The organism is Cellvibrio fontiphilus (genome assembly GCF_042646205.1).
Classification (GTDB): Bacteria; Pseudomonadota; Gammaproteobacteria; order Pseudomonadales; family Cellvibrionaceae; genus Cellvibrio; species Cellvibrio fontiphilus_A.
Genome location: NZ_JBHRTF010000016.1, coordinates 1 through 57,671 on the forward strand (window position 1 = coordinate 1; position 57,671 = coordinate 57,671).

52 protein-coding genes and 1 riboswitch (1 of these 53 running past the window's edge) are annotated in these 57,671 nt (G+C 49.2%); of the genes, 34 read left to right on the forward strand and 18 right to left on the reverse strand.

Translation table 11 applies throughout. The features are described 5' to 3' along the window. Positions 1-196 precede the first annotated feature (196 nt). The 4 genes from ACFODX_RS16810 to ACFODX_RS16825 form a co-directional block, all read right to left on the reverse strand. Positions 197-493 carry a hypothetical protein gene (locus ACFODX_RS16810; RefSeq protein WP_378121290.1) on the reverse strand — a complete coding sequence of 99 codons (297 nt, stop codon included), beginning with the start codon at positions 491-493 and terminating at the stop codon, positions 197-199. Between the two features lie 552 nt (positions 494-1,045). Beyond that, on the reverse strand, positions 1,046-1,792 hold the full coding sequence (locus ACFODX_RS16815) for an SDR family oxidoreductase (protein WP_378121292.1): 747 nt from the start codon (positions 1,790-1,792) through the stop codon (positions 1,046-1,048). Between the two features lie 158 nt (positions 1,793-1,950). After that, positions 1,951-2,397 carry a 5' nucleotidase, NT5C type gene (locus tag ACFODX_RS16820; protein WP_378121294.1) on the reverse strand — a complete coding sequence of 149 codons (447 nt, stop codon included), beginning with the start codon at positions 2,395-2,397 and terminating at the stop codon, positions 1,951-1,953. Between the two features lie 143 nt (positions 2,398-2,540). Next, positions 2,541-3,059 carry a DUF7079 family protein gene (locus tag ACFODX_RS16825; RefSeq protein ID WP_378121296.1) on the reverse strand — a complete coding sequence of 173 codons (519 nt, stop codon included), beginning with the start codon at positions 3,057-3,059 and terminating at the stop codon, positions 2,541-2,543. Between the two features lie 155 nt (positions 3,060-3,214). On the opposite strand from ACFODX_RS16825, the gene ACFODX_RS16830 reads away from it, so the two are divergent. Both ACFODX_RS16830 and waaA read left to right on the forward strand, forming a co-directional pair. After that, a complete protein-coding gene (locus ACFODX_RS16830) occupies positions 3,215-4,198 on the forward strand; it encodes an integron integrase (protein ID WP_378121299.1) in 984 nt (327 codons plus the stop codon). A gap of 42 nt (positions 4,199-4,240) precedes the next feature. Then, complete coding sequence (waaA, locus tag ACFODX_RS16835; RefSeq protein WP_378121301.1) at positions 4,241-5,512, forward strand: lipid IV(A) 3-deoxy-D-manno-octulosonic acid transferase; 1,272 nt, start codon at positions 4,241-4,243, stop codon at positions 5,510-5,512. A 107-nt stretch (positions 5,513-5,619) separates the two neighbouring features. On the opposite strand, the gene ACFODX_RS16840 is transcribed toward waaA, so the two are convergent. After that, complete coding sequence (locus ACFODX_RS16840; protein WP_378121303.1) at positions 5,620-6,993, reverse strand: TolC family outer membrane protein; 1,374 nt, start codon at positions 6,991-6,993, stop codon at positions 5,620-5,622. Between the two features lie 660 nt (positions 6,994-7,653). On the opposite strand from ACFODX_RS16840, the gene nhaD reads away from it, so the two are divergent. The 12 genes from nhaD to radA all read left to right on the forward strand — a co-directional run bounded on the left by nhaD (position 7,654) and on the right by radA (position 23,741). Next, positions 7,654-8,919: a sodium:proton antiporter NhaD gene (nhaD, locus tag ACFODX_RS16845; protein ID WP_378121305.1), complete on the forward strand. Its 1,266-nt coding sequence runs from the start codon at positions 7,654-7,656 to the stop codon at positions 8,917-8,919. Positions 8,920-9,098: 179 nt separating this feature from the next. Then, entirely contained in the window at positions 9,099-10,340 is a 1,242-nt protein-coding gene (locus ACFODX_RS16850; protein WP_378121307.1) for a cation:proton antiporter, read from the forward strand. 112 nt (positions 10,341-10,452) lie between these two features. Beyond that, a riboswitch (TPP riboswitch) is annotated at positions 10,453-10,562 on the forward strand. Between the two features lie 104 nt (positions 10,563-10,666). Beyond that, entirely contained in the window at positions 10,667-11,494 is an 828-nt protein-coding gene (gene thiD, locus ACFODX_RS16855; protein ID WP_378121309.1) for a bifunctional hydroxymethylpyrimidine kinase/phosphomethylpyrimidine kinase, read from the forward strand. Between the two features lie 13 nt (positions 11,495-11,507). After that, complete coding sequence (gene thiC / locus ACFODX_RS16860; protein WP_378121312.1) at positions 11,508-13,436, forward strand: phosphomethylpyrimidine synthase ThiC; 1,929 nt, start codon at positions 11,508-11,510, stop codon at positions 13,434-13,436. 153 nt (positions 13,437-13,589) lie between these two features. Beyond that, the gene (locus ACFODX_RS16865) at positions 13,590-14,219 is read left to right on the forward strand and encodes an NUDIX domain-containing protein (protein ID WP_378121314.1); all 630 of its coding nucleotides are present in this window, start codon (positions 13,590-13,592) and stop codon (positions 14,217-14,219) included. A gap of 117 nt (positions 14,220-14,336) precedes the next feature. Beyond that, positions 14,337-14,828, forward strand: coding sequence for a DUF1249 domain-containing protein (locus ACFODX_RS16870; protein ID WP_378121316.1), 492 nt, complete (start codon positions 14,337-14,339; stop codon positions 14,826-14,828). Between the two features lie 253 nt (positions 14,829-15,081). Next, positions 15,082-15,864 (forward strand): 3',5'-cyclic-AMP phosphodiesterase, encoded by a 783-nt coding sequence (cpdA, locus tag ACFODX_RS16875; protein WP_378121318.1) that lies wholly within the window; start codon positions 15,082-15,084, stop codon positions 15,862-15,864. 5 nt (positions 15,865-15,869) lie between these two features. After that, a complete protein-coding gene (locus tag ACFODX_RS16880; protein WP_378121320.1) occupies positions 15,870-16,442 on the forward strand; it encodes a YqiA/YcfP family alpha/beta fold hydrolase in 573 nt (190 codons plus the stop codon). 54 nt (positions 16,443-16,496) lie between these two features. After that, a complete protein-coding gene (parE, locus tag ACFODX_RS16885) occupies positions 16,497-18,386 on the forward strand; it encodes a DNA topoisomerase IV subunit B (protein ID WP_378121321.1) in 1,890 nt (629 codons plus the stop codon). Between the two features lie 348 nt (positions 18,387-18,734). Beyond that, complete coding sequence (locus tag ACFODX_RS16890; RefSeq protein ID WP_378121323.1) at positions 18,735-21,080, forward strand: hypothetical protein; 2,346 nt, start codon at positions 18,735-18,737, stop codon at positions 21,078-21,080. Positions 21,081-21,311: 231 nt separating this feature from the next. Further along, positions 21,312-22,232 carry a hypothetical protein gene (locus ACFODX_RS16895; RefSeq protein ID WP_378121325.1) on the forward strand — a complete coding sequence of 307 codons (921 nt, stop codon included), beginning with the start codon at positions 21,312-21,314 and terminating at the stop codon, positions 22,230-22,232. A gap of 138 nt (positions 22,233-22,370) precedes the next feature. Beyond that, complete coding sequence (gene radA, locus ACFODX_RS16900) at positions 22,371-23,741, forward strand: DNA repair protein RadA (protein WP_378121327.1); 1,371 nt, start codon at positions 22,371-22,373, stop codon at positions 23,739-23,741. Positions 23,742-23,817: 76 nt separating this feature from the next. Here radA and ACFODX_RS16905 read toward each other — a convergent pair whose 3' ends face one another. After that, positions 23,818-24,186: a PilZ domain-containing protein gene (locus tag ACFODX_RS16905; protein ID WP_378121329.1), complete on the reverse strand. Its 369-nt coding sequence runs from the start codon at positions 24,184-24,186 to the stop codon at positions 23,818-23,820. A 42-nt stretch (positions 24,187-24,228) separates the two neighbouring features. Next, positions 24,229-24,633, reverse strand: coding sequence for a PilZ domain-containing protein (locus ACFODX_RS16910; RefSeq protein WP_378121331.1), 405 nt, complete (start codon positions 24,631-24,633; stop codon positions 24,229-24,231). A gap of 161 nt (positions 24,634-24,794) precedes the next feature. Here ACFODX_RS16910 and ACFODX_RS16915 point away from each other — a divergent pair, with 161 nt between their 5' ends. From ACFODX_RS16915 to ACFODX_RS16950, 8 genes are all read left to right on the forward strand, one after another. Then, positions 24,795-25,703, forward strand: a complete 909-nt coding sequence (locus ACFODX_RS16915; protein WP_378121333.1) for an ROK family protein — start codon at positions 24,795-24,797, stop codon at positions 25,701-25,703. Next, complete coding sequence (locus tag ACFODX_RS16920) at positions 25,703-26,563, forward strand: ABC transporter substrate-binding protein (protein ID WP_378121335.1); 861 nt, start codon at positions 25,703-25,705, stop codon at positions 26,561-26,563. Before ACFODX_RS16915 ends, ACFODX_RS16920 begins: the two co-directional genes overlap by 1 nt. 22 nt (positions 26,564-26,585) lie before the next feature. Further along, positions 26,586-27,593 (forward strand): FecCD family ABC transporter permease, encoded by a 1,008-nt coding sequence (locus ACFODX_RS16925; protein WP_378121337.1) that lies wholly within the window; start codon positions 26,586-26,588, stop codon positions 27,591-27,593. 1 nt (position 27,594) lies between these two features. After that, positions 27,595-28,392: an ABC transporter ATP-binding protein gene (locus ACFODX_RS16930; RefSeq protein ID WP_378121339.1), complete on the forward strand. Its 798-nt coding sequence runs from the start codon at positions 27,595-27,597 to the stop codon at positions 28,390-28,392. Beyond that, positions 28,393-28,851 (forward strand): DUF4442 domain-containing protein, encoded by a 459-nt coding sequence (locus ACFODX_RS16935; protein WP_378121341.1) that lies wholly within the window; start codon positions 28,393-28,395, stop codon positions 28,849-28,851. A gap of 36 nt (positions 28,852-28,887) precedes the next feature. After that, positions 28,888-29,928 carry a Gfo/Idh/MocA family oxidoreductase gene (locus ACFODX_RS16940; protein WP_378121343.1) on the forward strand — a complete coding sequence of 347 codons (1,041 nt, stop codon included), beginning with the start codon at positions 28,888-28,890 and terminating at the stop codon, positions 29,926-29,928. Positions 29,929-29,962: 34 nt separating this feature from the next. Further along, the gene (locus ACFODX_RS16945; RefSeq protein ID WP_378121345.1) at positions 29,963-31,249 is read left to right on the forward strand and encodes an MFS transporter; all 1,287 of its coding nucleotides are present in this window, start codon (positions 29,963-29,965) and stop codon (positions 31,247-31,249) included. Positions 31,250-31,472: 223 nt separating this feature from the next. Then, positions 31,473-32,066, forward strand: a complete 594-nt coding sequence (locus ACFODX_RS16950) for a hypothetical protein (protein WP_378121347.1) — start codon at positions 31,473-31,475, stop codon at positions 32,064-32,066. A 64-nt stretch (positions 32,067-32,130) separates the two neighbouring features. On the opposite strand, the gene ACFODX_RS16955 is transcribed toward ACFODX_RS16950, so the two are convergent. From ACFODX_RS16955 to ACFODX_RS16965, 3 genes are all read right to left on the reverse strand, one after another. Continuing rightward, positions 32,131-32,904 carry a lipoprotein intramolecular transacylase Lit gene (locus ACFODX_RS16955; protein ID WP_378121349.1) on the reverse strand — a complete coding sequence of 258 codons (774 nt, stop codon included), beginning with the start codon at positions 32,902-32,904 and terminating at the stop codon, positions 32,131-32,133. Between the two features lie 24 nt (positions 32,905-32,928). After that, positions 32,929-34,068 (reverse strand): succinyl-diaminopimelate desuccinylase, encoded by a 1,140-nt coding sequence (gene dapE / locus ACFODX_RS16960; protein WP_378121351.1) that lies wholly within the window; start codon positions 34,066-34,068, stop codon positions 32,929-32,931. 189 nt (positions 34,069-34,257) lie between these two features. Beyond that, entirely contained in the window at positions 34,258-34,824 is a 567-nt protein-coding gene (locus ACFODX_RS16965) for an Hsp20/alpha crystallin family protein (RefSeq protein WP_378121353.1), read from the reverse strand. Between the two features lie 591 nt (positions 34,825-35,415). Between ACFODX_RS16965 and ACFODX_RS16970 the strand changes: the two genes are divergently transcribed. The 3 genes from ACFODX_RS16970 to ACFODX_RS16980 are packed head-to-tail and all read left to right on the forward strand — an operon-like array spanning position 35,416 to position 40,349. Continuing rightward, positions 35,416-36,384: an ABC transporter ATP-binding protein gene (locus ACFODX_RS16970; RefSeq protein ID WP_378121356.1), complete on the forward strand. Its 969-nt coding sequence runs from the start codon at positions 35,416-35,418 to the stop codon at positions 36,382-36,384. Further along, entirely contained in the window at positions 36,374-39,286 is a 2,913-nt protein-coding gene (locus tag ACFODX_RS16975) for a Gldg family protein (RefSeq protein WP_449245717.1), read from the forward strand. Before ACFODX_RS16970 ends, ACFODX_RS16975 begins: the two co-directional genes overlap by 11 nt. A 31-nt stretch (positions 39,287-39,317) precedes the next feature. Further along, positions 39,318-40,349, forward strand: a complete 1,032-nt coding sequence (locus ACFODX_RS16980; protein ID WP_378121358.1) for a DUF4340 domain-containing protein — start codon at positions 39,318-39,320, stop codon at positions 40,347-40,349. Between the two features lie 106 nt (positions 40,350-40,455). Here ACFODX_RS16980 and ACFODX_RS16985 read toward each other — a convergent pair whose 3' ends face one another. The 8 genes from ACFODX_RS16985 to uxuA all read right to left on the reverse strand — a co-directional run bounded on the left by ACFODX_RS16985 (position 40,456) and on the right by uxuA (position 49,663). Beyond that, positions 40,456-41,157, reverse strand: coding sequence for a YebC/PmpR family DNA-binding transcriptional regulator (locus ACFODX_RS16985; RefSeq protein WP_324259438.1), 702 nt, complete (start codon positions 41,155-41,157; stop codon positions 40,456-40,458). Positions 41,158-41,275: 118 nt separating this feature from the next. Continuing rightward, positions 41,276-42,307, reverse strand: a complete 1,032-nt coding sequence (gene dapD, locus ACFODX_RS16990; RefSeq protein ID WP_378121360.1) for a 2,3,4,5-tetrahydropyridine-2,6-dicarboxylate N-succinyltransferase — start codon at positions 42,305-42,307, stop codon at positions 41,276-41,278. A gap of 24 nt (positions 42,308-42,331) precedes the next feature. After that, complete coding sequence (locus ACFODX_RS16995) at positions 42,332-42,676, reverse strand: ArsC family reductase (RefSeq protein ID WP_378121362.1); 345 nt, start codon at positions 42,674-42,676, stop codon at positions 42,332-42,334. Between the two features lie 125 nt (positions 42,677-42,801). After that, positions 42,802-43,476, reverse strand: coding sequence for an endonuclease III (nth, locus tag ACFODX_RS17000; protein ID WP_378121364.1), 675 nt, complete (start codon positions 43,474-43,476; stop codon positions 42,802-42,804). Continuing rightward, a complete protein-coding gene (gene dapC, locus ACFODX_RS17005; RefSeq protein WP_378121366.1) occupies positions 43,473-44,672 on the reverse strand; it encodes a succinyldiaminopimelate transaminase in 1,200 nt (399 codons plus the stop codon). The genes nth and dapC overlap by 4 nt, the downstream gene beginning before the upstream one ends. A 17-nt stretch (positions 44,673-44,689) precedes the next feature. After that, positions 44,690-47,371, reverse strand: a complete 2,682-nt coding sequence (locus ACFODX_RS17010; protein ID WP_378121517.1) for a [protein-PII] uridylyltransferase — start codon at positions 47,369-47,371, stop codon at positions 44,690-44,692. Between the two features lie 117 nt (positions 47,372-47,488). Then, on the reverse strand, positions 47,489-48,259 hold the full coding sequence (map, locus tag ACFODX_RS17015; RefSeq protein WP_324259443.1) for a type I methionyl aminopeptidase: 771 nt from the start codon (positions 48,257-48,259) through the stop codon (positions 47,489-47,491). Between the two features lie 207 nt (positions 48,260-48,466). Beyond that, entirely contained in the window at positions 48,467-49,663 is a 1,197-nt protein-coding gene (gene uxuA / locus ACFODX_RS17020) for a mannonate dehydratase (protein ID WP_378121369.1), read from the reverse strand. Between the two features lie 335 nt (positions 49,664-49,998). Between uxuA and rpsB the strand changes: the two genes are divergently transcribed. The 9 genes from rpsB to bamA form a co-directional block, all read left to right on the forward strand. Further along, positions 49,999-50,736: a 30S ribosomal protein S2 gene (gene rpsB / locus ACFODX_RS17025; protein ID WP_378121371.1), complete on the forward strand. Its 738-nt coding sequence runs from the start codon at positions 49,999-50,001 to the stop codon at positions 50,734-50,736. A gap of 120 nt (positions 50,737-50,856) precedes the next feature. Next, complete coding sequence (gene tsf / locus ACFODX_RS17030) at positions 50,857-51,726, forward strand: translation elongation factor Ts (RefSeq protein ID WP_378121373.1); 870 nt, start codon at positions 50,857-50,859, stop codon at positions 51,724-51,726. Positions 51,727-51,874: 148 nt separating this feature from the next. Further along, a complete protein-coding gene (gene pyrH / locus ACFODX_RS17035; RefSeq protein WP_324259447.1) occupies positions 51,875-52,609 on the forward strand; it encodes a UMP kinase in 735 nt (244 codons plus the stop codon). Beyond that, entirely contained in the window at positions 52,606-53,163 is a 558-nt protein-coding gene (gene frr / locus ACFODX_RS17040; protein ID WP_378121376.1) for a ribosome recycling factor, read from the forward strand. The genes pyrH and frr overlap by 4 nt, the downstream gene beginning before the upstream one ends. A 139-nt stretch (positions 53,164-53,302) precedes the next feature. Further along, complete coding sequence (uppS, locus tag ACFODX_RS17045; RefSeq protein WP_378121519.1) at positions 53,303-54,037, forward strand: polyprenyl diphosphate synthase; 735 nt, start codon at positions 53,303-53,305, stop codon at positions 54,035-54,037. Beyond that, positions 54,030-54,881: a phosphatidate cytidylyltransferase gene (locus tag ACFODX_RS17050; RefSeq protein ID WP_378121378.1), complete on the forward strand. Its 852-nt coding sequence runs from the start codon at positions 54,030-54,032 to the stop codon at positions 54,879-54,881. Before uppS ends, ACFODX_RS17050 begins: the two co-directional genes overlap by 8 nt. Position 54,882: 1 nt before the next feature. Then, a complete protein-coding gene (ispC, locus tag ACFODX_RS17055) occupies positions 54,883-56,082 on the forward strand; it encodes a 1-deoxy-D-xylulose-5-phosphate reductoisomerase (protein ID WP_378121380.1) in 1,200 nt (399 codons plus the stop codon). 22 nt (positions 56,083-56,104) lie between these two features. Further along, positions 56,105-57,457, forward strand: a complete 1,353-nt coding sequence (rseP, locus tag ACFODX_RS17060; protein ID WP_378121382.1) for an RIP metalloprotease RseP — start codon at positions 56,105-56,107, stop codon at positions 57,455-57,457. A 70-nt stretch (positions 57,458-57,527) separates the two neighbouring features. Further along, a protein-coding gene (bamA, locus tag ACFODX_RS17065; protein ID WP_378121521.1) for an outer membrane protein assembly factor BamA crosses the window boundary here: on the forward strand, positions 57,528-57,671 show its 5' end (the start). It continues 2,490 nt past the right edge of the window; the window shows 144 of its 2,634 coding nt (coding positions 1-144); it begins with the start codon at positions 57,528-57,530; its stop codon lies beyond the right edge, outside the window.

Consider the following 57,671-nt stretch of genomic DNA (forward strand, 5'->3'; position numbering starts at 1 on the left):
AAATGATGACGATTTTAAACGCTATGGTGCGGGATAACTGCGAGTGGCAGGCTAACTAAATTTGCGTTTCAGGTATTGATTTTCTACCACAGTCGCTTGTTAGGCATTAATTTAATTGCACATATTCTGATTAGAACTTCTTTTAAAATAATAATAAACGAACCTAGCCATTAACCTTAGTGCAAATAGGTTAAACCTATTTCCATTTCACAGTATGCCCAAAACCAACAGCGGATTCTGCTTCTTTTTTTGCTTCTTCAATTGATGAAAAACCAGCGCTGCCAGCATTATAAACACCGCGTTGAGTTGTTGAACCATACTCCAAATAATAAGTGTCCTGTACTGAGTCATTAGCAAACTCTGGCGAATCTTCATAGTCACCTGTGCCGTACCGTACTTTGCTATAAATTATTCGGATGTCGCACTCAACAATTTCGTTATATAAAAACGTTCCTGTTTTTACAATATTGAATTCACGATTCTGTTCTTTCATGCTTTGCCTAACGCTTAGTTAATGGGCAGTTTGTAAGTTGCGCTTGCGATAAGCTTTCCGTAACTAAAGCCCAAACGCGCAACTTACAAATTGTCCCAGCGCACGAAGTGCGCGTATTAAACGACTGGTTGTAAGCAGGACGTTAGGTGTAGCTACAGCGCGAAAACTCTTACGAAAACCGCGCCGACCTAAAATTTCAGCGCGCGGACGTGATGGGGCTGTAGCCGAGCGCGATTCACTGTAATTCCATTTCAACTTCGGTTAACACTGCGGCGAATTTAGCACAGCAGTGCAACCTACGTGAACTTTCAGCACTCGACCAGAGGTTAGACCGGACGGCAGGTGATGTACTAGAAACTGCAACCGCATTTCTTCATGACACTCACCAAGTGCGATGACAAAACTAAAATATTACCTTACAACGCCGAGTTCAGCGGCAGTTTTTAAGTTGTGGTTTTATGGGATACTTTTGCGCAGCAAAACCATAAAACTGCGACTTAAAAACTGTCCAAGGAGCGTAGCGACTGGTGCTGCAACGACTTGTTATGCAGATTAACGGCCACCGGAAACGTCTAGCAGCGCACCTGTGACATAACTAGCAGACTCACTCAGCAACCACATAATAGAGTTTGCAACTTCATTTGATGTTCCCGCCCGCTTAATTGGAATAAAGTTTTTCAACTTTTCAGGACGTTCAGCGTCACCTGCATGTGAATGCATTTCCGTTTGAATTAGACCAGGCCTTACTGCATTTACGCGAATACCATATTCCGCAACTTCTTTAGATAAACCAATTGTAAATGTGTCAATAGCACCTTTAGATGCTGCATAGTCAATAAATTCATTTGGCGACCCGAGCCTAGAAGCAACCGATGATAGATTCACTATTACTCCACCGCTACCACCATTTTTTGTGCTCATTCGCTTAACAGCTTCACGGGCGCATAGAAAGCTGCCATAAACATTAATTGAAAATATTTCATGCAGTTTTTCTAATGAAGTTTCTTCAAAACGTTTAATTGGAGCTATAACTCCTGCATTGTTTACCAAGTGAGTTATTCTACCTAACCTTGTGTCAATTTCATTAAACAAATGAAGCACGCCAGACTCTGTGCTTATATCAGCTTTAACCGTAATAACACGCGCACCATGAATACTTATGGATTCTTTTAACTCTTCTGCTTTTTGAGTGTTGTTTCGATAATTGATGCAAACAGAGTAACCGGAAGCTGCCGCCATTTCAGCAACTGCAGCTCCAATACCCGAGCTAGAACCAGTAACCAATAAAACTTTTTCCATATTATGGTCTCCAATACTTGCTACGCATAACGTTAAGTTCAGCGGCAGATTTTAAGTTGCGGCTTTGTGGAATACTTTTGCGCAGCAAAACCACAAAGACGCGACTTAAAAGCTGTCCAGTGGAGTGGAGCGAAGCGGAACGATGCTGCAACGCCTTGTTAAGCATTTATATTGAGTTCGTTTCTAACAGATTCCCAGTTTGGAAACTGAGGACTACCAAAATGAATTAGCCTTCCTTCGAAGTGCTCTTGACCACGCCCCGAATTATTGTCATCAATCAAAATATCTCCTTTAAGAAGTCCCTTATTAGAACAAATAATTAAACGTTCCACAAAGCTATAACCAAATTTTTCTTCGATCCACACTCTCTTTTCGGTGTAGGAAAATGGATTTCTCGTTGAAGGAGCTGTCAGAATATAGGGAGTATATTCGTTTGAATTATAGAGTGCTTTGACTGTTTCTATTGCTCCCTCTAATGGGGTTAATTTTTGATAGAAACCATATTGAGACTGTGGGATTGCCATACGAGGGTTTTTCTCCAAAGCTCTTTTATGCTCCCCAGAAAAGTCACAAAGGACATCATCCATATCTATATAAATAATCATTACTTTCCTTCTTTGCTTAACGCCGTGGTAAACGGCAGAATTTAAGTTGTGGCTTTGTGGAATACTTTTGCGCAGCAAAACCACAAAGCCGCGACTTAAATTCTGTCCAGTGGAGAGAAGCGGAACGGTGTTTGACCACTTTGTTAGGCCTTTTCTTTTGCATACGCTTCAGCCACTAAAAACCAGCAACGTTTTATTTCTTTTATTATGGAAGGTTCTCCATGTATGGCTGTTGGTCGAACCGCAGCCGGTAGATTTTGAAGCAGCCAAGCATCCGACCAGCCTTCCCACACACCCGAAACACTTCGCAGATTACTTTCTAGAACGGGATAAACTTCGTACCAAAGAATATCTTCGACTTCAGATAAAGAAAACTCACTTTCAGAAACAGTACGCGCAATATACTTAAATGTTGAATCTTCTATTTCGGTATCCAAAAATAGATCTGACAAGGATCGCCATATTTTAAGTCGTTCTTCGGTGTTCATTTTTAAGATGCCTAACATTTGTATACCGCGCATGCGTGTTATTCCTCCTCTTGCTGATATCTTAAAAAGATAGTAACCCATTGAAGCATATGAGCTTTTGATGGGATCTTTTTTAGCAGTGTGGGGTGTAAGTGTGCATGCTTGTTTGTAGCGGTGCGTAATAGAAAATTTCACGCGTCCGCCCAGTTAAGTAGTTGAATATAGTGGGTATTTAATAAATTTGAAAGGTGGATATTGCGCAACGTAAAGAGTGGATTTGCGCATTTCTTGGGAGTGGCTAATAATATACTGTATATATAACCAATAGTATTCAAAAAAGGAGTTTTTTTATGGTGTCATTATCAAGTCCATTTTTGGAAATGGTTAGAGGTGAGATTCGGCTGAGGGGGTACAGCATTCGCACGGAAAAAAGCTACATTTATTGGATTAAGCAATTTATTTTGTTTCATCAAAAACGGCATCCAGCGGAAATGGCAGCTGTTGAAGTTAAGGCATTTTTGACCTGGCTTGCGGTTAAACAAAATGTCGCTGTGAATACCCAGAAGGTCGCTCTGAATGCGCTTGTGTTTTTGTATGCAAAAATTCTCAAACAAGAGTTGGGTGACTTGGGTTTTACCCTCGCTGTTAAGCAGCGGCATTTGCCTGTCGTTTTGAGCCAGGAGGAGATATTGCTAATTTTTGCGCAGATGCAGGGGCGAAACCGACTGATTTTCGAGTTGTTGTATGCGGGCGGATTACGCATTACTGAATGTTTACGTTTGCGAGTTCAAGATATTGATTTTTCCCAGGGTTCTATCTGTGTGCGCGATGCTAAAGGTAATAAGGACAGGCAAACTCTTTTGGGGAAATCATTGGTGCCGCAGTTAAGTGAATTAATCGAGCGCTCTCTTGAGTTACAAAGAGAGGATAATCAGCGTGGTATTGGCCCGTCATTGCCTCATCAATTAGCAAAAAAATTTCCAAACGCTTTTCGTTCGCCGGCATGGATGTATATTTTTCCGTCGGTTAGTTATTCTGAACAGCCAGTCACGCATCAGTTGTGTCGGCATCATCTGCATGATTCGGTTGCGCGTAAGGCATTACAGCAAGCCGTAGTCGCAGCGGGTATTGATCGTAAGCGCGTTACTTGCCACAGTTTTCGTCACTCATTTGCAACGCATTTGCTTCAAGCTGGTTGTGATATTCGAAATGTGCAAGAGTTGCTCGGTCATAATGATGTCAAAACTACCCAGATTTACACGCATGTTTTGGGTCAGCATTTTTCTGGGGTTAATAGTCCATTGGACAGGCTGAGGCTTTTGGGAGGGCTGTGATCTTTGCTATTCTTGTGGCTCTGCTGATGTTCGGACACTTTTATGCGTTTAATGTACACCGTTATTTTTTATTCGCTGCTTCCCGTTATTTTACTGCGCCTGTTATGGCGCTCTTTTGCCGCCCCAGCTTATGCCCGGCGCTGGGCTGAGCGATTTGGTATTTTTTCGCCGTTACAGACGGATAAAAAAGTTGTTTGGTTGCATACCGTTTCTGTGGGTGAGTTTTTGGCGGCACTGCCGTTAATCAAGCAGTTGCAATCGGATGAGCGCCTGTTGTTAGTTATTACAACTACTACCCCAACAGGTTCGGAGCGAGTGCGCACTACCTTGGGTGATTCGGTATTTCATGTTTATGCACCTTACGATGTGCCGGATGCAATCAATCGGTTTTTGTCACGCATCAAGCCTTCACTGTATTTGGTGATGGAGACAGAGCTTTGGCCCAACACGCTGGCCGCCTGCGCTAAACGTGCTATTCCATCGCTGCTAATCAATGGGCGCCTATCGGAGCGATCCGCCCGAGGTTATGCCCGCTTCTCTGGTTTAACCGCGCCGATGTTGGGCAACTTGTCCACCGCATTAATTCAAAATTCAGTTGATGCTAATCGTTTTGTTGCCCTTGGGTTGCCAGCTGAAAAAGCTGTTGTGACGGGGAATATTAAATTTGATTTATCACTCACCGACGATTTGCGTCAGCGCGCTGGTGCGTTAAAGCAACAATTATCATCAAATGGGCGGCGATTAATCTTGATTGCCGCAAGCACTCACCAAGGTGAAGATGAAATTATTCTGGATGCCTTTACACACTTGCGTGCTCGCGCAGGTGAGACTCAATCAACGGTTCTGATTCTGGTGCCTCGTCACCCCGAGCGTTTTGAGCGAGTAGGGCAGCTGTGCTCAGCGCGTGGTTTTCAGGTGATGCGGCGCAGTGAGGGGCATTGGTCTGATTCTGCAGATATTTTGCTGGGTAATACCATGGGTGAATTGTTGTTGATGTTTGGTGCGAGCGATATCGCCTTTGTGGGCGGGAGCCTGGTGCCAAACGGCGGGCATAATTTTATTGAGCCAGCGGCTTGGGGTTTGCCTTTATTGAGTGGTGAACATCTTTTTAATTTTGCGGAGGTGGCACAGTTAATGAGCGAGGCTGGAGCTCTTGTTACAGTGGGATCTGCTGCGCAATTGGCACAAGCCTTTCAGGTGTTGTTAGAGAATGCCGATGAGCGTGAGCGCAGAGGTTCGGCGGCGTTGCGTGTGGCGCGAGAAAATCGCGGCGCCTTGGCAAAAACCTGCGAGCACATCAGTAAATTCTTGTAGCTTTGTGGGCGGTGGTTATTGGTTGGTTTTTGTATCAATGACGGAAATAAAAAATGCCAAGCCGGTATGTCGGCTTGGCATTTTTCATTTGGCGAATAAAAAAGTAATTAGTTTTCGTATTGGCTGCGGCTCACCAGCGCATCGTCCAATAACCACTTATCAATTTCCTGCACATCAGCTGGGGTCAGCATACCGGCCACTTCACGTAGTTTGATGGTATTGATAACGTAGGTATAAAGCGCATCAGAGTAATTACGGCGAGCCTGATAAAGGTTGCGCTGTGCAAGTAACACTTCTACCAGGTTGCGTGTACCAACTTCGTAACCTGATTGAGTGGCTTCCAGAGCTGACTGGCTGGAGACTATGGCCTGTTTACGTGCCTGCACGTTGGCAACATCCGTTTCTACTGACAGGTGAAGCGCTCGGGCGTTTTGAATTACGTTGCGCTGGGTGCTGTTGTAAAGTTCCTGTGCCTGAGTGTATTGCGCATAAGCCTGACGCGTGCGGCCCGATGTGGCGCCGCCACTATAAATAGGTACATCAAGGCGCAGTGAAACGGTAGTGCCATTTCTGCTGATATCGCTTGGGCCACCGATTTGACTGCCGTTGTCGCTGTCGGTATCGCTATCGGAATAACCCAGGTTAGCGCCCAGTGTCGGCAGATGGCCGGATTTGTTTGCCCTGGCATTTTGCAGCGAAGCATCAGCCTGCAGTTTTGACGCTTTCAGGTTGTAGTTGTTTTTCAGGGAGAACTCTACCCAGTCTGCGCGGTTGGCGGGGACGGGTGCTACCACGGGAAATTTGGGCGAGAGCGGTGCAACCTGATCTTCTGGCTTACCGGTCAATACTTCCAATGCTTCATAGTTGATGCTCAGGTTGCCGCGTGCAACCAGGGTCGCGGCGCGTGCACTGTCAAATGCAGCCTGGGCTTCATGCACCTCGGTAATGGCGGTCAGGCCCACATCAAAACGTTGTTTGGTTTGCTCAAGTTGCTTGGCGAGGGCTTTTTCTTCCGCAATAGTTGCTTCCAGGGTTTCAACTGAGCGCAGCACATTAAAGTAGGCTTCGGCAACACGCACAATGAGGCTTTGCTGATCTGCGCCATATTGGGCTTCAGCCTGCTCGCTGAGTTTTGCACCCTGCTTGTAGTTGTACCAGTAAGACATATTGAACAGCGGCTGGCTCAAGGAGACTTCCCAACTTTGGCTGTCGGTATCGTTTTTGAGGCTGGTATTGGTCAGATTGTCTGTTGTTTCAATATCGGAATTGGAAATCTGTGCATTGGCATTGATTTGTGGCAATAGGTTGGCGCGCGCAATGGTGCGATTTTCCACACCAGCTTCATATTTGGCTTTGTCTGCTTTTAATTGCGCATCATTCTGTAGTGCAAGTTCGTAGACATCTAACAGGCTATTGGCATTAGCCGTAAATGGCGTCAGCGAAAACAGGCTGACGAGCAGGTAGAGCTTGGTCTTTTTCATAGGGGTTTCCAAAGTCCAGGTTAGAAATTCCAGTTCAACACCCGCTGTATTGTGCCGGTTGGCTTGAATCAAAACGGGTGTGGGTGCATCGTGGCAAGTCGCAGGAGTGTAGCTGCTTGCCGCCGTGGGGTCGAGAAATGAACAAGGGTTCAGTAGTTAAAAAGGGTAAAACGTCTCGCTTACCGCCGGAAGTTACAAATGTAAGCTAGCTCCCGGTGTTTACCTTTCCATACCTTTGATAGCTAACGCTAAAAAGCCCTTCCCGCGACTCTACGCTCCATGGTGACTTTTTAGATGCAATAAACCTGCAGTTGGATTCAGGCGAACTAAAATTGTAGAAATCCGGCTTTCGGGGCGGGGTCAACTTTTGTGTCGAATAACGAATTTTCTCAGGAATTGGCAGCTTTTTCGTTAGGCTTGATTGCTTCCCCCTGAGCCAACTTTTATCATGCGCGCCCATTTGCATCGCGCCGGGTTCATTTGCCCCTTCTATATAGAGTCAGACTGATACAGTCAGGCTGCAATCTACCTTTATGTCGTCATTAAGAGCGGCGTTGCCGGCTTGCCAGTTGCAGGCCAGCAACAGCGCCATGAAATACGAAGTGTTTTTGCCAAATAGATGCGTTGCCACCGGTTTTTTCACTACCAAAAGGGTCTTTTATGACTATGTCCATTGAAATTGTATTGGTGATCTTCGCCGTACTCGCCCTGTTAGGGGTGGTATTGGAAGAGGTGATCCATATCAACAAAGCGAAAACGACACTGTTTTTTGGCAGTTTGTCCTGGTTGGTTATGTTTATGTTTGCGGGCGGCCACGAGCAGCAAGAGGTAATGCTGGAGAAGTTGAATCACAACCTCCTGGAGATTGCCACGCTCTGGTTGTTTTTGATGGCCACCATGACCTTTGTGGCTTACCTGAATGCCAAGGGAATTGTGCAGTCTGTGGTGCAGCGCTTGTGTCCGGCACAGATGAGCTTGCGTAACTTGATGTTGTTGGTTGCATTATTTGCGATGATGCTTTCCATGGTGTGCGACAACGTGACAGCAACTTTGGTGACACTTGGTTTGGTGCATGCATTTGATGTTGATAAGCGCACCCGTATAAAACTGGCTGTGTTGGTGGTATTTGCTGTGAATTCCGGTGGTGTAGCCTTGATCACCGGTGATGTAACTACACTGATGATTTTCCTCTCTGGCCACGTCACTATGCCGCAATTACTTGTGCTCTGGTTGCCGGCAATTGCTGGTGTGATGGTGCTGGCCTTGCTTATGTTTCCCGGTATTTCCGGTCATGTCACCATCGAGAAAGATACAAAAGTCTTCACTGGAATGGACTGGGCGATTGTAGGTACCTTTTTCTCCACCATTCTTTGCACCATGTTGTTCAATTTCTTTTTTGGTGTGCCGCCGGTGCTTACCTTTTTAACTGGCCTTTCTATCATGTTCTTTATCGGCCACTTTATGGATATGGATCCACATGAAATTCGTATTCTGGAGTACGTGCGTCAGATCGAATACGAAACCCTGTTGTTCTTCCTCGGCATATTGCTATTAGTAGGCATGCTCAAAGAAATTGGCACCCTGGATTTGTTGACCAATTTCTACGCTCAGCTTGCCCCACAATATGCTAACTATTTGATGGGATTGTTCTCGGCGCTCATCGATAACGTGCCGCTCACCGCCGCTTTGTTGAAGTCTGAGCCGGTGCTGCCCACTTCTGAATGGTTGGCGTTGACCTATGGTGTGGGTGTTGGTGGTTCTCTGCTCGCGATTGGTTCAGCTGCCGGTATCATTGCAATGAGCAAAGTGAAAGGTCTGACTTTTGGTGCCTATTTGCGCTACACGCCTTTAGTGCTTATCGCTTACACCGTTGGCTATATAGTCGCACTCTTAATAGCAACATCGCTCTTTGGCCATAGCGTCTGACCGTGAATGGTGATGATAAAAAACCGGGGCAATAGCTCCGGTTTTTTTATGGCCAGCAAAACATAAAAGCGCCCATAAACTTGAATTTACACACAATTTATAAAGTTTTTGGCTGTTAGCTGTCAGTATCCACGCATTTTTATTTATTAACACTTTTTAACCATCTGTGGAGCTTGTTCATGTCGTCATTAGAGATAGCCAAACTCGATCTCATGTATGTCGGGATCATTATTTTTACCGGGCTGTTGGGGGGCGTAATTGCCAAAAAGATTAAAGTCCCCGATATAGTCCTGTTTTTGCTCATCGGAATAGGCTTGGGGCCTACTATTGGCGGCATTTTGCACGTGCCTGCCGACTCCACCATGAATCAGTTAATTCTGACCATTGGTGCTTGCTATTTGTTGTTTGAAGGTGGGGCAACTTTGCGTTTTGCGGTGCTGAAAGAAATCTGGATTTCTCTTACCGTTATTGCCACTTTCGGTGTTTTGATTACCGGTGCGATTATTACCTATGCCGGTGTGTGGCTTGGAATACCCATAGGGATTGCATTAGTGCTGGGGGCATTGACTGCATCCACTGACCCCGCAACCCTGGTGCCTATTTTTAAACAGGTTCCAATTAAAGACCGTGTGTCCCAGACCGTAATGAGCGAATCAGCGCTCAACGATGCTATGGGTGCAATTGCTACTTTTGCGGTAGTCGCTTATGTTATGGGTACAGGCGAGGGTTTTAGCCTTACGCATTCGCTCGGTGAGCTGGCTTATGAGGCCGGCATGGGGTTGGTGCTTGGTGCCATAGTTGGTTATAGCGCAGCGTTTTTGATGGCACACAACAGCTTTGGTATTTTCCGCGAGGTTACCCCTTTCGTAATTATTCTGGCGGTGATTACCGTGTATTTGCTGGCGGATAAAATTGGCGCGTCCGGATTTATGGCGGTGTTTACTTGCGGTGTGATGATCGGAAACAAAGAGACTTTTAATTTACCGCTCGATCACCACGAACATGAATACTTGGAGGATTACGTAGGAAATACCGCACTCTTGATGCGCATGTTTATTTTTATCCTGCTTGGCTCGCAGGTGGATTTCCATCTGTTAAAAGAATACCTGGGCGTTGGTTTGGCGCTGCTATTTATCTTTATATTCATCGCTCGTCCGCTCACGGTATTCATCTGTGCCGGGCCAGATCGTCGCGCTAAATGGACCTGGAAAGAATTGGTATTTATGAGCTGGACGCGCGAAACCGGTGTGATCCCGGCGGCTTTGGTGGGTATTTTGGCGGGCATGAAAGTGCCCGGTATTGATGTGGTAGGCGCGATTACCTTTATCTTTATTCTGGGCACCATTTTGATTCAGGCACCTACAACTGCCTTGCTTGCCGGCAAGCTTGGATTGTTGAAGTCGCAAGAAAAATCAGAGTAGCCCTACTCTTGCTGCAAGCCCTCGTGATTACACGAGGGCTTGACCCTGAAGCAGCCCTGCGCTTAATCCAAAAGGTTCCTTTACTCCCTTCTCCAAGTTCAATAGACTGCGGTTTTTCTTGTCGGGGTGCTGCTTGTAGGCGATAAGCCAGCAATACAGCTGAGATATACCCGCCGACCTGATCCGGTTAGTACCGGCGTAGGGAACGAGAGCCTTCCATGTTGCATCATCGCTGTTGCTGCCCCCAAGAGGTGCACCAACAGTGACCCGGTTTCCCTCTCTCCTCTCCGCGCCTTGACTCAATATTCATCTATCGCGGAATGTCAATGAATCACCCACTGCAAAGTCCTGCCGAGTTAACTCCCATCGCGCTTACCATTGCTGGCAGTGATAGCGGTGGCGGTGCGGGTATTCAGGCCGATTTAAAAACCTTTTCAGCGCTCGGTGTCTATGGCACCAGTGCTATAGCATCTTTGACGGCTCAAAATACCCAAGGTGTGCAAGGTGTTTTACCGATTCCGCCGATGTTTGTGCAGCAGCAAATCACTTCAGTGTTAAGCGACATTCATGTGTCCGCAATAAAAACCGGCATGTTGGCAAGGGCTGATATTATCGCTGCTGTTGCTGAAACCCTGACTGCTTATCCGCAGATTCCGTTGGTATTGGACCCGGTAATGGTTGCCACCAGTGGTGATCGTTTATTGGCAGAAGATGCTATTCAAACACTTATCGAAAAATTACTTCCACTGGCGACTTTGGTGACCCCCAATCTGCATGAGGCGGCGGTATTGTTGGGGACCCCTATTGCGACGGATGTAGAGCAAATGCAATTACAAGGCGAGCAAATTCTCGCGCTGGGTGCCAAGGCTGTGCTGATGAAAGGAGGGCACGGTGAAGGTGAGTCTGCTACTGATTTGCTGATCACAATGGCAGGAGTTAAAGCGTTTTCAGCGCCGCGTTTGGCAACCAAAAATACCCATGGCACTGGCTGCACTTTGGCATCTGCTATTGCTGCCGGTTTAGCCAAACAATATTCACTCAGTGAATCCGTTCAACAAGCAAAAAATTATTTGCAGCAAGCGTTACTGAATGCTGAAAAATTACACATAGGGCAGGGTGCAGGTCCTGTTCATCATTTTTATAAATTTTATTAATACCGAGGACACCATGAATACCAGCGTCGAAAAAATTCTGAGTCAATCTGCCGAGGTGGATAAAGCCTCGGTACAACCTTTTACCGGTTCGCAAAAAATTTATGTACAGGGCTCGCGCCCGGATATTCGCGTGCCTATGCGTGAAATCACCTTGGCTGATACGCCAACGGATTTTGGCGGCGAAAAAAATCCACCGGTGCGTGTCTATGACACTTCCGGTCCCTACACTGACCCGAATGTAAAAATTGATTTGCGCACCGGTTTGGGCGATGTGCGCACAGCATGGATTGAAGAGCGCAATGACACAGAAATTCTGGAGGACAGCCACTCACAGTTTACCAACGAGCGGTTGAATGACCCCAAACTTGCGCACTTGCGCTTTAACCTCACGCGCAAACCGCGCCGTGCCAAACCGGGCATGAACGTGTCGCAAATGCACTACGCCAAAAAAGGCATCATCACACCGGAAATGGAATACATCGCCATCCGCGAAAACATGGCGCTGGCACAGGCGCGTGAATTGGGTGAGCTGCCTGAATATAAAAACCTGGGGCAGCAGCACAAGGGCATGAGTTTTGGTGCCAGCATTCCCGATGAAATTACGCCGGAATTTGTGCGCGCTGAAGTCGCGCGCGGCCGTGCGATTATTCCGGCTAACATCAATCACCCGGAATTAGAGCCGATGATTATTGGCCGTAATTTTTTGGTGAAAATTAACGGCAATATCGGCAACTCTGCACTGGGTTCTTCCATTGAAGAAGAAGTAGAAAAACTTACCTGGGGTGCACGCTGGGGCGCTGATACGGTGATGGATTTATCCACTGGTAAAAATATTCACGAAACCCGCGAGTGGATTATTCGCAATTCGCACGTACCGATTGGCACTGTTCCTATTTATCAAGCCTTGGAAAAAGTAGACGGCATTGCAGAAAATTTAACTTGGGAAATTTTCCGCGATACGTTGATCGAGCAGGCAGAGCAGGGTGTGGATTATTTTACCATCCACGCCGGTGTGTTATTGCGCTATGTGCCGCTCACGGCTAAACGTGTCACCGGTATTGTTTCGCGCGGTGGTTCTATTATGGCCAAATGGTGTTTGGCGCATCACAAAGAAAATTTCCTCTACACCCACTTTGAGGAAATTTGCGAAATCATGAAGGCTTACGACGTCAGCTTTTCTCTGGGCGATGGTCTGCGCCCCGGCTCCATTGCTGACGCTAATGACGAAGCGCAATTCGGCGAGTTGGAAACCCTGGGTGAACTCACCAAAATTGCCTGGAAGCACGATGTGCAATGCATGATTGAAGGCCCAGGCCATGTGCCTATGCACATGATTAAAGAAAACATGGAAAAACAATTAGAGGTTTGTGACGAAGCTCCCTTTTATACGCTTGGCCCATTAACTACCGATATAGCACCAGGTTACGACCACATTACTTCCGGTATCGGTGCGGCGATGATTGGCTGGTACGGTTGCGCCATGCTCTGTTACGTGACGCCAAAAGAACACTTGGGTCTGCCCAACAAAGACGATGTAAAAGAAGGCATCATTACCTACAAAATCGCGGCGCATGCAGCGGATTTGGCCAAGGGCCATCCGGGGGCACAGCTGCGCGATAACGCACTGTCCAAAGCACGTTTTGAATTCCGCTGGGAAGATCAATTTAATTTGGGCCTGGATCCGGATACCGCTCGCGCTTATCACGATGAAACTCTACCTAAAGAATCCGCCAAGGTAGCTCACTTCTGTTCTATGTGCGGGCCTAAATTTTGCTCCATGAAAATCACCCAAGAAGTGCGCGACTACGCCGCTAAAAACGGCACGGATATTTCTGTGATTGGCGATCAGGACATTATTAAAATGATTGATGTCGAGGCCGAGATGAAACAAAAATCCAAAGAATTTTTGGAAGCAGGCGCAGAGATTTATCACAAAGTTTAACGCAAACAGTACCCCCTCCCGGCCTCCCCCTTGTCAGGGGGAGGAGCTAATCAAGCCTTTTTCCTTGGTAAGTGGTTTAGCTAAATCTCCCTCCCCTGGTAAGGGGAGGGCAGGGGAGGGGTAATTTTTTATTCATTTATTACGCACAAAATTATGATCAAAAAACCTGAATTTACTCGCGCCGATGTAGAAATTATTCGCCGGGAAGAAATGTACAAACGTTTTTTTCGCGTAGAGAAAATTTTCTTGCGCCACAAATTATTTGAGGGTGGCTGGGGCAAAGAAATTGGCCGTGAATTATTTGTGCGCGGCGAAGCGGTTGCGGTTGTGCTCTATGACCCCAAGCTGGATCTGATCGGTTTAGTCGAGCAATTTCGTATTGGTGCCTTGGATGAACCCAATGGCCCTTGGTGTTACGAAGTGGTTGCAGGAATGTTGGAGCCGGGTGAGTCACCGGAGGAGGTGGCGCGACGCGAGCTAATGGAAGAGGCAAATGTAACTCCCTATGCGATGGAATACATTTGCAATTATTTATCCAGCCCTGGCGGCTGCGATGAAAAATTACATTTATATTGCGGCCTTTGCGACCTGAGTCAAGCCGGTGGTGTCTATGGTTTGCCGGAAGAAGGTGAGGATATACGAGTGCATCTGCTCGCTGCTGATGATGTGTTTGCGGAGTTATTAAACGGTGCGTTTAATAACGCAGCGGCGCTAATTTGTCTGCAATGGTTGCAAATGAATCGCGATCGTTTGCGTTTGCGTTTGCAAGTGGCGGGAGAATAAATTTTTTAAAGCATTGACTTAGTGCAGGCAGTGACTAACACTTCTGATGACTGCTGTTGAATCACTTGCGAAAAACAGCTGACAATTTCCTCGCAGTTTCTTTTCATTCAGGTATCTATGTTCACATTGCGTGTTGCCAAGGCCCAGCCCGAATACGTCACTTACAAAGAGCGTTATAAGGTCGATTTACCTTTGCAAATGGCAGAGTGCGAAGCCAACTACCTGCGGTTATGCAAATTAGTTGCGCAGAACCCCGGTGATGAGATTCGCTTTATGGTGGCGCGCGGCCAACAGCAATGGTTGCATCTACTTAAAATTACCGAGCGTTCACCTTATACCACCACACTGGAACTCAGCCGAACGGTTGTAGGTGGAGGCTCGGAATGGCTCACTATGCCCAAACTGACCCTGCGTATGTATCACGATGCCAAGCTTGCCGAGGTGCTTGCTTGGGAAGGGCACAAGCGCTTGCGTCCGCGCTACGATTATCCTAATCAATCTATGTATCAAAGCGATGAGAAGTACCAGCTCAACCGATTTTTGGGGGAGTGGTTGAGTCTCTGCCTGGAGCAGGGACAGGCATCGGGTCTGCCATTGAGATTCAAATAGAACGCATCGACATTTGAATGGAATGTCGACTGGATCACATCAATATTCAGGTTTTACACTTCTTGGCCTCTGAATACCTCATTTTTCTGTTTTGATGCTGGTGCAGTAACTCCCTTGCGTATATTGTTGGTGATAACATCGCAATTGATTTGACGCTTCAGTCATCGTTCAAGCGGCCAAATTGTTGCAAGGTTAACCACAAAAATAACCCAACCAACTACTAAACCCGACTATCAAAGGATGAGAGCCGCCAGTGCGTCTGATTCAGATAACCGATTGCCATTTGGGTGCGCAGCAGAGCGAAACCCTCTTGGGGCTTAATACTGACCAGAGTCTTGATGACGTTTTACAGCTTATTAAGACGTCAGAACCCGGTTTTGATCATCTATTGTGCACCGGCGATGTTGCCAGCGAAGCCCACGCTGCGTGTTACCAGCGTTTTGAAAATACCATTCGTCGCTATTTCTCCCAGCCGTTAAGTTGGCTACCGGGCAATCACGATTCGGCCGAGTTGATGGCGCTGAATCAAGATCGCTTGGGTATTCAGAGCCGGCTGGTAGTACTGGGCAGTTGGCTGTTGGTCTTGTTGGACTCCAGTGTGCCCGGTCAGGTGTATGGCCAATTAGCTGCCAGCGAGTTGGATTTTCTTGAGCACGCACTGGAAAAATACCGCGATAAACATGTGATTGTCTGCTTGCACCATCAGCCGGTACAGGTGGGTAGTGCCTGGATTGATCAATACATAGTACGCAATGCTGAAGCATTATTTGGTCTGATAGACCTACATCCGCAAGTTAAAGTGGTGACCTGGGGGCATGTTCATCAGGAATTTCAGCAGCAGCGCAAAGGTGTGGCACTGTTGGCGACACCATCAACCTGCGTGCAATTTAAACCTGGTTGCGACAACTTTACGGTAGACACCCAAATGCCTGGCTATCGCTGGTTTGAGTTGAACGACAACGGCAGCTTTAGTACGGGAATTACGCGGGTTACCAATAAACAATACGTGATTGACTACAAATCTGCAGGCTATTAATTCCCGTGGCGTCACTGGTTTATATCCATGGGTTTTTAAGTTCTCCACTCTCTTTTAAGGCGCAGCAAACAGCCCAATGGCTCGCGCGCTACCATCCTGAAATCAATTTCTATTGTCCACAGCTGCCGCCTTACCCAGCCGAAACCCAAACTATACTGGAGGGATTAGTCGAGTCGCTTCTGCCTGGGCCAGTCTATTTAATGGGCAGTTCGCTGGGCGGATTTTGGGCAACCTGGCTCGCGGAAAAATATGATTTGCGCGCAGTCCTGATTAATCCGGCGGTGCGCCCGCAGGACTTTATGCCGGCCTATTTAGAGGTTGACCTGAAAAGTTATCACACCGATCATAGCTACCGCCTAACGGTGCAGCATATCGATGAAATTATTGCGGTCGATGTGCAACCCACGCGCCTGACTAATTATTGGCTGTTGGTGCAAACGGGTGATGAAACGCTCGATTATCGCCAAGCGGTAAAAAAATATGCAGGCTGCAAACAAACTATCGAAGCAGGGGGCGATCATGCGTTCCAGGGTTTTGAGCGTTTTTTTGCAGATTGCCTAAGCTTCTTTAATCACTAGGCCTTTATTGCATGGCCCAGCCTTATTTAAACCATTCGGTAAATTGAAAATAAAATGGCTAATTATTCCGCAGAAGATATTGAAGTACTCACGGGATTAGACCCGGTAAAAAAACGCCCCGGTATGTATACCGAAACGACGCGCCCAAATCACTTGGCGCAGGAAATTATCGACAACTCGGTGGATGAGGCACTCGCCGGCCACGCGAAAACCATTGATGTTATTTTGCATAAAGATCATTCCGTTACTGTCATTGACGATGGCCGCGGCATGCCGGTGGATATTCACCCTGAACAGGGCAAACCCGGTGTAGAAGTTATTTTGTGTACGCTCCATGCCGGTGGGAAATTCTCCAATAAAAATTACCAATTCTCCGGTGGTTTGCACGGTGTGGGGGTGTCGGTAGTAAACGCGCTGTCGGAAAAATTAATTGTTACCGTCAAGCGCGATGGCAATGTTTACCAAATGGGTTTTGCCAATGGCGATAAAGCCAGTGACCTGGAAATTATCGACACCTGCCCCAAGCGTCAGACTGGCACCAGTGTTCATTTTTTACCAAACCCCAGCTATTTTGATTCACCCAAATTTTCCGTAACGCGCATGCGCCATGTGCTGCGTGCCAAGGCGGTGTTGTGCCCTGGTTTGACGGTGACCTTTCTCGATGAATCGACGGGCGAAAAAGATGTTTGGTATTACGAAGATGGTTTAAAAGATTACCTTGCCGGTGCCACCCAGGAATGGTTAACCCTGCCAGAGCAACCTTTTGTGGGCGATTTCAGCGGTCAAACAGAAGCTGTGAGCTGGGCAGTGCAGTGGCTTATGGATGGCGGCGAATTGGTGCAGGAATCTTATGTGAACCTGATTCCCACCGCGCAGGGCGGCACCCATGTGAATGGTTTGCGCACAGGTTTGTTGGATGCACTGCGCGATTACTGTGAGTTCCGCAATTTAATTCCGCGTGGCATCAAACTCGCGCCGGAAGATTTGTGGAATGCCTGTTGTTATGTGCTCTCCTACAAACACGCCGACCCACAATTTTCCGGCCAAACCAAAGAGCGTTTAACCTCGCGTGAAGCGGCGGCGTTTGTCTCCGGTATTGCGAAAGATGCGTTTGCACTGTGGCTCAATCAGCACACAGAAGATGGCGATAAACTTGCAGAGTTTTGTATTAGCAATGCGCAAAAACGTGTGCGCGCCAGTAAAAAAATTGAGCGCAAACGTGTGACCCAGGGCCCGGCGTTGCCAGGCAAATTAGCCGACTGCTCCAGCGGCGACCCGGCTCGCAGTGAATTATTTTTGGTAGAGGGTGACTCGGCGGGTGGCTCAGCAAAACAAGCGCGCGACCGCGAATTCCAAGCCATCATGCCGCTGCGTGGAAAAATCCTGAATACTTGGGAAGTAGATTCCGGTGAGATTTTAGCGAGCCAGGAAGTGCACGATATTTCGGTCGCCATAGGTATGGACCCCGGCAGTGAAGATCTGAGCGAGCTGCGCTATCACAAAATTTGTATTCTGGCGGATGCCGACTCGGACGGTTTGCACATTGCTACCTTGTTGTGTGCACTCTTTGTAAAACATTTTCCGGTTTTGGTTCGTCGTGGTCATGTTTTTGTGGCTATGCCGCCGCTTTATCGCATCGATATTGGCAAAGAAGTTTATTACGCACTGGATGAAGGCGAAAAAAACGGCATTCTTAATCGCATTGCTGCAGAAAATAAAAAGGGCAAACCCAACGTTCAGCGTTTTAAAGGTTTGGGTGAGATGAACCCATTGCAGCTACGTGAAACTACCATGGCGCGCGATACCCGCCGCTTGGTACAGCTCACCATCGACGATGACGATGGCACGCATCAGGTAATGGATATGATGTTGGCGAAAAAGCGTGCGGGTGACCGTAAAAACTGGCTGGAGGAAAAAGGTAACCTGGCAGAAATTTCGGTCTAATCTGGATAATAAGAAAGTGCGTTTACCGGCTAGTCATCGTTCGAGCGGGCAGTTGCGCAGGGTGATTGCCTGTTCCTCCGCCAATAAGCTTCCCATGTTACAGGTAAGGTGTGCTGATTATTTAATTACGACTTGTTCATTACGCATTAGCCACCTTGGGGATAGATAACCCCAAAACTTCAGGTTGGAAGAATATTGGTTGCCAGTAGCCAATCGTGCTTAAACGGTTTATGAATTTGATCACAGGGATGATGCGCTTGTAACGTCTTGTAATTGACAGGCTCGCAGCTTCAAAAAATAGGTCTAGACTTGAGTGGTAGCACTAACCGTCTTGCTCAGGGATCTACTATGAAGAATAAATCGCATCTGTTCCTGCTGTCTACGCTCGTTTTATCCACTGTTACTCTCCAGGGCTGTGGGGGAAGTGATACTGAAAAGGCACCGCCGCCGAGCGGCCCTGAAGCCTATTCAGTCGGTACTCATCCACGTTTTGATCCTATTATTTCGGACTTACCCTTCAATACCGATCTCATATTCGCCGCTGCCGCGACCACCGATGGTACGGCGAATTTAGGCGCACCCACTGATCCTGTGCGCGCAACGGTAAACCAGTTGGACGGTTTTTCCACATCTGCCTTTTTTGATATTTTGATCAGTGGTGGTGTAAACCCCGCGAGTGCGGTGGCGTCCCAAACGGTATTTTTGATTGAGCTTAGTGCCACTGGTGATGCGCTGAATCCGGCCAACATCACAGGAATTACGGGTTTAGCCGACTACGATGTGCAGGTACTGTCCTTGGATGGTGGCACCAACAACACACTGCGCATCAGACCGCTCAAGCCCTTAAAACCTAAAACCAAATATTTGGTCGCTTTGACCAATGACTTGCGCGATAGCAGTAATGCGCCGCTTACCCGCTCCTGGACCTACAACGCCCTGCGCGACCCCAACTACACCACCCTAGAAGCCTTGGTGCCTGTTCGCAACGCTATTGTTGGTTGGGAGACATTGGCGAGTGGCTTCCTGGCCGCTGCTAGCGGTGGCGCGCTTAGTCCAGCGGCCGCTAAAGACAAACTGGTACTGACCTACACCTTCACCACCACCGACCCAACGGCACCGATGGTTGCTATGGCAGCGCCACGTGCGGCTATTGCTGGTTTGCAAATCAGTGCTGGTGTACCTCCTGCTACCGCCGTGGCCAATGTGTCGCAGCTGGACTCCTTGGGGTTGTTGTCCACACCCAAGGCGCGCAGTTTGGGTGTCTCGGCGTTAACGGGGATAGATTTCAATACCTTTAGCGCTCAACTCGCGGCGAATGTGGGCAAGCTGTATACCGGCTATATCAAGCTGCCGTATTACCAGACCTCTGCTGAAGGTTTAGCCTTTGGTGAATACCTGGAGCGCAGCTGGAAACCGGATTTAACCCTCGCAAGTGCTTTGGGTGTGACTGTGCCTATGGATGTGGATGGCAGTTACAACGTCACCTACCGCTATCCTTTTGCGGCGAAAACCAGTGACCAGTCAGTGCCGCTACAAGTCACCATGCCGCAAGACAGCTGGGTTCCCGGTTATGCGGGTGCCGCTAACTGCGGGCAGATTTACGCCGCCACCGGCTACCCCACGGTGATTTATGTACACGGTATTACCAGTGATCGCGCGTCGGTGCTGGCGCTCGGCCACACCCTGGCCAGCCGCTGCATCGCCACCGTCGCGATTGATTTACCCCTGCATGGCGTACCGGCCAACAGTGCGCTTGTTAATGTGCTGAACGTGGAGCGAAGCCAAGCGATTCCGTTTGGTGCGCTTTATGGCAGCAATGCTCCCAAAGAGCGTCACTTCAATGTCGCCGGTTCTGGTGGCGCACCAGCGCCAATGAATTTTGAAACCCCCGGTGCAACCGATGGTTCCGGTGCACAATTCATTAACCTCGGTTACCTCACCAATACCCGCGACAACAATCGCCAAGCGGTGATGGATTTGTTGAACCTCAATGCCAGCCTCAGCAATCTGAATGATGAAATGCGCGAAAGCCTGACTACCGGGTTGGATGTGAACCGTGTTTATGTGGTTGGTGCTTCGCTGGGCGGTATTTTGGGCAGTGTGTTCACCACGGTGAACCAGTTGGCCATAGCCGGCGATGCGCAAGTGGGCCTGACGGCGAACCTCAACCCCATCAGAGGCCTTATCACCAGTGGTGCCGGCACACAGGTGGCGCAAATTCTGGTGAACTCAGCCACCTTTGCACCGGTTATCAACGGTGGTTTAGGCGCGAGCGGGGTGATGGTGGGCACCACCAATTACGAGCGCTTTATGTATGCCGCACAAAGCGCAGTGGATACCGGTGACCCGGTTAACTACATGCGAACCCTGGCACGCTTGGGAGTGCCGGTGTTGGTGCAGCAGATTAATAATGATGCGGTCATTCCCAATAGTGCCAGCGTTGCGCCCTTGGCTGGAACCCAGGCAATGGCATCGCTGCTGGGCACTACCCAGCTGGGGCTTGGGGCAACCCAGTTAGGCCGGGGTTATGTAAAACACACGGCGGGCGGCCATTCATCTTTGCTGCGACCTGAAGGTGGAGCGCCACAGGTGACCGCTGAGTTGCAAACCCAAGTGGTAACTTTTGTATTGAACAATGGCAATGTTTCTGTGGGTGGTGGTGCGCCGGGCAATATTGAATTGCCCGCTAATTAAACCAGTGCGGTTCAAGTTAATTTTCTTTTTATCTGTTTGATTGTAAACCCCGGCATGCCGGGGTTTATTTTTTCCCGACCTGTTTAAGCACAGGGTGTTTATGAATCTGGTTTAACCCATTCATTGATTAGCTTTATAAAAGTGGCGCACTAACTGCTACACGATAGGAGTGGCAATTTCAGGTAAACTGCCGGCCTTTTTGCTGCCTCGTTCTATTGATGAGTAACTCTTATGACACCACGCAATTATCTTTACCTGCTAGAAAAATACGACGAATACCAAGCGCAAATTGAACGTCTATTGGAATCTATTGTGACGTCGCTGGCGCCAGCAAAAATGGATACATCCCACGAGCATTTAAATTCTGTAGTAAAGCGTCTGCATGAATCCTATCCCTTTGTTGAGCTGCTCTATTGCATTGATGACAAAGGCGTACAAATTACTGAATCTGCCGCGTCTCCCACAGTGCCAGATCCAAAACGGCGCGAGCCGGGTTTGGGTTCAAACCGCAGCAATCGGGTGTATTACACCCGTGCCAGTGAAAACGTAGCAGCCGCCACAGTTACCCAGCCCTACCTTTCCAGCGCTACTCATCAATTGGCAATTTCAGCGGTGCAGCGTTTTACCGATAACAAGGGTGAAACCTGTTATTTGGTGATTAATTTTAATTTGGAAAAACTCATCACTTTTTTAAATGGCGATAGCTTGCGCCGTGTGGTGCACCCGTTTTTTCAAGTAGTCTACGGCATCATCGGTGTGATGTTGGTGCTGGTCTCGGCGCTGTTGTTGTTCTCGGCGGGCAGTTCCCTGTTTGATATGGTCTATGAGCACACTAATACCGCAACTCAGGCGTTCCAGTCGGTGATTTTAGTGACCCTGGGCTTGGCGATTTTTGATTTGGGCAAAACGATTTTGGAAGAAGAGGTGTTACTGCACAAAGACATCCATCACACAGGTTCAACCCGTCGCACTATCAGCCGGTTTATGTCGGCGATTGTGATTGCCGTGTCCATTGAATCCCTGTTGCTGATGTTCAAATCGCTGCTGGGCGATGCAACCCATCTCAACTCCGCCGTCTTTATGTTGGTGGCTGCAGTGGCGTTATTAGTCGGCTTGGGCGCCTACCTGCGCCTCACCAAAGATCAGGAATAATTCCCCAACGGAACCCCTCCCTGACCCTCCCCTTCAAAAGGAGAGGGAATCCAACTCCTCCCCCTGACAAGGGGAGGCTGGGAGGGGGTTAACTCCACCTTGATGAGGGGAGGAGGGCAACTCAGGCAGGAAATACTTATGTCCACCAAAAACAAAAGCGCGTTTGTCTGCAATGAATGCGGCTCCGATTACAAAAAATGGCAAGGGCAGTGTACCGACTGCGGTGCATGGAACAGTTTGAGTGAAGTTCGCTTGGGGCCAACCCCCGCTAATCGTGCGGCAAAATTTGAAGGTTATGCCGGCGGTGCCTCGGGCAACAAAATCCAAACCCTCGCAGAAATTGCACTCAACGAAGTGCCACGTTTTAGCAGTGGTACGGGTGAGTTTGATCGCGTGCTCGGCGGTGGTTTTGTTCCCGGCTCTGTGGTGTTAATTGGCGGCAACCCCGGCGCCGGTAAATCCACCTTGCTGCTGCAAACCCTGTGCAATTTGGCGCGTACTATGCCGGCCTTGTACATCACGGGTGAAGAATCCCTGCAACAGGTGGCGATGCGCGCCCAGCGGCTGGGGCTACCGACCGATCAACTGCAAATGCTCAGTGAAACCAGCGTGGAAGCCATTTGCGCCATCGCCCAACAAGTCACACCCAAAGTCATGGTGATCGACTCGATTCAGGTGATGCACATGGAGGATATTGCTTCCGCGCCCGGTTCCGTGTCACAGGTGCGCGAGAGCGCTGCCTACCTCACGCGCTTTGCCAAACAAACTGGCACCGTATTAATTCTGGTGGGCCATGTCACTAAAGACGGTTCGCTCGCCGGCCCCAAGGTGCTGGAGCACATGATCGACTGTTCCATCTTGTTGGAGGGCGATAACGATTCGCGCTTTCGCACCCTGCGCGGCAATAAAAACCGCTTTGGTGCAGTTAACGAGCTGGGGGTATTTGCCATGACCGAGCAGGGTATGCGCGAAGTGAGCAACCCCTCGGCGATATTTTTACAGCGCGCCGAAGATGCCGCTTCCGGCTCGGTGGTGATGGTGATGTGGGAGGGCACACGCCCGCTCTTGATAGAAATTCAAGCGCTGGTGGACGACAGTCACCTGGGTAACCCGCGTCGTGTTGCCGTGGGTATGGATCAGAATCGCCTGGCTATGTTACTTGCGGTATTGCACCGTCACGGTGGCATTATGGTGGGCGATCAGGACGTGTTTGTGAACGTGGTTGGCGGTGTGAAAGTCATGGAAACCAGCGCCGATTTGGCGCTGCTACTGGCGGTGGTGTCCAGCTTTCGCGACAAGGTATTACCGCAGGATTTAATTGTATTTGGCGAAGTGGGTTTGTCCGGCGAAATTCGCCCGGTGCCCAGCGGTCATGAGCGCTTGCGCGAGGCCGCCAAACACGGGTTTAAGCGCGCCATAGTGCCTTTTGCCAATGCCCCGCGCGACAAACAGTTGGGTATAGAAGTGGTTGCGGTTAAAAATTTACAGGAAGCCCTCAACGCGCTCTAACCACCAACAAGGGCTGTTTGGCAGCTAGTGATTTTGAGGGACTTGGTTGTGCTGGGGGGATTTGCCTGCGCTATCCCTATTGGTTTTCAACCAGCATCAACAACTCATACAGCAGGGTTTTATCTACCGGTGTATCCGGCTGGAACTCAAAGCCCAGAATATGTTCGCGCACATGGACAATGCGCCCGTGTATATCCAGGCGTTTTTTGTTGGATGCCACCAGGTTTAGATTTTCCACATCGACATGCACGCGCAGCGCATCTCCCTTTTGCAATAAATGCTCATCCAACAGCGCAAGGCGTGCACCATTTTCAGATAGATCCAGTACATGGGCTTCCCAGGTTTTGGTGGAATATTGCAGCTCGGCGTAAGCGCGCAGCGGGAAACGCGGATGGCGGCGTTTATCCTCTGGCATGGTGTTGTCTTGATTCACATCATTGCTCATGGTGGGGTTCCTTCAAGTCAAAGTAGAGGGTGACAGTGGGAATTAATAATCGCTAATTAATTCCGATAGCTCGCGCTCTGCAGCCGCGGCGTCACCCAAATTCAGTTCGATCAGACGGCGCAGGTGGCTAACGCTGTCGATATCAATCGAACTGCAGACTAACCCTGTCTGCTGATGATGTTGATGCGCTACTGTGACCGACATGGCGATGCAGGTATTGTCGGACAGTAAAATTTTCACTAGAACCGGATCTTTGACAGAAACTTCAGGCGGTAGTTTTTGTTGCAATAACAAACCTTTGAGCGAGATATCCAACAAGCTGGCGCGCCAATGGAATTCCCCCTGTGCTAATTCAACATGGGCATCAAATAAAATTCGACTAAATTTGCGGCGCTCACTGGCAGACGCGCCACTGGAGGACGAAGAGGTGGTGTTGGTGTCGGACATAAATACTCATATTTCAATGCGTGGACATGCCCTAGAGTTTAGCTGCCAACGGCCAAATCGCCATTTTTTGGCTGGCTCAATTGTTAATTTCTGTACTCACTTGTGGCGCCCCACCTATAATTTCGACACTCTTGATGAACACCGGCTAACGGATTGATTTTATGACTGAATTTCGCATTGGCATCGACTTGGGTGGCACCAAAACTGAAGTGATTCTACTCAACGGCGATAGCCGGGAACTGTTCCGCACGCGAATTCCGACAGTGCGCGATGATTACCCAGCGACCTTGCGCGATATCGCCGGTTTGGTGGCGCAGGCGGAAGCGGCTGCCGGCCAAACTCATTTACCGGTTGGTATAGGTATTCCCGGTACTGTTTCGCGCAAAACCGGGTTTGTGAAAAATGCCAATTCCACCTGGCTCAATGGCAAGCCTTTCCAAAAAGATTTGTCCGCCTTTTTGCAGCGCGATGTAAAGGTGACTAACGATGCTAATTGCCTTGCCGTTTCCGAGGCCACCGATGGCGCCGGACGCGGTTATGAATTGGTGTTTGCCGGTATTTTGGGAACGGGTTGCGGTGCTGGCCTTGCCTACAAGGGCGCTCCCTTGGTGGGGCCTAATGGTGTTGCCGGTGAGTGGGGCCATAACCCGCTGCCCTGGGCGAGCGATGCAACATTAAATGCGCGCCCCTGTTATTGCGGTAAAGCCGGCTGCATGGAAACTTTTTTGTCGGGAACGGGGTTGTGTCGCTCTTATGAATTTGCCGCGGGTGAAAAAATCAAAGGCCATGAGATTGTTGCGCGAGCATTAAATGGTGAATTGACTGCGCAACAAGTATTGGAAAATTATTACGATCAACTGGCACGCGGTCTGGCTAGCATCATCAATAGTCTCGATCCGGACGTTATTGTGCTGGGTGGCGGCGCATCCAATATCGCGGCAATTTACACCGAGCTGCCCAAACGTTTGCCCCGCTATGTGTTTGGCGGTGAGTGCGACACACCCATAGTGCCAGCGGTTCATGGCGACTCCAGCGGCGTGCGCGGCGCTGCCTGGTTGAATCCACTTTGATGCGCCTGTTTTCAATCTGTGTTGTCGGGTTGATAAAAAAGCCCAGCGTGATGGCGCTGGGTTTTTTATTTTTTGCTTTATCCGCTGCAGCACATGCGCAGGCCGTACCTGAGCGCATCGCCTCTCTTAATATTTGCATCGATCAGTTACTGTGGGAATTAGTACCGCAGGAGCGTTTGGTGTCCATCAGTTATCTCACGGCCGATCCCATCTGGTCGCCCATTGCCGAACAAGTAAAAACTCTGTCGTTGAATCACGGTCTAGCAGAAGAAATTGTCCCGCTGAAACCCGATATTATTTTGGCGGGTGAGTTTGATGCGCCCAATGCGATTGAATTGTTAAAAAAATTGGATCAACGCGTAGAGCGTTTACCCTTACCGCGCACCTTGGCGGATATTAATAGCCAAATTTTCCAGTTGGCAGACTTGGTGGGAGCCGGTGAAAAAGCGCAGCTGATGGTGAATAAGATTAATCGCCAAATTAGTGCGCTACAGGCCTTAAACACGGGCAGTGAACCGCTCACCGCCTTTTGGTATTCCGCCAATGGTGTGGTCATTGGCGCTGGTACTTTGGAACACGAACTAATGCAGCTTGCCGGCTTGCGCAATTTGGCTGCAGAGCGCGGCATGTATGGTTTTAACCAGCTGGATTTGGAATTGTTGCTCAGCGCCAAACCGCACATCTTGATTGTAGAAGAAAGTCAGGATCGCTCGTTTTCGTTAGCGCGCGAATATCTTTCCCATCCGGCGTTGGCGAATACTGATTTTAAAATAGTGCGATTGCCGGCAGGCTTATCCGGTTGTGCAGCATCGGTTATTGGTGATGTGGCCGGTGTGCTCCAACAAGAGTTGGCAAAATAAATTACAAGAGGTTTTTCCAAGGGTGAATTTGCGAACACATCTTTCGTTTCCACTATTGTGTGGCCTGCTGCTTATCGCGCTGGTGGCAGCTGCAGTGCTTGCGCTCAATACCGGCCTTGCTGATATTTCGGTAGTGGCAGGGCTGCGGGATTTTTTTAATGGTGATGCCACACTGGCGGCGAATGTCATTGGGCAGATTCGTTTGCCGCGTTTAATTCTCGCGCTGGTTATTGGGGCAACCCTCGGTATGAGCGGCGCTGCTATGCAAGGTTTGCTGCGCAACCCGCTCGCCGATCCGGGCGTATTGGGGGTGAGCAGTGGTGCCGCCTTTGGTGCAATTTGTACGCTCTATTTTGGCGTTGCCGCCAGCGCTTGGTATTGGTTGCCGGGTGCCGCGATTGTTGGTGCGTTGTTTACCTTATTCATGGTGTATGTGTTAGCTGGGTTACACGGCAGCATGCTCGCATTAATTCTTGCGGGCACGGCGATGAGTTCGATTATGGTGGCGCTAATCGCCGTGACGTTAAATTTTGCGCCCAGTTTGTACGCCATGCAGGAAATTGTTTTTTGGCTGTTAGGTTCACTGGCCAATCGCCATTTTGACCATGTGAGTATCGCACTGCCATTGGCCGCGATTGGCTGGGTGATGATGCTCAGCCGCAGCCGTTTTTTAGATGCGCTCAGTCTGGGCGAAGACAGTGCGCGCTCCCTGGGCTTTAATAATCATCGCGAGCGCGGCATTTTATTGTTGGGTATTTCCATTGCAGTGGGTGCCTGTGTGGCAGTGAGTGGTGCGATTGGTTTTATCGGTTTGGTGATTCCACATTTACTGCGCCCGTTTGTGGGTTATCGCCCCGGGCGCTTAATGCTGGCCAGTGCATTGGGTGGTGCCTTGTTATTGGTGCTCGCGGATATTTTGGTGCGCCAGTTCGATAGCGCCCGTGAATTAAAAATTGGTGTGGTTACCTCGTTAATAGGTGCTCCGTTTTTTTTATTTTTAATTTTAAAAACCCGTTCTCGCTGGGCTTGATATGACTTCACTGTTAAGTGCAAAAAATATTTCATTTGCCCGCGATGGCAACTCCATTCTTGAACAATGCAGTGCCAGTATCGGCGCAGGGGAATTTGTGGGGTTAATCGGCCCCAATGGAGCGGGTAAAAGTTCGCTGTTGCGGATCATGGCGGGTTTGCAGTCGCCTGATTCAGGCGCAATAGATTTAGCGCTAAATGGCACTGGCACACTACAGGCTTTAGCGACTATTGCTGCACGCGAGCGCGCACAAACACTGGCCTATTTGCCACAGCAAGAAATTCCTGCCTGGCCCTTGCAGGTTGAGCATTTGGTGGGACTTGGGCGCGCGCCTTGGCACAAACCGATGAGTGGTAAATCCGCGCGTGATAAACAGGCAATTGAACATGCGCTGTATATCACCGAGCTACAAACCTTGCGCCATCGAATAGTCACTACTCTCTCGGGTGGGGAGTTGCAGCGTGCGTTGCTTGCACGGGTATTTGCGGGCGAGCCTAACATTATTTTGGCCGATGAACCTATCGCCGCGCTGGATCCCTACCATCAACTGCATGTTATGGAATTGCTGGCCGAACATGCGCAGCAGGGCGGTGCGGTATTTGCGGCCTTGCACGATTTAAGTTTGGCAGCGCGGTTTTGTTCGCGGCTGGTATTAATGCATCACGGAAAAATTCTGGCCGATGGTGAACCAATTCAGGTGCTGACCAATGAAAATCTGCAGCAGGTGTATGGCATTAGTGCCTATGTGGATTGCCGTGAAGACGGTGTTGTTATCATTCCCCGCAAACGGGTGGTTTAAATGAAAGCAAATCTTTTCAGGTGGATGGTAAATGCCTGGCCGCCCTTATTTTTTGCCGGCATTAAAGTCACTTATCTCGCAGCAGATTACCGCGAAGCGCGCGTTACCCTGAAATTGCGCTGGTACAACCGCAATTATGTAGGGGTGCAATACGGCGGTAGTTTGATGTCCATGACCGACCCTTGGTACATGCTGTTGCTGATGCATAGTTTGGGTAAGGATTATTTTGTATGGGACAAACACGCCGAGATTGATTTTATCGCCCCCGGTAAAACCCACGTGTATGCACAGTTTAAAATTACTGACGAAATACTCGCCGATATTCGCGCCAAAACAGCCAGTGGCGAAAAATATGTTCCCGAATTCAGCGTGGATATTCTGGATGAGCACAACAAACTTGTCGCCCGTGTTAAACGCCGTGTGTATATCAAATTAAAACCGCGCGCGCGGGGCAATTAAACAAAAATCCGCCTTCCAACTTTTGTGGTACAGCTTATGTTAAATGTTGCGCTCTGTTCTTACGGTATGTCGGGCAAGGTTTTTCACGCGCCGCTCATTAGCGCCGAACCCAATTTGCATTTGCACAGCATTTTGCAGCGCGGTGAACCCAGCGCTTTGCTGGATTACCCGGCCGTACAGATTGTTAAAACCTTTGAAGAAATTATCGCCAACCCGGAGATTGATTTGGTAGTGGTGAATACCCCCAATGAATTGCATTACCCCATGGCGAAAGCGGCATTAGTTGCGGGTAAACATGTGGTGGTGGAAAAACCCTTTACCCTGAGTTTGCAAGAGGGCAGGGAATTAATCGCGCTGGCACAGACACAGCAAAAAGTGCTTTCGGTGTTTCAAAACAAACGTTTGGAAAGCGATCATCTGGATGCACAACGGATTATCCACTCCGGCCTGCTTGGGCGCATTGTTGAAGTGGAGTGGCATTACGATCGTTATCGCACCAATATCACTCACAAAAAATGGAAAGAGGACAAATTGCCCGGCTCCGGCACCTGGTTTGATTTGGGAATTCACATGGTGGATTCCATGCTGTGTTTGTTCGGCAAACCCCAAGCTGTCTACGCCGATATGCGCAGCCTGCGCCGCGCTGAAGCTGCTACCGATTATTTTACTGTGTGTTTTCACTACGCCGATATGCGGGTACTGCTGCGCTCCAATACTTACGTGAGTGAAAAAGGCGCAACGGTTACTATTCATGGCGATAAGGGTTCCTTCTTAAAATTCGGGCAGGACGTGCAAGAAGCACAATTAATGCGCGGCACTTTGCCGGGCATGCAAGGTTGGGCGCAACCGGGTGAAGATAATTATGCGGTTGTTCACCACCACAATGGCGCTGAAAGCAAACGTGAAATCACTGCTGGCCAGCGCGGTTGCTATGAACAGTATTATCAAAACATTAGCGCCGCTATTCAGGGCGCGGCGCCGCTCGCGTTTTTGCCTGAGCAATCCTTGTTGGGTGTTGAGTTGCTATTAGCGGCTGAGCAAAGCGCTGCAACAGGAACGCTGATCCGATTGGATTAACATTGTTTAGATATCGACTTTTTTCAGGAACTCTATGAGTGCAAGTCTTGCGGGAAACGCCAATCGGTTTGTGTTGTTCAGTGTGTTTTTTTCTGCGCGCGCCTATTACCCGGTGCTGGCGATTTTATTTATCGACCTGGGCTTAACACTCGATCAATTTGTGATGCTCAATTTACTCTGGGCACTCACCATTTTTTTATTTGAAGTGCCCTCTGGTGCACTGGCAGATACCATCGGGCGGCGCCGCTTGTTAATTGCAGCATCGGTGCTAATGATTATCGAAATGCTCTGCCTGTTATTTGCCCCGCGCGATGCAGGCATCTTGCTGCTGGTGTTTTGCATAATCAACCGTATTTGTTCTGGCCTGTCGGAGGCCTGTGCCAGTGGTGCCGATGAAGCGCTGGCCTATGATTCGCTGCCCGAACATCAGCGCGCCCAAACCTGGGATCACCTGCTCGCCAAAGTCATGCGCTGGCGCTCGCTCGGTTATGTGGTGGCGATGATTTTGGGCGGTTTACTCTACGATGCGCGCGCCGTGAATCTGTTATTGCCTGAGGTTTGGCATATAGAAACGACAACCGCACAGCGGCTTCCCGTGATCCTGGTGTTGTTGCAAGCGGTGGTGTGTTTGTTCATTACCCTGCGCATGGTGGAGCCGCCCCATGCAACGGCCGCTTCACCACTGGCGCATGCATTTAGGCTCACACTGAGCACCGCTCGCTGGGTGTTGACTAACCCTAAAACGCTGGTGGTGATTGTGGTGGGGGTGCTGCTGGATTCCATAGTGCGCAATTTTGCGACCATCACCAGCAGCTACTATCGCCTGATTGAATTACCTGAATGGAGTTATGGTTTTTTGGGTGCTGCCTCAGGGGTATTGGGCTGGTTTGTGCCGGGCATCGCCAAGCGTTTGAACGCGCGTTTTTCCATGCTCGGCAATTTAGCTTTGATTGCGCTGCTCACCCTGATGGGCCTGCTCGCCTTGGTGCCCGCTTGGCCGGTTTATGGGCTGATTCCCGCCTTATTGTTAATGGCGACTATGGGGTTATTGAGTTTTACCGTGAGCAGAGTCTTGCACCAGGAAGCTGACTCAGCGCGCCGCGCTACCGTTTTGTCGGTAAAAGGGCTGATTTTTAATTTGGGTTATGGCTTGTTCAGTGTTGGATTTGCATCGCTGTTGGCAGTACTACCTGACTCACCTGAAGGCATTGCGCTGCGCAATGCGCTCCTGTGGCAGATTCCCTTCTTTGTATTGTTGGCAGGTGGCTTATTGGTCTGGGCGTTTTACCAGCTTAAACCCCGGCAATTGAAGTCGCGATAAACGGGATAATTTGCGGTTGGTTTAAGTCGGGCTTTTGGCGTCAAAAATTTTATTATGTCGGATAAATTTACATTCATGATGATATACGCGCCACTTGATAACTAAAAATGTTATTGAAATCACGCTATTAGGCCAAAATTTTATTTTGGCACACTGTGTGCTTTAAATTCAAAAAATGTGTGCTCTATCACACTTTGCTAATTCAAACCTAAAGGAGACCGCCGTGTTGCAGTCATTGATCAAATCTGGAGTTGTAGTTGTTGTAGCAAGCCTGTGGAGCATGGTGGCGTCTGCTGGCACCATCACCTGTGGTAACCAATACCGTACCGCCACGCTGACCTCGGCAGAGTTGTGTGGGATTGGTTCGGGCAATACCAAAGAATCTGATATCGAGAGTTACTTCGGCGGCGATTGGGTTCATTTGGGTGGAATTGCAGGTTCAGACGGTACTGCGGGTACATTGGTCAACGGTTATTTGACCTTGACCTTGCTCAATGGTGTTTGGGGAAGTCCTGGTCCAATCTCTGGTACTTGGGCTATCGATAGCAGCTTCTGGACTGTATACGGTAAAGCCGCGCTATCTATCCATGTTGGAAACGGAAAATACGACCCTGATCATTTTGCTTGGTATATCAGCGAAGGTAACACTTCAGGCACCTGGTCTTACCAGCACATGCCAAAAGGTGGTGGCGGTGGTTTGTCCAATATGCACTTGTGGGGTTCAGGCGAGCCTGCGGTTCAAGTGTCTGAGCCAAACCTTGCTCTGCTGTTAATACTGGGTCTGCTGTCTATGTTTGTGGCTCGTCGTCGCGTTTAATTAAGTTTTCACGCTACGCAAAACCGCAGCTCTGGCTGCGGTTTTTTTTGCGCTGCGTTTGGGGTTAGCGGCGGGAATTAAGCAGGCGGTTAGTAAGATAAGTGCTGATACACCAGAATATAATCAGCAGTGCCACCAGCAGCAGGGCGATAAACGCAAAAATATCCGGCGCTTTCATCAAGGTGGTCATCAGCGAATCTTCGTAATAAAAAAACCACTGGTGCCCCTCGGGAAATACTTGCACATGCAGCCAATAAAAAACGGCGGTAGGGCCAATCAGCATCACCACTGCTGCTGCCACCACTGCACCTATTAAAAAGCCCAACAGTACTTTTTTGGTTGTCGGTGGCAGGTATTTTTTCCAGCGCGCCAGACCAATCATGCCCAGCCATAGCACCAGGCTGATCAGGCCGAGCAGGTAAAATCTATCGATTAAATTGGCCACATCCTGCAGGTGGACAATTTCAGCCTCGTGCATAAGTGGTGTGTGCTGGCCGTTTGCCAACCCATAGTGAATGGCCCCCAACCCCTTGCCGCTGTTTTGTACGGCATCGCTTATCTCGCCAAAAAGTCGCCAGTGTTCCTCGCTGCTGGTGAACTCAAAGTCGTCTTTAAAACGATTTTGCGGCGCGAACTCAGCAATGTGCTGGTCAAGCCCCAGTAGCTGATAACCAAGGGGGTAGGCGAAGTGAAATTGCGCGAGCAAGTGCCAGCTGAGCAGCGCGAGGCTGATTAACTGGCAAGTAAAAAACACCGGCCAAAAAACTGTCTGCCGCCAATTGCCCGGCAAGCTTGCGGTGTCGGTTTTTCTTACATTGTGTTCTGCGCGCTTTTTCACTGTGGGTTCCTGGCTCTTTACCTGTTAAACCAGCAACTGCTCAAGTGTGCGCTCATAGATCGCGGTCAGTGTATTCAGGTCATCGGCGCTAATACATTCGTTTACTTTGTGGATGGTGGCGTTAATCGGCCCCAGCTCCACAACCTGGGCACCCGTTGGTGCGATAAAACGCCCGTCAGAGGTTCCACCGGAGGTCGATAACTCGGTATCCAGCCCGGTTTCGGTTTTGATTGCACTCACTACCGCATTGACCAGGTCGCCGCGTGGTGTGAGAAAGGGCTGGCCGCTCAAGACCCACTGCAGGTCGTAGGTGAGTTGGTGTTTATTGAGTATTGTCTCGGTGCGCTCGCGCAAGAGTTGATCGGTCACTTCGGTGGAGAAGCGGAAATTAAAAATCACTTCTACTTCGCCGGGAATCACATTGGTCGCGCCAGTGCCGCCGTTGATGTTGGAGACTTGAAAACTGGTTGCCGGGAAAAACTCATTGCCGTTATCCCAGTGCGCTGCTGTCAGCTCAGCCAGAGCCGGTGCCAGCTTATGGATAGGGTTGTCGGCAAGGTGAGGGTAGGCGACGTGGCCTTGAATGCCTTTCACTTTCAAAATACCGCCCAGCGAACCGCGGCGACCATTTTTAATCACATCGCCCACCTGCTTGGTGCTGGAAGGTTCACCCACAATGCACCAGGTGATTTTGGTGTGGTGCGCCTCCAGCCACTCCACCACTTTCACTGTGCCATTAATGGAGGGGCCTTCTTCGTCACTGGTAATTAAAAACGCAATGCGCCCTTGGTGATTGGGGTGCTTGGCGACAAAATTTTCACAGGCGACCACCATCGCGGCGAGTGAGCCTTTCATATCGGCGGCGCCGCGCCCATGCAACATGCCATCGATAATTTTTGGTTCAAACGGCGGGTTGTTCCAATTGGCTTCCGGGCCAGTGGGCACTACATCGGTGTGGCCGGCAAACGCGAGAATCGGGCCGTCATTGCCGCGAATACACCAAAAATTATCCACCTCGCCAAAACGCAAGCGCTCGGTGCTAAATCCAATCGCTTCCAAGCGGCGAATCATCATTTCCTGACAGCCATCGTCCTCGGGGGTTACCGAGCGGCAGCGAATTAAATCGGTGGCAAGTTGCAAGGTGGGAGTGAGCACAGCAGTCATGGCAAATTCCAAAAGGCGTAAAAATAGAAAGATGGCGCAAGCAAGCAAATAGCGCCTAAGCAACTATGACTGGCAGCGCAGTAATGGCGGGATTCTACAGGTTTGCCGCGAGTGGCTCTAGCAATTGGGCGCTATAGGCAGAGAGAAAAAAGCCCCTTGGGAAGGGGCTAACAAAACAAGAAGCTGATGTTAATGGCTATTAATATCGATGCGTTTACTTTCGCTAGGCGGTAATGCTTTGCGTGGAATAGTCACTTCCAACAAACCGTTTTTCATTGAGGCTTTTATTTCTTCCTGATTGCAATCCTCCGGCAAGGTGAGCAAACGCTGGAAGCTGCCAAAGGAGCGCTCCATACGATAGTAATGTTTATCGCTGGATTCGCTCTCGGCTTTTTTCTCGCCGCGAATGGTCAGCACGCCTTTGTTAATTTCCAGGCTGATATCCTTTTCAGTCAGGCCCGGTGCTTCCAGACTGATGTGGTAAGCCTTGTCATCGCTGGCAACATTTAATTTGGCTTGAAAATTGGTGATATTAAACAAGCCATCTTTGGGCCAGCGGCTGTTAAGTGAGGGCAAATTAAAATCGCGGAAGGTTGAATCAAACAAGCGATCAATTTCCCGCTGTAGCCGCACCATAGGGTGGCTATCAGTGCCGCTATTTTTATCATCGCTGGTTGTATTGATGGCGCCGGATGTTTGTTGCCCGGCATCTTCATGTTTAAACCAGTTCCAAGGGTTGAGTTGTGATCTGTTCATAAACACCTCCATTGTTAAGGGTCAGTAACAGCCTAGCGCTATTTGATTCCCACTTTTTTGTGTTGGATCAATAAGCGCGGTTAATGTTTAGCTGGGTATCCTGTTCATAAGTTCAAGGCTTATGGATTTTGTTTCAGCTGGTTTTTTTAAATTGATTTTTTATTTCAAATTAATTTTTTATAAAGACGAGGGCTGAAATAAATCGAATTTATCAATATTTATTTGTCTGTAGATTATTAATAAAGGTGCCGCTGAACCCCGGTGTCAGGATAGATCAGCCAAATAGATTAAATTTTTTAATTAGCATCCTTGAACTTTATTTATGCCGTCCCTATCTAAGGCGGCAGCTTCGTTGGCTACGATTGTTTTGTGGGGCTAATCCCGTTACTGAGGAAAAAACAATGTATAACGCGAACCTTATTGTTAACGCGAATTCTGTCCATAACCCGATTAATCAATTCCCTTCCCGAATTTTTGTGCGCGCCTCGCGCCCACCACCCGCTGCTCGCCAGAGTTAACGCAGGGGTTCTCCCTTACATTTTATTGACTGATTTTTTCTGATTAATTTCGTCCATTAATCTGGAGGCTTTTATGCTGGCAGTGTCAAAACTCAAGCGAGCCTACGGCGATTTTGTGGCGGCCGATGAGGTCAGTTTTACAATCGCCAAGGGTGAGATTGTGGGGTTACTGGGCCACAACGGCGCCGGTAAAACCACGGTGATGAAAATGTTAAGCGGCTACCTGGAACCCAGTGCCGGCAGCATTCAATTTCAAGGTTTAGCCTTGCAGGAGCATTTAAAAACTCTGCAACAAAAAATCGGCTACCTGCCGGAAAACTTGCCCATTTACCCCGAGCTTTCCGTGGCGGCCTATTTGGATTACGCCGCTGAACTCAAGGGTTTGCGCGGCGAAGAAAAGCAGCGCGAAATTAAGCGCGTGATTGAAGCAACTGACATTAACAATAAATTGCTGGCACCCATTGCGAGTTTGTCGCGCGGTTACAAGCAGCGTGTTGGCGTGGCGCAAGCCTTACTCGGTCGCCCGGCACTATTAATTCTGGATGAACCCACCAACGGCCTTGACCCGCAACAAACTCTGCAAATGCGCGAGTTGATTCGCAGCATTGCCAAAGAGGCGACAGTTATTTTATCCACCCACATTATGCAAGAGGTGGATGCACTCTGTGATCGCGTACTCATGATGCGCGCCGGCCGTTTAGTGTTGGATGAAAAGCTGGCGGATTTACGTCGCGCTCGCTCACTCTTGCTAACCACCAACAAACCCGCCGCCGATATTCAGCAGGCGCTCAACCAACTGACCGGCGTAAAAGCCGTGGATATTCTTGGCAAGGCCAATGATGGTGAACAGCTGCGCATTCAATTAGGCGATGCAGCCAATGTACACAACACCGCTGCAGCGGTTGCGCGGGCAGTGCTGCAGGCCAATGCCGAGTTGTATCAGTTGCAGCCGGAAGTGCGCGATTTGGAAAGCCTATTCCGCGACCTTAATAACGCTGAAGCCAGTAAACACCATGTGCCGGAGGTGAATCGTGCAGCCTAATCATTCCATGGTACAAATTGCCAAAAAAGAAATTGGATTATTTTTTTCATCGCCCATCGCCTATTTATTTTTAGCCGCGTTTGCAGCGGTGAGTCTGTTTGCGTTTTTCTGGGGCGAAGCATTTTTTGCACGCAATATTGCTGATGTGCGTCCATTGTTTGAGTGGATGCCGCTGTTGCTGATTTTTTTGTGCAGCACACTCACCATGCGCTTGTGGAGTGAAGAGCGCCGCACCGGAACGTTAGAACATGTGCTCACCCAACCCGTGCCGCTTTGGCATTTTGTGGTGGGCAAATTTTTAGGTTGTTTAATGTTATTGGTTATTGCCTTGGCGATCACTTTGCCGCTGCCTATTACCGTAGCATTGCTCGGTGATTTGGATTGGGGTCCTGTGTTTGCCGGTTATTTGGCAACCTTACTCTTGGGCGCTGCTTATCTAAGTATTGGTTTGTTTGTATCGGCGCGCAGCGATAACCAAATTGTTAGTTTGATTAGTTCGGTTGCGCTGTGCGGCGTGTTTTATTTATTAGGTAGCTCTGCCATCACCAATTTTATGGGCACCAGTGCTGCAGAGTATTTACGTTTACTGGCCACCGGCGCGCGCTTTGATTCCATTGCCCGCGGGGTAATTGATCTGCGCGATTTGTATTTTTATATCAGCCTGATGTTGGTATTCCTCGCGCTCAATACCTATGCGCTGGAGCGCGAGCGCTGGGCCGCTACCGGCAATAAAATCCATCACGGTCGCTGGCGCAGCATTACCGCGCTGTTATTGGTAAACGCCCTGGGTGCAAATTTGTGGCTGGGGCAAATCAACAATTTGCGTATCGACACCACTCGCGGCAATCAGTATTCCATTTCATCTGCCACTGAGCACTATTTACAGCTGCTGCAAGAGCCGCTGTTATTGCGCGGCTATTTCAGTAGCAAAACGCACCCGCTGTTATCGCCACTGGTGCCGCAGCTGCAAGACTTAATGAAAGAGTATGAGGTGGAAGGTAAGGGCCTGGTGCGTGTGGAATTTGTAGATCCGGTCAGCGACCCGGAACTGGAGCAGGAGGCAAATCAGAAATACGCCATTCAACCTGTGCCTTTCCAAATTTCTGATCGCTACCAGGCTTCGTTGGTGAACTCTTACTTTAATGTGCTGGTGCAGTATGGCGATGAGTACCAAGTGCTCAGCTTCCGCGATTTGATTGAAGTAAAAAGCGGCAGTGAAACCGATTTAAATGTGCAGCTGCGCAACCCCGAGCATGATCTAACCCGTGCCATTAAAAAGGTGCTGCACAGCTACCAAGCCGGCGGCAATTTATTTGACACAGTTAAGGGCGAGGTAAAATTCACGGCCTATGTCTCCGCCGATGAGCGCCTTCCCGATGGTTTAAAAACCTTTAAAACCCAAATTAGCAGTGAGCTGGAAAAGCAGCGCGAAAAATCTGGCGAGCGTTTGCAAGTGGAGTTTCTTGACCCGGATGCCAACGGCGGCGAGTTAGGCCAGCGTATTGCGCAAGATTTTGGTTTTAACCCCATGGCCACCAGTTTGCTTAGCAATGATCGTTTTTATTTTTACATGACTCTGGGGCAGGGCGACCAGTTGGTGCAAATCCCGCTGGATGATATGAGCGCAGCGAGTTTTGAACGCAACTTTAATGCGGCATTAAAACGTTTCGCGTCAGGCTTTACTAAAACCATTGCATTGGTAACACCCGCACCCGATATGGGTGGTTACTACGGAGCGTCCAGTAGTGGCCCGCAATTTAATCAGTTGGCCGAATTTCTCGGCGCCGAATTAAATGTGCAGCGCGAGGATTTGACCGACGGTAAAGTCAGTGGTGAGGCCGACGTATTAGTGCTGGCCGCACCAAAAGAGTTGGATGAAAAAGCGCTGTTCGCGGTGGATCAATTCCTGATGCAAGGCGGCACCGTGATTATGGCCAGCTCGCCCTACAGCGCCTCTGTCAGCCAGCGCAGTTTGAGTTTGCAAAAACACAACAGTGGTTTGCAGCAGTGGCTCGCGCATCACGGTTTTACCACCGAAGAAAAATTGGTGATGGATAAACAAAACCTGCCTTTCCCGGTTCCTGTGAATCGCAATCTGGGTGGTTTTAGCGTGCAGGAAATGCGCATGCTCGATTACCCCTATTTTGTGGATATACGCGCGCCGGGTTTGAATGCAGACAATCCCATCACCAGCGGTTTGCCGCAGGCGAGCATGGCATGGGCATCGCCGATTGTATTGGATGAAACCAAACAACAAGGGCGTCGCATTACCGAGTTGTTGCGCAGTTCAGACCAAGCCTGGTTAAGCGGCGATATGAATATAGTGCCGCAGGTGAGCGCCAGTGGTGTGTCGCCTTATTTACCAGTAGGCGAGCAGAAATCGCATCTATTGGGCGTGATTAGTCAGGGGCGTTTTGAATCTTATTTTGCTGGAAAAAATTCGCCACTCCTGAGCAATAACGCCGAACAAAATACCGCCTCCGATACAGCGGCAAACGCTGCAAACAATACGGCTAATGAGCAAAACAATAGTGCGCAAACAGTGAGTGGTGTTATTCAGCGTTCACCGGATTCTGCGCGCATTATTTTATTCAGCTCCAATGATTTCCTGAGCGATGCGGTGATTTCTATGACCAGTATGGCAACCGGTGGCCAGTATTTAAATGGTGTGCAGCTGTTAGCCAATACAGTGGATTGGGCGCTGGAGGATGAAGGCTTGGTAAGCATCCGCGCGCGCGGTAATTTCAATCGCACCCTGCCCAGCATGGAGCAATCCACCCAAGCCTTCTGGGAATATTTGAATTACGGTTTGGCACTGGCTGCACTGCTGGTGGTTGGTTTGGTGCAGCGGCAATTAAAACGCCGTCGCGAACAGCAGTACCAGCAATGGCTGGCTAATTAATTATTCACAGCGCAGTAGAACGAGGTGAACTATGAATCAAGCAGTCACGATTAACGCCGCGCAAGCCAGCGCTGCACAGCTGGAAGAAAATAGCGGTGCCGCTGTCTCCCTGCGTTGGCAGCGCCGTTTGTGGGCGTTGTTATTTGTACAAATCCTGTTGGTGGTTGGTATCTTTGCCTATCAAAAAAATATGCGCGCGGCACCCGCCGCGGTGCCCTTGTTGCCGGTGTCCGCGAATTTGATTAATCGCATAGAAATTGCGGATGCCAGTACCAATGTGCAGTTGGATAAAGCCGCGAATCGCTGGCAACTGACCCAGTCCGGTTTGCCGGTAGACAATGAAAAAATCACAGCGCTTTTGGATAAGTTAGCCGCACTGAGGTTGACTTGGCCTGTTGCCAATACCGGCAGCAGCCATGAGCGTTTTGACGTGGGCGATGCAAAGTTTCAACGCAAACTGCGCCTGTACGAGGGCGATAAATTGCACGCGGAATTTTATCTAGGTAGCTCGCCTGGTTTTAAAAAAGTACACCTGCGCCGCGCTGAGGATAATCAAGTTTATGCTGTGTCTCTGAGTACCTTGGATGCGAGTACACAAACGGATGACTGGCTGAATAAATCATTGCTGGCGACAAACAATCTCACCAATATCACGGCGGGTGATTACCAGTTGCAAAAGCAAGGTGATCAATGGTCACTGCAAAATAATGCAGATGCGGCACTGGATGCGGCAAAAGTCGGTGCTTTAGTTAGCGCCATCGCTAGCCTGCAAGTGGAGTCAGTGGCACAGCAGAAACCCGAGGGCGAAGTGTTCCGTCTGGCGGTTAAAAGTAGTGATGGTAATTGGCAGTATGAGTTTATAAAAACCGATGCTGGTCATTTTGTAAAACGCAGTGATCGCAATGAGTTTTTTATGCTGAGCCAATACGAATATGAGCGTATTGTAGGTGTGAATCGCGCTGGGTTACTTGCACCTAATAATGCCGCAAATGCTGCGCCTACTTCGGCGAATCCGGTAGACACTGTTGTGCAGGAGGCAACTAAAGGCTTGTTGGGTAATTAATTTATTGTGCTATCTGCAAAGCATGCGTTGCCTAAAAAACAGCTATTGCTAATAAACAAAAGCCCGGCAGGTTGCCGGGCTTTTGTTTGGGCGAGATAATTTTTATTTAACCTGCCAGACCTACATAAACTTCATGTACGTCATCGTCATTATCAATCGCAGCAAGGAAGGCTTCTACTTCGTCCAGTGCTTCGCCAGATAGGCTCACCGGGTTTTTAGGTTTGTAGCCCAGTTTGGCAGACACCACCGTAAAACCTTGGCCGGGAAGGGCTTTCTGCACCATGTCCAAATCCGTTGGGTCGGTGTAAAAAGTGGCAGTGCCATCATCGTCTTGTTCAAAATCCTGCGCGCCCGCTTCAATCGCCGCCATTTCTACATCGGCATCTTTATTGGCAGGCGTGGCTTCAATAATGCCCAGGTGATCAAAATCCCAAGACACTGAACCTGAGGTGCCCAACTGGCCTTTGCGGAATAAACCGCGAATATTGGAAATGGTGCGATTCACATTGTCCGTGAGGCACTCAACAATCACCGGCACCTGGTGCGGCGCAAAACCTTCATACACTACTTTTTCGTAATTGATGTTGCCATCCAATTGACCTGAACCTTTTTTAATGGCGCGCTCTAAGGTCTCGCGCGTCATGGAGGCTTTTTTAGCCGCTTCAACAGCAAGGCGCAGGCGTGGGTTCATGTCCGGGTCGGCGCCATTGCGCGCGGCGACCATAATTTCTTTGGTGAGTTTGGTGAACAGCTTGCCTTTGGCGTTAGCTGCTTCCTCTTTGTGTTTTGCTTTCCACTGTGCGCCCATCGTTATCGCCTCTGTGTTGCACGCTGTTTGTTGCGTGATGGTAGGTTAATTAAAAGAGGCACCCCAGGGTGCCTCATGAATTGCGCTGTTGCTGAACTTGCCTATTAATTGGTGTGCATTAATTGGCGTGCAGCGCGCTATTTAATTGCAATGCTGTTTTGTTGGTCACAACTTCCACACGCCCGGTAATCGAATTGCGGCGGAATACTAAATCCGATACGCCTGCCAATTCACGCGCTTTCAGAGTTTTTACTTCGTTGCCGGCGTCATCCAGTACCACGACTTTGGTGCCGGCGGTCACGTAGAGGCCGGATTCTACTTTGCAGCGGTCGCCCAGTGGAATACCTATACCGGCGTTGGCGCCAATCAAGGATTCTTTGCCAACGGAGATAACAATATTCCCGCCGCCAGACAGGGTGCCCATGGTGGAGCTGCCGCCGCCCAAATCAGAGCCAGCGCCTACAAATACGCCGGCAGAAATACGGCCTTCAATCATTGCCGGGCCTTCGGTGCCGGCATTAAAGTTCACAAAACCTTCGTGCATGATGGTGGTGCCTTCACCCAAATAAGCACCCAAGCGCACGCGCGCTGTGTGCGCAACACGCACACCTTTAGGCACCACATAGTTGGTCATTTTAGGGAATTTATCCACGCAGGATACTTCCAGTTCTTCGCCATTCAAGCGCGCCTGTAATTGGCGTGCGGGCAATTCATTCACATCAATTGCACCCTGATTAGTCCAGGCCACATTCGGCAACACACCAAAAATACCAGCCAATATCGTGTTGTGTGGTTTTACTAAACGGTGCGACAGCAAATGTAATTTTAAATAACCCTCAGGTACAGACGCGGGGTTGGTATCGCTCGCCAATAAAGTGGCAACCAGTGGACGTTTGCTACTTGCCAAGGCTTTGGCCAATTCTGCTTGTGCGCTGTCGCCGGCAATAGTTAATGCCTGTGCGATTTCGCTGGCTTGGCTGTTGCTGATGGCAATCGCCTGATTGCCTTCGCTATAGCCTACGATATTAGCAATCGCTCGGGCGCTGGCTTCAGAAGGTGCTAATACCGGTTGCGCGTAAAACACTTCCAGCCATTCACCCTTGCTGTTCTGGGTGCCTATACCTAAACCGAGTGCGTAAAGTTGGGTCATGGTTTTATCCTATTGGCTAAATAATTAATTAAACATTGTTTGGTAATCGGCAGGCTTGAAGCCGAGCAGTTTTTGGGTGCCGGTATCCAGCAGCGGGCGTTTAATTAAGGTGGGGTTTTCCACAATAATGTTTACTGCTGTGCTTGCTGTAAAATTTTCTTTGATGCTATCGCTCAGTTCTTTCCAGGTGGTGCTGCGTTTATTCACTAGTGTTTCCAAGCCCAGCTCAGCAATCCAGCGCTGCACTTGCGCAGCATCCAAACCATCAACGCGGAAATCGTGGAAGCGATAATCCACTCCTTGCTGATCCAGCCAGGTGCGAGCTTTTTTGACTGTGTCGCAGTTTTTAATGCCGTATAAAGTTGTCATAGTCATTCTTCAATTTTTTTACCCCCTCCCAGCCTCCCCCTTGCCAGGGGGAGGGGCTTTACTCCCAACCTAATGCGGAGTCGGATTTGTTCCCTCCCATTGTTAAGGGGAGGGTTAGGGAGGGGTTAGGGTTTTAAGACAATTTTTGGTTTTTTGCGATTGGGGTAACAGGTTCTGCAGATATCACACACTGTGCCGTCGCAGCCACGTGCGGAACAAAACTCGCGCCCATAATAAATAATTTGCAAGTGCAAATCGTTCCAGCTTTCTTTGGGAAACAGCCGTTTTAAATCTTTTTCGGTCTGCACCACATTTTTGCCGTTGGTTAAGCCCCAGCGCTGCGCGAGGCGATGAATGTGTGTGTCCACCGCAAATGCCGGTACACCAAAGGCTTGGCTCATGACTACGCTGGCCGTTTTATGGCCCACACCGGGTAAACGCTCCAAGGCGTCCCAATCTTGTGGTACTTCGCCCTTATGTTCATCCACCAATATTTTGGATAACACCGAAATCGCTTTGGATTTTTGCGGCGATAATCCGCAGGGGCGAATAATTTCCTGAATTTTTTCTACCGGCACCTGTGCCATCGCAAAGGGGTTATCGGCCAAAGCAAAGAGCGCCGGTGTCACGGTGTTAACTCGCTCATCCGTACACTGCGCTGACAGCAGTACAGCGATGAGCAAGGTGTAAGCGTCTTTGTGATCCAGTGGAATAGGCGGGTTGGGGTAGAGTGTTTGCAATCGCTGCAAAATAAACGCAACTCGCTCCGCCTTATTCAGGTTTTTTACCGCGTCAGTCATAGCGATTGCACAAACGCCTTAATGCGCTGGGCGGCTTCTATGCATTCGGCCAGTGGTGCCACCAGTGCCATACGCACATAGTCTTCACCGGGATTGATGCCGTTTGCGGCGCGCGCGAGATAACTGCCTGGCAACACCGTGACTTTTTGCTGGGCAAATAATTGCTGGGCAAATAATTCACCCTTAATCGGCGTTTTAGGCCAGAGATAAAAACTGGCATCCGGTTTTTGCACATCCAAACAGCCATCCAAAATGCTTAACACCGCATCAAACTTTTCGCGGTAAGCCCTGCGATTGTCGATCACGTGTTGTTCATCCTGCCAGGCGGCCATACTTGCCAGTTGGGTGGGCACTGGCATGGCGCAGCCGTGATAGGTGCGATAGAGCAAAAATTTTTCCAGAATTTTTGCATCGCCACCCACAAAACCGGAGCGCAGCCCGGGCAGGTTGGAACGCTTGGACAAGCTGTGAAATACCACACAGCGAGCAAAATCATCGCGCCCCAATTCGGCGCAGGCTTGCAGTAAACCTACCGGCGGGTTTTGTTCGTCAAAATAAAGTTCTGAGTAACATTCATCAGAGGCGATAACAAAATCGTATTGATCCGCAAGCGCTATGACTTGTTTTAGCTGCTCCGAACTCATGACTGCACCGGTGGGGTTGCCCGGTGAGCAAATAAATAATAACTGGCAGCGTTTCCAGATCTCGGCAGGTACGGCCGCAAAATCCGGAATAAAATTATTGTCGGGTGTGCAATTTAAAAAATAGGGTTCAGCACCGGATAACAGCGCCGCGCCTTCATAAATTTGGTAGAAGGGGTTAGGTGATACCACCAAGGGCTGCCCTTGGCGGCGATCAACAATGGCCTGCGCAAATGCAAATAGTGCTTCGCGTGTGCCATTTACCGGCAAAACGTGTTTTTCTGCACTGAAGCTGCCCACATTTAACTGGAAGCGAGTTGTCGCCCAGTTGGCAATGGCGGTGCGCAACTCTGGCAGCCCTTTGGTGGTAGGGTAGCTGGATAATTTATTTAAATTGCTTACCAAAGTGTCCAGCACAAATGCCGGCGGCAAATGTTTTGGCTCCCCGATGGATAACATAATGTCGCTCAGTGCCGCTGGTGCACTGACCGCAGCTTTGAGCGAGGCTAATTTTTCAAAGGGGTAGGGGTGAAGCAGGTCTAAATCCGGGTTCATAATCAATTCAACAATAATTAGTGTTTATCAACGCGCTTATCGAGTTGCTCGCGAATTTCCTGCTGTAATTTTTCACACAGCGCCGGATCACTCAGTGGTTTACCGTCGTTGTCGGCGATGAAAAAAATATCTTCCACGCGTTCGCCAAGGGTAGCGATTTTAGCGTTGAGTAGTTGGATGTCGTAATCCATAAAAATACGCCCAATGCAGGCAAGTAAGCCTGGGCGATCCGGACTGATAACCTCCAGTACACTGCAGTTGCGAATGGTGTCGGTGCTCATGGAGGTGCGGGTAGGTGAAGCAAAGTATTTCAGCCGGCGCGGTGTACGGCGCCCGATAACGTCCCGATAGTTATCCACCAGACTTAACTCTTCCAGCAAAGCTTGCTGGATTTTTTTGAGCAACGTTTGGTTGTTGCCCAAAGGCTCGCCGTTTTCATTCAACACAAAAAAGGTGTCTATGGTGTAGCCGGATTTGGATGAATAAATTTTCGCGTCCTGAATACTGAGGTTCAATAAGCTCAGTGCGGTTGCCGCAGCTACAAAAACATTTTTTTGATTTTTGCTGTACACAAAAATCTGGGTGGCACCGGCAAGTTCTTTGCTGGTGGTTTTTTTGATCAATATCAGTGGCTTGTCGTCGGTGCGTGCGGCAATGGCCTCGGTATGCCAGGCGATATCGACAAAATTTTCACGCAGAAAATAGTCCTCATCCATATCACCCCAGAGCGCAATTACTTGCTCTTTGCTCAAACCTTTACGCGCTAGTTTGCGAATTGCAGCCTGTTGGGTTTCCTCGATCAAATCGTGTTTATCGACTGTGTTTTCCAAGCCGCGACGCAGGGCGCGGCGGGTGTCCAAATACAGATTGCGCATTAAACTTGCACGCCAGGTATTCCACAATTCTTTATTTGTGCCGTTGATGTCGGCTACGGTGAGGCAATAAAGATAATCAAGATGCAGTTGGTCGCCCACGGTCAGTGCAAATTTGTGAATGACTTCGGGATCTGAAATATCCTGTTTTTGCGACACTTGTGACATGAGTAGGTGTTTTTCTACCAGCCAGCAAATAAGGCGAGTCTCGCGCGGAGAAATTCCGTGGCGCACACAAAACTCTTCGGCATCTACCGCACCTAAGGTGGAGTGATCACCACCGCGGCCCTTGCCTATATCGTGGTACAAACCAGCGATGTAGAGCAGCTCCAATTTGGGTAAGCGGTTCATAATAGTTGCCGCGACAGGAAATTCCTCTTTCGCTGAAGGCAGTAGAAAATTACACATGTTCTGCACCACTTTCAGAGTGTGTGCATCAACCGTGTAGATGTGAAATAAATCGTGCTGCATTTGGCCGGTTACTTGCCCAAACTCAGGCAAATATAAACCGAGAATGCCGTAGCGCGACATGCGTTTTAATTGTTCTACCAAACCCTCCGGGTGTTGTAGCAACTTAATAAATAATTGGGTGTTTTTGGGATTGCTGCGAAAACTGTCGTCTATTAAATGGCGGCTTTCGCGAATCCAGCGGATAGTCGATGCGCGGACACCTTGAATTTGCGGGTTTTGTGCCATGAGCACAAATATTTCCAGCAGCGCAGACGGGTTTTCTTCAAAGACGTAAGTGTGGGTTGCTTCAATATAATTATCGCGCAACTGAAAACGTTCATTCAGCGAAACAACACTCTTGGTTTTCCCTTTTTGCAGAATGGCTTCCGACAAAAACTGCAGCACCACATCATTTAACTCTCGCAGTGCCAGTACAGTGCGATAGTACTTATGCATGAATTGTTCAACCGCTAATCCTTCATGGCTATCGCTGTAACCAAAAAGTTTGGCAATTTCGCGCTGATAATCAAACAGCAACCGCTCTTCCGGGCGCTTGGCAATCATGTGCAGTGCATAGCGCACGCGCCACAAATATTCTTCGCCGGAATTTAATAGCGAGAACTCCTCGTCAGTGAAAAACCCTTTACCTTCGAGTTGTTTAATTGTGCGCACACCAAAATAGCGTTTGGTTACCCAGTTGATCGTTTGAATATCACGCAGCCCGCCGGGAGCATTTTTAATGTTGGGTTCCAGGTTGTATTCGGTGTCGTTATATTTTTTGTGTCGATCCAATTGTTCCTGATATTTAGCGCTAAAAAACTCTTCTATCGACCAAATTTTATCTGGTGCAGCTTCCTGCATGAGTTCGTGGCGCAGTGATGTGTCGCCCACCAGTGTGCGCGATTCCATGATGTTGGTGGCCACAGTAATATCGGTGCGCGCTATTTCAATGGTTTGTTTTACTGTGCGCACGCTGCTGCCAATTTCCAAACCTATATCCCATAACAAGGTCAGGAATTTTTCGATATTTTCTTTGCAGGATTCAAATACATCCGGGTGATGCAAAATCAATAAATCTATGTCTGAACCCGGGTGCAGTTCACCGCGACCGAAGCCTCCCACGGCCTCCAGGCTGATGCGGGCTGGCCAGCGAAACTGATGCCAGGCATAGTGCAATATACAGTCGATAAAAAGTGCGCGTTCGTATACCAAGCTGCGAATATCTTCGCCTTCGATAAAACGACGGTTAGCTTGAGTGCTGGCCGCATTTATCGCGTCTTTGAATACCCCGATGATTGGCTTTTCTGCCAGCGCACGGCGAAAACGGCTCTGGTCGAAAAAGAACAGGGGGCGTTCGAAATAAGGTACTTCATCCATCGTTAAAGGTTTGTGGATGTTTGCAATCTCTGCACCTGTTTCAGTGGAACTGGCTGCAGGTGTTGATGCGGTAGGCTTATTAAAAACGCGCGCGATAAAGTCGGAGATACTCATAAATTAAAACACTTCGCCGGTGCGAGCAGTTAACACTTCCACGCCATCGGCAGTAACAACCATGGTGTGTTCCCATTGAGCAGAGAGTCGCCCGTCTTTGGTTTCCACTGTCCAGCCATCGCTTTTTAATTTGGTTTGGGGTTTGCCGGCATTAATCATGGGTTCAATGGTGAAACACATACCTTCTTTTAATTCCATGCCGGTATTAGGGCGGCCGTAGTGCAGAATTTGCGGATCTTCGTGGAATACTTTGCCAATCCCATGCCCACAATATTCGCGTACCACCGAGTAATAATTAGCTTCTGCATGTTGCTGGATGACATGGCCTATGTCGCCCAAGCGACAACCGGGTTTCACCAGCTTGATGGCTTTGTACATGCATTCCTGGGTGACCTGTACCAAGCGCTCTGCATGCGGGGCGGGGGTTCCCACAAAGTACATGGCACTGGTATCGCCATGGTAGCCCTCATAGATCACAGTGACGTCTATGTTGACTATATCACCGGCCTTTAACACTTTTTTCTCGGAGGGAATGCCGTGACAAATCACCTGATTAACGGAAGTACAAATGGATTTGGGGAAGCCGCGGTAGCCAAGGCAGGCGGGAATCGCTTTTTGCACATTCACTATATGGTCATGGCAAATTTTATCGAGTTCGGCAGTAGTGACACCGGGCTGCACATATTGGCCAATCATCTCCAATACTTCAGCTGCCATACGGCCGGCAATGCGCATTTTGGCGATTTCATCGGGGGTTTTGATAGTAACGGACATGAATTCAGGCAATCTCGCGAGGTGGATAAAAAGATGCCATATTCTAAACGATTCCATGCCGGTTTGACCAAAATCAATCCTTTATGGGGGCAATAGTCGAAGTCTGATTTTTATATCAACGGGGGTAAGGTGGTTGCAGATGCTTATTTGCACGGAGTGAAAGGGGGCGGATAGATTCGCTCTATCCGCTTCAGCTAGGTGATGGCTCTAGTGCTGTGCAGAGCGTGCACGCAGGCTGGTAAGGGCATGGATTACCCCGCGCAATTCGGCAAGGCCCTTCATTCTGCCTGCGTAGGAATAGCCGGGGTTGATGCCGGGTTTGCCAATCTCATCGCCCATTAAATGGCCATGATCAGGGCGCATAGCAATAGGGGGCAGTTTGCTCCCGTTGTGTTTGCGGCGATTTTCTTCCTCCAGCAGGGCATCTATAAGGCCGACCATATCGTTGTCGCCATCCAGGTGGTCGGATTCAAAAAAGGAGCCGTCAGCCTCGCGTTTGATGTTGCGCAGATGCACAAAATAGATGCGCTCACCAAATTCGCGCGCCATGGCAACCAAATCATTATCGCAACGAGCGCCGTAGGATCCGGCGCAGAGGGTCAAACCGTTGGAGGGGCTAGGCACGGCATTCAGCAGTGCGCGTGCGTCATCCGCGGTGGAAACAACACGCGGCAAGCCAAAAAGGGAAAAGGGCGGGTCATCGGGGTGGATGCACATACGCACCCCGGCTTCTTCGGCGACTGGGATAATTTCGCGCAAGAAAGTAAATAGGTTGGCGCGCATGCCTTCATCGCCCATTTGAATGAACTGCGCTATGGCGGCGCGAATGCCTTCGCGATCATAGGAACCTTCACCACCGGGTAATCCGGCAATGATATTTTTTTCAAGCAGGATCTTCTCTTCGGTGCTCATGGCGTCCAAGCGCGCCTTGGCCTTGATGAGTACATCGGGCTGGTAATCTTGCTCTGCCCCCGGGCGTTTCAATATATAAACGTCATAAGCGGCAAAGTCGCTCATTTCAAAGCGTAGGGCGCGGGCGTTATTGGGCAGGGTGTAATTCAGGTTGGTGCGTGTCCAGTCCACCACGGGCATAAAGTTGTAACAAACATCGTAAACGCCGGCAGCGCCCACGTTGCGGATTGATTCTTTATAGTTATCTATATAAAGCTGGAAGTTGCCAGTGCGGGTTTTGATGTCGTTGTGGAGTGGAATACTCTCGATAACCGACCATTCAAGTCCCTGAGCTTCAATCATTTTTTTTCGCGCTAGTACCTCCTCCAGGGGCCAGGCTGCGCCCGTTGGAATGTGATGCAACGATGTGACAATGCCAGTTGCGCCAGCTTGTGCGATGCTTTCCAGGCTGACGGTATCTTTAGGGCCAAACCAGCGCCAGGTTTCTTTCATGATGATCTCGCTGTAAAAAACGGATGAGTAATTGGGTTACTAGTATACAAGTGGATATTGTTTTGGCTAGGGGGTTGGGTCATGAAAGCGCCGGGCTGAAAGGCGGTAAAGTGTAATTATTGGTTTATTCTGGCAGTTCTTTGTGCTATAAAGCGCGCCTCTTTTTGCTGGGTGTAACACCCACGGAAAGAAAACACTGTTTTAAAGCACTTAATTTTCAAACGTCACATATATACCGACACGCAAAGCCTGGGTGCCCAATGCTCGCTCTTATTTGCGATCATGATGGTTGGTTAGCGGGGTATGTAGAGGCCTAACCCAGTAGGAATACTAAAATGCCACAAGTAAGCATGCGTGATATGTTGTCCGCAGGTGTCCACTTCGGTCACCAAACCCGTTACTGGAACCCAAAGATGGGTAAGTACATCTTCGGTGCGCGTAACAAAATCCATATTATAAACCTTGAGCACACTGTGCCTGCGTTCAACGAAGCTTTGGCTTTGGTTCAACAAATGGCCTCTCAAAAGAAAAAGATTCTGTTTGTTGGTACCAAGCGCGCCGCGCAAAAGACCATCAAAGAAGAAGCAATCCGTGCTGGCCAGCCATTTGTTAGTCATCGCTGGTTGGGTGGCATGCTCACCAACTACAAAACCATTCGTGCATCTATCCGTCGCTTGCAAGAGCTGACCACCCAGAGTGAAGACGGTACTTTTGCCAAGTTGACCAAGAAAGAAGCGCTGATGCGCAGCCGCGACATGGAAAAGCTTGAGCGTTCAATCGGTGGTATCAAGAATATCGCTGGTTTGCCTGATGCAATGTTTGTAATTGATGTTGATCACGAGCGCATTGCAATTCAGGAAGCTAATAAGTTGGGTATTCCTGTAATTGGTATCGTTGATACCAATAGCAATCCTGAAGGTGTTGACTACGTAATTCCTGGTAACGACGACGCTATCCGTGCGATCAAGTTGTACGTAACTGCTATCGCTGATGCTTGTTTGGAAGGTTCCAAGTCATCTTCTTCTGTGCCAAACAAAGATGAATATGTAGCTGCTGAAGGCGCTGCAGAGTAATCGCGTAATCAAACGACCATAAAGCTTTGTTAGCTTGCTTGCGAGCGCAGAGTTGTCGAAAGAGGGGGCTAGGCCCCCTTTTTTCAAATTTGAATTTGAACATTTATAGAGGATACAACCATGTCAGCTGTAACTCCTGCTTTGGTAAAAGAACTGCGCGACCGTACCGGTTTGGGCATGATGGAATGTAAAAAAGCCTTGGGTGAAGCCAATGGCGATATTGAACTGGCTATCGAAAACCTGCGTAAGGTTTCTGGCTTGAAAGCTGCCAAAAAAGAAGGTCGCACTGCTGCTGATGGCGTTGTTGCCGTCAAGGTTGCGCCGGACAATAGCTACGGCGTAGTGATCGAAGTTAACTCTGAAACTGACTTCGTGGCGCGCGATGCAGGCTTTCTGGCGTTTGTAAACTCTGTATTGGACAAGGCATTTGCTACCAAACAAACCGACGTTGCAGCGGTTATGGCTGGTGAGTTGGAATCTGCTCGTGAAGCGCTGGTGCAGAAGATTGGTGAGAAGATCAGCGTTCGTCGCATTAGCTTGGTTGAAGGTGGTGTTGTAGGTGGTTACCTGCACTTGAACAACCGCATCGCGGTATTGGTTCAGTTGGAAGGTGGTAACGAAGAGACCGCTAAAGACGTTGCTATGCACGTAGCGGCAGTTAACCCGCAAGTGGTCAGCTCTGACCAAATGCCTGCAGACGTTGTTGAGAAAGAAAAAGAAATTATCCGTGCGCAGCCAGATATGGCTGGTAAGCCAGCAGAAATCGTTGAGAAAATGATTGTTGGTCGTATCAGTAAGTTCTTGAAAGAGGCTAGTTTGGTTGATCAGGCTTTTGTTAAAAACCCTGAGCAAACTGTTGCCCAATTCGCTAAGGCGGCTGGCGCCACTGTTAAGAGCTTTGTGCGTCTGGAAGTGGGCGAAGGTATCGAGGTTGCGGTTGTGGACTTCGCGGCTGAAGTGGCTGCGCAGGTTGCTGCTAGTAAGGCCTAATTTATCGCCTGTGTAGGGTGAGAGTTGGCACGAAAAAGAGGCCGGGTGGCAACACCCGGCCTCTTTTTTTCTGTTACACTGCACCGATTTTTCGGCCCCTCGACAGGTGTGGGCATTTGCGGCTAACTCATTGTTTTGGAGAGCATTTATGTCCGGCCCCAGAGATAAAAAGTACAAGCGTATTCTGTTGAAACTCAGCGGTGAAGAGTTGATGGGTACAGAAGGATTCGGTATAGACCCCAAAGTGCTCGACAAAATGGCCCTGGAAATTGGTCAGTTGGTGGGCATCGGTGTTCAAGTAGGGCTAGTGATTGGTGGTGGCAATTTGTTTCGTGGAGCGGCACTGAGTGCGGCTGGACTGGATCGTGTAACAGGCGACCATATGGGTATGTTGGCCACGGTTATGAATGCCCTTGCAATGCGCGATGCGCTTGAGCGCTCCAATATTTCTTCGCGTGTGATGTCTGCCATTCCTATGAGTGGAGTGGTAGAGCATTATGATCGTCGTCGGGCGGTGCGTTTCCTCAATTCGGGCGAAGTTGTGATTTTTTCTGCCGGCACGGGTAACCCATTTTTTACCACTGATTCCGCCGCTTGCTTGCGCGGGATTGAAGTGGATGCAGATATAGTGCTCAAAGCTACCAAAGTGGATGGCGTGTACTCTGCGGATCCGAAAAAAGACCCCACAGCAACCAAGTATGACCGTCTTTCTTACGATGAAGTACTTGATAAAAAATTGGGGGTAATGGATCTGACGGCAATTTGTTTGTGTCGCGAACACGATATGCCAGTGCGTGTATTCCGCATGAATAAAGCGGGCGCTCTGTTGAATATTGTAGTTGGAAGCAACGAAGGTACTTTGATTGAAGAGGATAAATCATGATCAACGATATTAAAAAAGACGCCGAAGCGCGCATGAAAAAAGCGATTGAAGCACTGGGCAACAACTTCAATAAAATCCGCACTGGCCGTGCTCACCCAAGCCTGCTGGATGGCATTATGGTCGATTACTACGGTAGCCCTACGCCCCTCAGTCAAGTGGCCAATATCAACATTGAAGATGCGCGCACGCTGTCGGTTAGCCCTTGGGAGCGTAACTTGGTGCCTGCAATCGAAAAAGCCATTATGAAATCCGACTTGGGGTTGAATCCATCCACCAACAACGGTTTGATTCGTATTCCCCTCCCCATGTTGACAGAAGAAACCCGTAAAAACTTTATCAAACAAGCGCGCGCTGAAGCAGAAAATGGCCGTGTTGCAGTGCGTAATGTGCGCCGCGATGTGTTAGGTGATATCAAAGCCTTGCTGAAAGATAAGGCAATTGGTGAGGATGATGAGCGTCGCGCACAGGATGACATCCAAAAAATTACCGATAAATATATCGCTGAAGTAGACAAGGCGCTGGCTGCTAAAGAAGTTGATTTGATGGCAGTTTAGTTCGCATCCTCTTACTGGGCGCCTCTCGACTGTGGAGGCGATCCAGCTTCCTGTACCGAGACTCATAACTTTCATTACAAAAACAAATAACAGGCGATCGGTGATAATCCGGTATTGGCTTGTCGCTGGGAGACTACGCGTGACTGAAAATCGTCTTCGCCACGTGGCGATCATTATGGATGGCAACAATCGTTGGGCCAAACAGCGCGGTATGGCAGGTGTTTCTGGTCACAAGGTTGGTGTTGAGCGTATTCGCGATGTAATGGCTGCTTGCCAGGATCAAGGAGTAGAGGTGCTTACTGTTTTTGCTTTCAGTAGTGAAAACTGGCGTCGTCCTCCAGTAGAGGTGGAGGCATTAATGTCACTTTTTCATCTCTACCTTAAAAATGAAGCCAAAGCCTTGAAAAAAAAAGGCGTTGCGCTACGTGTTATTGGTAATCGCGCGCGTTTTAGTCCCGCGATTCAAAAAGCCATTGTGGCGGCTGAGGAGCTTACTGCCGGTGGTAAAACTTCACTGGTTATCGCTGCAGATTATGGCGGTCGATGGGATATAGCTGAAGCAGCAAAAAAGCTTGCACAGCAAGTGAGTGATGGCAGTCTTGACCTTGATTGCATTAATGAAACGACCTTGCACGCCCACACTTGTCTAGCTGATTTGCCGCCGTTGGATCTTCTCATTCGTACAGGCGGAGAAGTGCGCATCAGTAATTTTCTTTTGTGGCAGTCTGCTTACGCTGAGTTTTATTTTAGTGACAAGCTCTGGCCTGATTTTGATGGTGAAGAGTTGAAAAAAGCCATTGCTAATTTCTATGAGCGCCAGCGTCGCTTTGGGATGACGGGCGATCAAATACATGCAGGTGCACTTAATGCTTAAGCAGCGTGTAATTACAGCACTGATTTTGGCGGTCATTTTTGTGTCTGCCTTGTTTGGATTGCCTGCGGGTTATTTCTCGTTTTTTATCGGTGCTGTTGTGCTTGTTGGTGCTTGGGAGTGGTCAAGCCTTGCCGGTTTTTCGGCACGCTGGCAGCGCGCCCTATATGTATTGTTCAATTTTATTGCGCTGTTCTGTGTGTCCGCATATTTGGGATTTGAAGGTGAGGCGAGCCCTGATTTAAACCGGGCATCCATTCAAGAGTTGCTGGTTGGCGGCTGTGTTTGGTGGGCTTTAGCATTGTTATTGGTACAAGGTTATCCATCCAGTGCGCTCTTGTGGGGACATAAAGTGTTGCGACTACTGATGGGTTTGCTGGTTCTTATTCCTACCTGGGTTGCCTTGGTCTATGTGCGTCAGCAGGAGGCCGGGGCTTGGTTAGTGCTGTTGCTTATGTTGATTGTTGCCATGGCTGATAGCGGTGGTTACTTTGCGGGTAAGCGTTTTGGTAAGCATAAACTGGCTCCGGCGGTTAGCCCGGGAAAAACCTGGGAAGGTTTTGCGGGTGGTTTGATCGCCAATTGTTTACTTGCCACTGTGCTAAGTGTGTCTCTGGATGTGGATCTTCTATTGATACTGGTGCTTGTAGTGCCTACGAGTCTTATTTCTGTGTTGGGTGATTTATTAGAGAGCATGTTAAAGCGTCATGCCGGTATCAAAGATAGCGGGGTTATTTTGCCAGGGCATGGTGGAATATTGGATCGGGTAGATGGGGTAACAGCCGCTGCCCCTGTGTTCGCGTTGGCGCTTCTTGGAACTGGCGCATTCTCCCCGGCAGGGCTGTGATATGTCTCTCCAGCTTCAACAAATTACGGTTCTTGGTGCCACAGGTTCTATTGGGGTAAGCACATTGGATGTTGTTGCCCGCCATCCAGATCGTTACAAGGTATTTGCTTTGACGGCTGATCGCCGCTGGCAATTACTTGCCACCCAGTGTTTGCAGCATCAGCCTCGTTACGCTGTATTAAACGATGCAAAAGCGGCAGCCAACTTGACTGCTGAGTTGCAGCGTCAGGGCTGCGAAACGGAGGTGCTGCAAGGTGCTTCTGCTTTGGAAGCTGTAGCTGCCCATGAACAAGTGGATACAGTTATGGCGGCCATAGTGGGGGGCGCAGGCTTATTACCAACACTTGCTGCAGTCAATGCTGGAAAAAAAGTATTACTCGCCAATAAAGAAGCTTTGGTAATGGCCGGCGGCTTGTTTACACAGGCAGTTCAAAAAAGTGGTGCAGTGCTTTTGCCTATTGATAGTGAGCACAACGCAATATTTCAGTGCTTGCCCAATCATCGCAGTGACTATCTAGCCAGAGGTTTAATGTCCAGTGGTGTAAGAAAAATCCTGTTGACTGCGTCAGGAGGGCCATTTCGGAATACACCTTCATGTGATCTGGCAAAAGTAACTCCCGAACAGGCTTGCGCTCACCCAAATTGGAGTATGGGTCAGAAAATCTCTGTTGATTCTGCCACTATGATGAATAAAGGGCTTGAATTGATCGAAGCCTGTTGGTTGTTTAACGCGCGGCCACACCAGATTCAGGTTGTGATCCATCCCCAAAGTGTCATTCATTCTATGGTGGAATACATAGATGGCTCTGTACTGGCCCAGTTGGGAAACCCGGATATGCGCACGCCTATTGCACACGCCTTGGCTTGGCCCGAGCGAATGGAGTCTGGTGTAGCTAGTCTGGATATCATTGCGACGGCTCGTCTCGATTTCAGTGAACCGGATCTTTTGCGCTTTCCCTGCTTGCGTTTGGCTCAAAATGCAGCCGATGTATCGGGCACGACACCGGCGTTACTCAATGCCGCCAATGAAGTGGCTGTTGCCGCTTTCCTCTCTCGCCAGATTCGCTTCGACCAAATTGCGCAGTTGAATGAAGAAGTACTAAGTCGCTTGGTCGCTGTTGAACCAACCAGTCTGGAAGAGGTTCAAAGCGCCGATACTGAGGCGCGCGCCATGGCGAGTCAGTTGATTAACAGCTGGTGATGTTTATCCGAGGGCAGTTCTCATGTCGTTGATCCAGACAGTCCTTTCTTTTGTGGTTGCGCTACTGATATTAGTGTCTATCCACGAGTTTGGTCATTTCTATGTGGCACGTCGTTGTGGAGTCAAAGTACTTCGCTTTTCTATTGGTTTTGGCAAGGTGCTCTGGTCTTGGCGTGACAAACAGGGTACTGAGTATGCGCTTGCAGCCCTGCCTTTGGGTGGCTATGTCAAAATGCTGGATGAACGCGAAGCGCCGGTGAATAGCGATGAGCAAAGCATGGCGTTCAACAATAAAACCGTATGGCAGCGTATTGCGATTGTGGCTGCCGGCCCTATTGCTAATTTCCTTTTGGCGATCCTGTTGTTCTGGGTGCTGCTGCTGCAAGGACAGCGCGATTTGATTCCACAAATAGCCAGTGTGGAGCCGGGTTCAATCGCTGCGCAAGCCGGTCTTGAGGCTGGTCAAGAAATCCTCTCTGTGGATGCTATTCCAACGCCTACCTGGCAGGCACTTAATAAGGCGCTGTTAAATCGACTGGGCGAAACAGGAACCATAGCCTTCAGTGTGGCCTATCCAGATTCGCATTTTACTTATGAGTCTGAAGGCCGGTTGGATAATTGGCTGCGCGACTCTACTGACCCCGATCCTGTGGCTGGTTTGGGGATCAAGCTTCGACTGCCAGAGATACCTGCAGTTATCGGCGAGGTTGTTGCCGGTGGTGTGGCGGAGGCTGCAGGGTTTGCGGTAGGGGATCGATTAATTGCAGTGAATGATATAGCCATTAGCGACTGGCAGTTTTGGGTGGATTATGTACGCACCCATCCCGAACGAGACATGGTTGTACTGATTGAACGCGAGGCTACCGAATTGCGTATCGAACTGAGACCGCAAGCTATCAAGGACGGGCAGCACACTGTTGGATGGGTGGGGTTAGGTGCGCAGGCTGGGTCAATTCCCGAATCTATGATTCGCACCTATGAATATACCGTGTTTGGCGCTTTTGTGGCCGGCGTTAATAAAACCTGGGAAACATCCGGCTTTGTACTTTTATCAGTCAAAAAATTGATTCTTGGGGAAATTTCCACGAAAAACTTGAGTGGACCGATAACCATTGCTAAGGTGGCGGGCTCTTCTGCCGAGAGTGGCCTGAGGAGCTTTATTGGTTTTGTCGCTCTGCTGAGTGTGTTCCTCGCGGTATTTAACCTTTTACCTATCCCTGTGCTGGATGGTGGTCACTTATTTTATTACTTTATTGAAGTAATTAAGGGAAAACCGGTGTCCGACAAAGTGCAGATGCTGGGGTATCAGGTTGGACTCTTCTTGGTCATCAGTTTAAGCGTGCTAGCGCTGTATAACGACATAATGCGGCTTTAAATCGGCAGCTGTGCCGAGCCGTAGCCAACATTCATTTACGATTAGAAAAGATTCTATGATGCGAGTTTCGATGCGAGTTATTGGCTGTTTTCTGGGGCTGATCCTGTGCTGTACGGCTTATGCACAGACCTTCCGTGTAAGTGATATTCGTGTGGAGGGACTGCAACGTGTGTCTGCAGGTTCTGTTTTTAGTGCTTTGCCAATTCGGGTTGGT

What these genes read in the sequence shown, in the direction of transcription:
- thiD (WP_378121309.1), top strand. Translation starts at nt 10,667, where the DNA reads ATGAATCACCCACTGCAAAGTCCTGCCGAGTTAACTCCCATCGCGCTT.
- rpsB (WP_378121371.1), top strand. Translation starts at nt 49,999, where the DNA reads ATGCCACAAGTAAGCATGCGTGATATGTTGTCCGCAGGTGTCCACTTC.
- ACFODX_RS17050 (WP_378121378.1), top strand. Translation starts at nt 54,030, where the DNA reads ATGCTTAAGCAGCGTGTAATTACAGCACTGATTTTGGCGGTCATTTTT.
- radA (WP_378121327.1), top strand. Translation starts at nt 22,371, where the DNA reads ATGTCCACCAAAAACAAAAGCGCGTTTGTCTGCAATGAATGCGGCTCC.
- ACFODX_RS16980 (WP_378121358.1), top strand. Translation starts at nt 39,318, where the DNA reads ATGAATCAAGCAGTCACGATTAACGCCGCGCAAGCCAGCGCTGCACAG.
- ACFODX_RS16830 (WP_378121299.1), top strand. Translation starts at nt 3,215, where the DNA reads ATGGTGTCATTATCAAGTCCATTTTTGGAAATGGTTAGAGGTGAGATT.
- ACFODX_RS16940 (WP_378121343.1), top strand. Translation starts at nt 28,888, where the DNA reads ATGTTAAATGTTGCGCTCTGTTCTTACGGTATGTCGGGCAAGGTTTTT.
- ACFODX_RS16820 (WP_378121294.1), bottom strand. Translation starts at nt 2,397, where the DNA reads ATGATTATTTATATAGATATGGATGATGTCCTTTGTGACTTTTCTGGG.
- thiC (WP_378121312.1), top strand. Translation starts at nt 11,508, where the DNA reads ATGAATACCAGCGTCGAAAAAATTCTGAGTCAATCTGCCGAGGTGGAT.
- ACFODX_RS16970 (WP_378121356.1), top strand. Translation starts at nt 35,416, where the DNA reads ATGCTGGCAGTGTCAAAACTCAAGCGAGCCTACGGCGATTTTGTGGCG.
- ACFODX_RS16935 (WP_378121341.1), top strand. Translation starts at nt 28,393, where the DNA reads ATGAAAGCAAATCTTTTCAGGTGGATGGTAAATGCCTGGCCGCCCTTA.
- ACFODX_RS16985 (WP_324259438.1), bottom strand. Translation starts at nt 41,157, where the DNA reads ATGGGCGCACAGTGGAAAGCAAAACACAAAGAGGAAGCAGCTAACGCC.
- ACFODX_RS16920 (WP_378121335.1), top strand. Translation starts at nt 25,703, where the DNA reads ATGCGCCTGTTTTCAATCTGTGTTGTCGGGTTGATAAAAAAGCCCAGC.
- pyrH (WP_324259447.1), top strand. Translation starts at nt 51,875, where the DNA reads ATGTCCGGCCCCAGAGATAAAAAGTACAAGCGTATTCTGTTGAAACTC.
- ispC (WP_378121380.1), top strand. Translation starts at nt 54,883, where the DNA reads ATGTCTCTCCAGCTTCAACAAATTACGGTTCTTGGTGCCACAGGTTCT.
- waaA (WP_378121301.1), top strand. Translation starts at nt 4,241, where the DNA reads ATGCGTTTAATGTACACCGTTATTTTTTATTCGCTGCTTCCCGTTATT.
- dapE (WP_378121351.1), bottom strand. Translation starts at nt 34,068, where the DNA reads ATGACTGCTGTGCTCACTCCCACCTTGCAACTTGCCACCGATTTAATT.
- ACFODX_RS16850 (WP_378121307.1), top strand. Translation starts at nt 9,099, where the DNA reads ATGTCGTCATTAGAGATAGCCAAACTCGATCTCATGTATGTCGGGATC.
- tsf (WP_378121373.1), top strand. Translation starts at nt 50,857, where the DNA reads ATGTCAGCTGTAACTCCTGCTTTGGTAAAAGAACTGCGCGACCGTACC.
- map (WP_324259443.1), bottom strand. Translation starts at nt 48,259, where the DNA reads ATGTCCGTTACTATCAAAACCCCCGATGAAATCGCCAAAATGCGCATT.
- dapD (WP_378121360.1), bottom strand. Translation starts at nt 42,307, where the DNA reads ATGACCCAACTTTACGCACTCGGTTTAGGTATAGGCACCCAGAACAGC.
- rseP (WP_378121382.1), top strand. Translation starts at nt 56,105, where the DNA reads ATGTCGTTGATCCAGACAGTCCTTTCTTTTGTGGTTGCGCTACTGATA.
- frr (WP_378121376.1), top strand. Translation starts at nt 52,606, where the DNA reads ATGATCAACGATATTAAAAAAGACGCCGAAGCGCGCATGAAAAAAGCG.
- ACFODX_RS16815 (WP_378121292.1), bottom strand. Translation starts at nt 1,792, where the DNA reads ATGGAAAAAGTTTTATTGGTTACTGGTTCTAGCTCGGGTATTGGAGCT.
- nth (WP_378121364.1), bottom strand. Translation starts at nt 43,476, where the DNA reads ATGACTGACGCGGTAAAAAACCTGAATAAGGCGGAGCGAGTTGCGTTT.
- ACFODX_RS16890 (WP_378121323.1), top strand. Translation starts at nt 18,735, where the DNA reads ATGAAGAATAAATCGCATCTGTTCCTGCTGTCTACGCTCGTTTTATCC.
- ACFODX_RS16870 (WP_378121316.1), top strand. Translation starts at nt 14,337, where the DNA reads ATGTTCACATTGCGTGTTGCCAAGGCCCAGCCCGAATACGTCACTTAC.
- ACFODX_RS16905 (WP_378121329.1), bottom strand. Translation starts at nt 24,186, where the DNA reads ATGAGCAATGATGTGAATCAAGACAACACCATGCCAGAGGATAAACGC.
- ACFODX_RS16910 (WP_378121331.1), bottom strand. Translation starts at nt 24,633, where the DNA reads ATGTCCGACACCAACACCACCTCTTCGTCCTCCAGTGGCGCGTCTGCC.
- ACFODX_RS16840 (WP_378121303.1), bottom strand. Translation starts at nt 6,993, where the DNA reads ATGAAAAAGACCAAGCTCTACCTGCTCGTCAGCCTGTTTTCGCTGACG.
- ACFODX_RS16930 (WP_378121339.1), top strand. Translation starts at nt 27,595, where the DNA reads ATGACTTCACTGTTAAGTGCAAAAAATATTTCATTTGCCCGCGATGGC.
- ACFODX_RS16895 (WP_378121325.1), top strand. Translation starts at nt 21,312, where the DNA reads ATGACACCACGCAATTATCTTTACCTGCTAGAAAAATACGACGAATAC.
- nhaD (WP_378121305.1), top strand. Translation starts at nt 7,654, where the DNA reads ATGACTATGTCCATTGAAATTGTATTGGTGATCTTCGCCGTACTCGCC.
- ACFODX_RS16965 (WP_378121353.1), bottom strand. Translation starts at nt 34,824, where the DNA reads ATGAACAGATCACAACTCAACCCTTGGAACTGGTTTAAACATGAAGAT.
- ACFODX_RS16915 (WP_378121333.1), top strand. Translation starts at nt 24,795, where the DNA reads ATGACTGAATTTCGCATTGGCATCGACTTGGGTGGCACCAAAACTGAA.
- dapC (WP_378121366.1), bottom strand. Translation starts at nt 44,672, where the DNA reads ATGAACCCGGATTTAGACCTGCTTCACCCCTACCCCTTTGAAAAATTA.
- parE (WP_378121321.1), top strand. Translation starts at nt 16,497, where the DNA reads ATGGCTAATTATTCCGCAGAAGATATTGAAGTACTCACGGGATTAGAC.
- ACFODX_RS17010 (WP_378121517.1), bottom strand. Translation starts at nt 47,371, where the DNA reads ATGGATGAAGTACCTTATTTCGAACGCCCCCTGTTCTTTTTCGACCAG.
- ACFODX_RS16865 (WP_378121314.1), top strand. Translation starts at nt 13,590, where the DNA reads ATGATCAAAAAACCTGAATTTACTCGCGCCGATGTAGAAATTATTCGC.
- ACFODX_RS16995 (WP_378121362.1), bottom strand. Translation starts at nt 42,676, where the DNA reads ATGACAACTTTATACGGCATTAAAAACTGCGACACAGTCAAAAAAGCT.
- uxuA (WP_378121369.1), bottom strand. Translation starts at nt 49,663, where the DNA reads ATGAAAGAAACCTGGCGCTGGTTTGGCCCTAAAGATACCGTCAGCCTG.
- ACFODX_RS16810 (WP_378121290.1), bottom strand. Translation starts at nt 493, where the DNA reads ATGAAAGAACAGAATCGTGAATTCAATATTGTAAAAACAGGAACGTTT.
- ACFODX_RS16945 (WP_378121345.1), top strand. Translation starts at nt 29,963, where the DNA reads ATGAGTGCAAGTCTTGCGGGAAACGCCAATCGGTTTGTGTTGTTCAGT.